Source organism: Corallococcus sp. bb12-1, from assembly GCF_026626765.1.
GTDB lineage: Bacteria > Myxococcota > Myxococcia > Myxococcales > Myxococcaceae > Corallococcus > Corallococcus terminator.
The window spans coordinates 1-57,671 of record NZ_JAPNJZ010000012.1 but is presented as its reverse complement, the minus strand read 5'-3'; the positions used below and the strand labels follow the sequence as shown (position 1 = coordinate 57,671).

Here is a 57,671-nt window from a genome sequence, read left to right as displayed (position 1 = left end):
CTGCGCGCAAGCGCCGGTGAACCGTGCACGGTCGCCCTGCTGTTCTGCTCCGGCGACTTCAGCGACGCGGTGGCACCTGCGGGCCTGCGCGATGCTTGCGGCACACCCACCCGCCCCCCAAGGGACGCCGATTTTTTCCCATGCGCCGCCATGGGGATGCTGTCGGCCCGTCTTTAGCGTTCCGGCATGGAACAGCGAGAGATGGATACGGTGGACGTGGTGGTGGTGGGCGGCGGGCCCGCGGGCTTGAGCGCGGCGCTCGTGCTGGGGCGGGCGTGCAAGCGGGTGTGGCTGTGCGACGCGGGGGCCCGGCGGAACGCGGCGGCCACGCACATCCATGGCTTCGTCACCCGCGACGGCACACCGCCCGAGGAGTTCCGGCGCATCGGCCGTGAGCAGCTCGCTCCCTACGACGTCACCTTCCGCGAGGAGCAGGTGGTGGCCGTGACGCCCCTGAGCCCGAAGGACGGCTTCCACGTGATGCTCGAAGGTGGCGCGCAGGTGCGTGCACGGCGCGTCCTGCTCGCCCTGGGCGCCGTGGATGAGCCCCCCGCGCTGCCCGGCATGGGCGAAGCCTGGGGCCGCAGCGCCTTCCAGTGCCCCCACTGCCACGGCTGGGAGATCCGTGGAAAGGCCTGGGGCGTGCTGCTCGACTCCGTCCCCCTCGTCGATTTCGCCATCATGCTCACCGGCTGGACCCGGAACGTCACCGCCTTGACTCGCGGCGCATGGGCCCTCCCTCCCGAAGCGAGGGAGCGACTGGCCGCCGCGGGCGTGCGGCTGGAGACGGGGCCGCTGGAGCGCCTCGTCGTGGAGACGGATGGCGTCCTGCGCGGAGCCCAGCGCATGGACGGGACGGCGGTGCCGCTCGACGCGCTCTTCCTCAAGCCGAAGCAGCACCTGCCGGCGCTCGTGCGCACGCTCGGCCTCGCGCTCGATGACGCGGGTTATGTTCGCGTCAGTCCCCAATGCGAGACGTCCATTCCGGGCCTCTTCGCGGCGGGGGACGTGACGACGCCCGTGCAGACCGCCATCGGGGCGGCGTATCAGGGCGCGCTGACGGGGTGGACGATGGTGCACGACCTCAACATCCACGCGGAGCCTCCCCACCCGTGACGAGCCATGCGCCCAGCCCTCCAGGCCTCGTGGCCTTCCAGCAGGGTCGCGCTCCCCTCTTCATCTCCCGCCTCGAGCGTCACATGCATCAGGGGCTCCACGGCAGGGCGCGTCCGGGCGGCAAGCGGGCGCACCCCTACGCAGTGATCGTCCTGCTCACCGGGGGCCGCTCGCGGGTGCGGCATGCGGGCGCGCTGGAGCTACGGCCAGGGGACGTGCACCTCATTCCGCCAGGAGATTCACACGCGGAGGCGCACTTCGAGCAGGCCACGGGCTGGGCCCTGACCTTCTGGCCCGAGCAGGCGGAATCCTCCACGCGCCTCTTCTCGCAGGTGCGCGGCGGGTGCCACCCCGTGCTGCGGCCCACGTCAGCGCAGCACCGCCGCCTCGAACAGTGGATGCAGGCGCTCGAAGAGGAATGCGAGGGGAGCGAGGAGGGACGGGAGGAGGCGTTCGCCTCGCTCCTGCGACTGGTGCTCGTGGAGCTCGTGCGTGCCAGCGCCTCCACCCTGCGCTCGGGCACCGAAGCCTCGAGCCTCTCGCGCCAGGCACTCGCCTTCGTGGAGAAGAGCGCGCTCCAGCCCCTGTCGTTGTCCGACGTCGCTCGGGCCGTGGCACGCACGCCAGCGCACGTGGCCACCATGGTGCGCAGTGAGACGGGGCGCACCGTGGGCGAGTGGATCCTCGCGCAGCGGATGGCCGAGGCCCGCCGCCGCCTTCGCGGCACCGACGCCCCCATGGACACCATCGCGCGGCAGGTGGGCTACGCGGACGTCACGCATTTCATCCGCCAGTTCCGCCGCGTGCATGGACAGACACCCGCGCGGTGGCGGCGCGCGGGCGAAGCAGCCTGAAAAGCCATGTCGCGGCGGGCGTCACCTGCCCCCCGCCACGACACCGGAAGCGCCGCCGATTCGACGTGAAGGGCCGCTCTGGCGGCGAAGAATCCGAAGCGTATCTTTCACATCAACGCGCCGGTTCTCCTCCCCCGGCCCGACGGAGTTCCCATGCACTCACACGCGCCTCATCACGAACATCATTTCGGGGCGGAGCACGCCGCCCGCTACGACGCGGGCACGGCGACCTCGCTGCCCGGATACCACGCCATGCAGGAACTCATCGCGGCGACGATGACATCCGTGTTGAGAGGGAACGACTCCGCCTCGATCCTCTGCGTGGGCGTGGGAACCGCGCAGGAGCTGCTGCCCTATTCCCGGTATGGAAGGCCCACGTGGCGCTTCACCGGGACGGACACCTCACCGCACATGCTCGCCGTGGCCCGTGAGCGATTGAGCAGCACGGGAATGGGCGAGCGGATGCGATTGCACGAAGGGGCGCTTCACGACCTGCCCACCAGCGCCCCTTTCGACGGGGCCCAGATGGTGGGTGTCCTCCACCACGTGACGGGAGCCCAAACGCGCCTGGAACTCCTGCGTGAAGTGGTGCGTCGGCTCAAGCCCGGGGCGCCCTTCATCATCGGAGAGTCCGTTGGGAACGACCCCGTCCTCCTGGCCGTGGAAGAAGAGCAGTTGCGCGTGTCTGGAGTCCCTCCCGAAAAGCTCGCGCGGCGGCGCAAGGAGCTCGCGAGTCTTGAGATTCCCGCTTCCGATGAAGCGTTCTTCGCACTGCTGCGCGAGGCCGGACTGACGGAGCAGCCGCGTCAGCTCTTCGCCTCGCTACAGTTCAAGGCCTTCCTGGTGCACTCCCCGGAAGTGCCTCCACTGAGGACGTCTGGGTGAAGCCGTCCCGAGGCACCTCGTGGCTCTGCCCGAGGTGCCTCCCCTACCGGCTCGCGAGCCACTGCTTCACCTGCGCCAGTTCGCGCCGGGTCATGGCTCCGCCCTGCGTGAAGCCGTCGACCGCCTTCTGCGCCAACGTCCGCGCCCGTGCCTGTTCCGCAGGGTGACTCCAGAGCGCCTGCGCGAGCGCGAAGTGCGTCATCGCCGCGTCCGTCGGATTCCAGCCCAGCGGGGCCAGCACCCGCTCCGACATCTCCAGCAGTTCTCGCGCGGCATCGCCCTGCCCCAGTTGGAAGTACGCCAGCCCCAGCGCCGTGCGGCTGTGGACGGTCCGAGCATGCTCCGCGCCCAGCGAACGCGCCTTCGACGCCAGCGCCTCGCGCAACAGGGGCACCGCCTCCTTCGGCCGGCCCTGCGCCACGAGCAGCCGCCCCACATCCTCCCCCAGCGTGTCCACCGCGAACTCCTCCGGCGGCAGCACCTTGCGCTGGAGCGCCAGGCCTTCCTGGAAGTGCGCGAGCGCATCCGCGTCCCGCTCCAAGCGCTCCTCCGCGCCCGCCAGGGCCTTGAGCGAATCAATGGCCTCACGGCTCTCCGCGCCGAACCCCTGCCGCATGCCTTCCAGTGCCTCCCGATGCAGCGCGAGCGCCCGGTCCGGCGCGCCCAACGACTCCTGCACGAGCGCCAGGTCGTGGAGCAACAGCAGTGTCTGTGAATTGAGCGGCCCCAGCGTCTGCTGGCGCAGCGTGTACGCGCGCTGCAACCACTGGAGCGCCTGCGGCAGGTGTCCCGCCTCCTGTTCCGCGAAGCCCAGGTTGGTGAGCGTGCCCGCGAGCAGCGGGTGCGTGGGGCCCAGCCGCTCCTCGTAGATGGCGAGCGCCTTCTGGTACAGGGCCGTGGCCTCCGCCTGCTTTCCTTGCCGCAGCAGCACCATGCCCAGGTTGTTGTAGACCTTCGCGGTGTCCACGTGACGCGTGCCCAGCGTCCGCTCCCGCAGCGCCAGGGCCCGCGCGTAGTGCTCCGCAGCCGCGTCGAGCGAATCCTCACTCAGCGCGAGGATGCCCTCGTGGTTGGCCAGACGCCCCTCCAGGTCGGGCGCGGAACCCAGCCGCTCAATCAACGCGTGCGCCTGCGCGCTCCACAGGTGCGCCTCCGGGAACCACTCGGGGGCCTCGCTCAACCCGAGCACCAGCTCCGTGGCCACCTGGAGCGCCACCTCGTCGTGGCGGCCTGCCGTGGCGGCGGCCATGGCGTCGTGCCACGTGGCCATCGCCTCACGCGACTGGCTCATGCGGTGGTGGGCCCAGCCCAGCACGTGCAGCGCTTCGGCCTCCAGCGGGCGGTAGTGCGTGGCGCGCGCCGCGTCGACCGCCGCCCTGGCCACGGGCAGCGCCTGCGCGTACCGGCCCGCGTCGAGCAGCGCCTGCGCGTGCGTCACCTCCTTGCGCACCACCTCCACTCGGGCCCGGGCCGCCGCATCCTCCGGCGGGGGCACCGCCGCGGAGAGCGCCTCCACGTTCGCGCACCCGGACACGCCCCGGAGCGCGTCCACCGCCTCCGCGCTGCGCTGCACCAGCTCCGCGTCCGCGTGCGCCAGCTCCGTGCCCAGCGCGTCCACCGACCGCAGGCGCCGGTCCAGGCACGCCATGCGCAGCGCCAGGTGCGCCTCCGGCTGTTCCCCCGTCACGCGCGTGGCCTCGCACGCCTGCCGGTGCATCCGGCTCCACTGCGTCGCATACGCATCCATGGCCCCCGACACCCGGTCGAAGGCGCCCTCCGCGTCCGTCGCGCCGCTGCGTTCGAAGGCCTCCGCCACCGCCGCCTTCTGCGAGGATCCCCACACCTGGGCGAACAGCGCGGGCGCCCCGCTGCACGGCGTGGGACGCACCCACGCCACCCCCACCCCCAGCATCAGCCCGGCCGCCACCGCCAGCGACCGGCCCGCGAGCTTCCGCCGCCCGGCCTCCGGGTCGTGCTCCAGCGCCTCCAACAGGGCCTCCATCGTCGCGAAGCGCTGCTCGGGCGCCACCGCCAGCCCCTGCGTGAGCACGCGGTGCACCCAGCCCGGAAGGGACGGATGCGCGGGCGGCTCCAGCTCCACCCGGGGCGTCACGGCGCTCTGGGGCGCTCGCTGCGAATCCAGCAGCGTCACCGCCATGCGCCGCAGCGTCCCCTCCTCGAAAGGGCGCTGGCCGGTGAGGGCTTCGTAGACGGACACGCAATAGCTGAACTGATCCGCGCGCGCGTCCGGCCCCCGGCCCGCGTACTGCTCCGGGGCCATGTACGCGGGCGTCCCCACCAGCGCGCCAGTCGCCGTGAGCCGCGCATCGGTGGGAGCTTCGAGCAGCGCCGTCACCGGCACGCCGGGCCCGGCCTCCGCGTTCGCATCCGACGCGATGCCGAAGTCCGTCACCCAGACACCACCCTCGCGTCCGAGCAGCACGTTGTCCGGCTTGAAGTCGCGGTGGACCAGCCCCGCCGCGTGCGCCGCCGCGAGCCCCCGGCCCATGGCCCGGCACACGGACAGCACCTGGTGTCGCGAGTGCGGCCCTTCCCGCAACCACTGCCGCAACGTGCCGCCTTCCACACGGGCCATCGCGATGAACACCCGGCCGTCGTGCGTCCCCACGTCGTGCACGGTGAGCACGTTCGGATGCGACAGGCGCGCCATGGCCTGCGCCTCGCGCACCAGCCGCAGCGCGCGAGCGTCCTCTTCCTCGTCGGGGAGGCGGCGCTCGTGCAGCAGCTTGATGGCGACGGTGCGCCGAAGCTCTGGATCGAACGCCTCGAACACCTCGCCCATGCCACCGCGCCCCAGCCGCGCGAGCAGCACGTAGCGCCCCACCCGCGTCGCATGAAGCGGCCGCTCCGACAGGCCTCCGCCATCGCCCGTGGGACGGCCGGTGTTCGGCGGGGAGGACGGCCCGGTGTCCGGGAGGTGCCGTGAGGTGGTCATCGGCCGGGCATCCTAGTGCCATCCGTCCTTTTCCAGATTTCCCCGCCAGAACGGTCAGCGTCCGGGCGGGCGTCCCGCGCTCAACGCGGCGTGGCGTCTGGCGTCACCCGTTCCTCGTGAGCAGTGATTGAGAAGCAAGCCAATCCCAGCCATCCCGCGCCCCCCAGATGGCACCGCCCCGTCCCCGCGCCGCGAAGTGTCGGCCCTTGGGGAAGGGGCGACAGGGCGCGTGCGCGGGCGCTCGCGGTTGGGTATAGCGGCAGGCATGCCCACCCTCCTCCTCAGTGCGAAAGAGCTGCGCGGCCTCTACACCGTCGAACTTGGACTGGAAGCCGTGGAGCGCGCCTTCCTGGCCCATGGCCGTGGCGACGCGCTCATGCCCCCCAAGGTGTACCTGTCCCTGCCGAAGTACGACGGCGACTTCCGCGCCATGCCGGCGTTCCTGGACGGCGCCGCGGGCGTGAAGTGGGTCAACGCCCATCCCCGCAATCCCCAGAAGCACGGCCTGCCCACCGTGCGCGCCGTCTACATCCTCAGCGACCCGGACACCGCGTCACCGCTGGCCATCCTGGACGGCACCCTGCTCACCGCGTGGCGCACCGGCGCCGCGGGCGGCATCGCGTCCAAGTACCTGGCGAAGAAGCAGCCCCGCACGCTGGGCCTCGTGGGCTGTGGCGTGCAGGCGCGGGTGCTCATCGACGCGCACCGCGCCCTCTTCGGGGACCTGGAGCTGCTCATGGCGGACGTGTCCGACGCCGCCGCCCAGGCCCTCCAGAAGGAGAAGGGCGGCCGCGTGGTGAGCCTCCAGGAGGCCTCCGGCGCGGACATCGTCTGCTCCGCCACGCCCGCCCGCGCCCCCGTGGTCCGCCGCGAATGGGTCCAGCCCGGGGCCCACATCAACGCCATGGGCGCGGATGCCCCCGGCAAGCAGGAGCTGGATCCGCGCCTGCTCGTCGAAGGGCGCGTCTTCATCGACGACGCGGACCAGGCGCTCCACTCCGGTGAGGTCAACGTGCCCCTGCACGACGGCCTCTTCAAGGAGGAGCAGCTCGCCGGCACCCTGGGCGAGGTCGTCGCGGGCCGCAAGCCGGGGCGGACGGGCAACGAGGTCACCGTCTTCGACTCCACCGGCCTGGCCGTCCAGGACGTGGCCCTGGCCCGCGCGCTCTACGACGTGGCCCGGGCGAAGGGCGTCGGTCAGCTCTTCGACCTCGTCGGGGACGCCTGATTTTTTCGGGAGGGGGCAACTCCCGCCGGATTTCGCGATAATCTCCTACACCCGCTTCTCCGCCCGGAGGTGTCCTCCGCCGGGCGGCCCAGGACAGGAGGCTCGCATGGGCTTGAACATTCCGAAATCGGCGCCGATGGACGCGATGAACACCCACCAGCGCCTGAACACGGTGGAGCAGCGGATGCTCCAGGGCCTCACCGGCGACGACCGCACCCGCGCCGAAGCCCAGATCATGCTCCAGAAGCAGCAGGAGACCGTCGCCTACGTCTCCAACCTGCTCAAGAGCGACACCACCATCCAGGTGATTGGAAACCTGAAGTAGCACGGCGGTCAGGCGGAGCGCCCGCTGGCACCTCGGAAGAGGTTGCCGCGGGCCGCGGAGCCAAGGCCGGTGACATGTCCCACCTGGAGCATCGGAACGCCGCGTGCGACCTGTCAGGGCGCCGGGCGTGCTGGCAGGGGGACAAAAAAGAGAGCGCTCGCCGGCACCTTGGAGTTTTACCGGCGAGCGCCCCGGGCCGCGTGCCGACAGGCAGGGCCTCGTAAAGTCGCGGCGGATACGGATGAGGGCCTTGGGCCCACCCCGCGCCACCTTCATGTTCCGCGTCCGCCCCGCGTCCCGTGCTTCCGGGCCCCGCGCTCGACGTCCGCTTCCTTCAAAACCCCTTCACGTCAGCGGCGATTCCTGCCCCGCCTGATCCAACGCCCACCAGGGTGGTCACGCCGCTTGCTGCTGGCAACGTCTGTGGCGCCATTACCACAGACATTCCATCAATCTCCACGAAAAACGAGCTATTCCCATCTATAACCAAAACACACAAGGTGCGACCCTCTTCGGGAGCACCCTTCCTCCATACGAACGCGCCCGCCCCCAATTGCTTGAGGACGGGCTCGGATTATCCGGATCGGTCTGACATTTCCCGGCCCTGGAGGGCCGTTTCCAGACTCAGGGCAGATGTGCGACCTGGCGGTACAGGGCGTCGTGCTGACGCACCATCTTCTCCAGGGACAGCTCGCGGGCGACGAAGCCCCGGGCGGCCTTGCCCATCTTCTTCGCCTCCTGGGGGTTGGCCAGCAGCCGTCGGAAGGCCTGGGCGAGTTGGGCGGGCCGCTCCGGGTCCACCAGGAGCCCCCGCTCGCCGTCCACGATGAGGTCCGGATTGCCGCCCACCTTCGTGACGACCATGGGCAGGCCCGCGGCCATGCCCTCCATCACCGCGTTGGACATGCCTTCCGCCGTGGAGCACAGGACGCCGAAGGTGGCCTGGCCATAGAGGGCCGGAACGTCCGTGCGGTGCCTGAGGAAGTGCACCCCGTCCGCCACCCCCAGCTCCTGCGCCATCTTCTCCAGTCCAGGCCGGCGCGGGCCGTCTCCCACGAACCAGGCGTTCAGCCGGGTGCCTTCATGACGCAGCATGGCAAGCGCGAGGAGCAAATCTTCCTGCCGCTTCACCGGGTGGCTCATGTTGGCCACGTGGATGACGGTGGGGATGCCATGCGTTTCGGGCAGCGGGTCCTTGAGGCCTTCTTTCGTTCGCGCATCGAAGCGGACCAGGTCCAGACCGTTGTGGATGACGGAGACGCGGCTTCGGGGCAGCCCCTCTTCTTCCACGAGCAGCGTGCGGATGGCCTCCGCGTTGGCGATGACGTGATCCGCCATGCGCGTCACCTGCGCGTGCAGCAGGCGGCGGGCCTTGCCCTGCCAGTGGGACAAATCCAACCGGCCGACGATGACCTTCGCGCCCGCCAGCTTCGCCGCCGGCACCGCGATGATGCTGGAGTAGAAGTCGTGCACGTGCACCAGGTGCACGCGGTGCTTCTTCAGCCAGCGTGACAGCCGGTAGATTTGAACCAGCGTGTTGGGCTGCGCGAGCGTCCCCTTGAGGGAGAATACCTCGGGCGCGTGGCCCAGCTTCCACACCGAACCGATGAGCGGCCCGGCGTCCTCCAACACCGACACCTGCAACCGGTAGCTGGACGGCAAGCCGCGCAGCAACTCCAGCACCTGCACTTCGGTGCCACCAATGTGGAACGACCGGGTGAACTGCACCAGTCGGAGGGGCTCCCGCCCCATCCGTGCTTCCTCACGCCGCATGCCCAGACCCCTCCCACGTGGCCGCCGGCGTCTGATTCAGGGCCGGCTGCCTCCCCACCGCCAGGGCTCTCTCCCGTGCCTGCGCGATGCGGTGCGCGCTCGCGGCCAGGCCGAAGAGCACGTAGCAATGCGCGGACAGGATGTAGCCCGAGAACAAGTCACAGATGAGGTAGCCCGCCACCGACGCGAACAGCGCTCGCGCGATCCACCCCATCTCCGAATCCGAGGACGCCGCCACCGCGCCGCCCACCGACCCTCCCGCGAACACCAGGAAGAAGAGCAGGCCAATCCAGCCCAGCTCGCCGATGACGTCGAGGAAGATGTTGTGCGCCACGTAGGCGCGGTGCGCCTCCGGCGGCGCGTATTCGAACCACGCGTAGCGGAAGCCGCCCGCGCCCACGCCCAGCAGCGGCTTGTCCAGGCTGATGCGGCTGGCCACCTGCCACGCGTACACGCGGCCCATCGCGGACGCGTCCTCGTGGAACGCCGCCACCGTCTCGTTGCGCTGCCAGAAGCTCTTGGGCGCGAAGACCACCAGGCCCAGCACGAAGATGGAGCCCAGCACGATGGCCTGCATGCGGCGCTTCTCGCGGATGGCCCACAGCGCCATCGCCACCGACAGGCCGATGAAACCACCGCGCGAGTGCGACAGCACGATGGCCACCACCGACAGCACCGCGGCCAGGGCGCAGAGGGCGCGGAAGAACCACGGGGTGCTCTTGCGCGCGAGGAACGCCACCGCGAGCGGCACCACGACGACCATGTTCATGGCCATGTGGTTGGGGTCCGCGTACACGCCGACCCAGCGCGAACGGAAGCCCTCCACCATGTTCTCACCGACGATGTACCAGTTGATGACGCCAATGGACGTCACGATGGCGCCCACCACCATGGCCGCGCACATCGCCGCCAGCCGCTTGGGCGTGGTGATGACGTTCACGAGCGTCAGGTAGATGGCCGTGAGCTTCAGCAGCTCCACGCCCTGGAAGCGCGTCACGTCCGGATTGACGGACCACGCCACCGAACAGAACGCCAGCGACGAGAACGCCAGGAGCGCGATGCCCCGCGCGCCGTCGAAATAGAGCGGCTCCGCCTTGCCCAGCCGCCGCATCACCATCAGTCCGGCCGCAAGGCCCGACGTCAGCAGCGCCAACCGCAGCGGCGCCAGTGCGGGGATCCACTCACCCGGCACCGCGTACATCACCGCCGCGAACCCCACGAGCAGGAAGAAAGCCAGCACGTCGCGACGCTGCCCCTGTGCGCCCGGTCCCATGAACTCCACCCCTTCGCTGTCGGTCGCTCGTCCCGTCACACGCGTGCCCCTGGCCCTCTTGGAAAGCCGTTGGCTAGCGGTCCACGCGCACACGGCCAGCAAGGTGCTGGCCGCGTGCCAGCCGTGCGCTAGCGGGCAATGGGCAAAGCAGCAGGCGTGCCAGGGACCGGGGGCGGCAGAAGCCCGTATCTACGGGCGGTTGCGAGATCGCCCCGGACAGATGGGCCGGGCAAGGCTGAAAAAGCTACGGGACCGGCGCGCTCTCCATCGGAAGCACCGCGGAGGCGATCAGGTCCAGCCGACCCTCGCGAAGCCAGGGCGTCCCCAGCTCCGACAGCAGGCGCGTCAGCGTGACGTTCACCACCCGACGCAATTCCTCCCGGGCGCCCTCCGGCACCGCCGGGCCCAGCGCGGCCAGCGCGCGCTCCACCGCGCTCGGGCGCAGGCGGGGCGCTTCCGGGGTGCCTTCGAACAGGCGCTGCCCCAGCTCCACCGTGCGCCCCAGCGGCACGGGCCGCACGTCCACGCGCTCCTCCAGGACGGCCATGGCGACGCCCGCTGCCCAGAGCCGCTCCACGCCCAGCACGTCCAGCGACACGCCGAAGCGCGCCAGCACGGTGTGCGCCGGGGCCTCCGCGCCGCCCAAGAGCGCGCCCAGCGCGACCACCTGTCCTTCGGCGCGCGCCAGCAGCACCTCCGAACCGGCCACCTCCCGCAGCGACCGGAACGGCACGGCTTCCGCCCCCGGCACGCGCAGGGCACGGCGGGGGCGCTTGCGGCGCAGGGCCTCCAGGGCCGCGGCCTCTTCCGGCAGCACCAGCGGCACGTCGTCCAGCTTCATGAACTCCTGCTTGAAGAGCCGGTCCGCGCGGTACTTGAGCTGGAGCGTCAGCGTGAAGCCCACCTGGAAGACGCGGCGCAGGGGCGTGTCGCGCAGCGCGTCCGGCGACCGGCTCGGGTCCCCGCCCGTCAGGTGCTCCAGGCCCAGCGACAGGTAGTCGCGAACCCATTCGCCCACGCGGCGCACGGCGTCCAGGTCCCCGGGGTCGCCCAGCTCCGCGACGAGCACCGCGTTGGCCACTTCGCGCAGCTCGTCCTCCGCGTTCATCCGCTCCACGTCGGACAGGTCGCGGAAGGCCGCCTCCACGTAGTCCAGGTGCCCGCCGGTGGCGGTGAGCGCGGGGGCCGCATTTCCCGTGGGGCGCGGCGGCACGTCCACGCGGCTGAAGAGCGCCAGGGCGTCCTCCAGCGAGGGGAAGCCCAGGTCGGCCAGGCGCGCGCGGCGGAACTGGAAGGCCGTCTCCTCCAGCTCGGAGGGAATCTCCCAGCGCACCGCTTCGAAGAGACGCACGGATTCGAAGGGGTTCTCCGCGATGAGGTCGTTGACGATGGCGCGCATCGCGGACATCTCCACGCCCTCGAGCTTGATTTCGACGAGGTAGCGCCCTTCCGGCGTCTCCACCGCCATGCCCTGGGGGTTGGCGTCCGGGTCCTCTTCCAGGTCGTACACGGTGGTGAATTCCTTGAGGAGTGTCTCCACCACCTCCAGGTCCACCGCGTGCAGCTTGCGCATGAAGTCTTCCGGTTCATCCCCACGCGCGGCACGCAGCCACGTCAGCACCGCGTGCAGGTCCACCTTGTCCTTCACCCATCCGCCCAGGTCCACGAAGGTGCGGAACTGCGCGGGGGACGCCAGCTGCACCAGCTCCGTCGAGTCCGCGAGGCCGACTTCCTGGATGGTGACGTACAGGTCCTCCGCGGGCAGCGAGCGCACCAGCGCGGCCGTGTCCTGCGCGTCGAAGAGGGCCTCCACGCGCTTGCGGGGGGACAGCTGCATCAACCGCTGACGCACCTCGCGGGGAGCGAGGGGCGAAGCACCACCGTTCGTCTTGTTCTGGGACACGCCGGGGGTGCTACCACAGCGTGCCCGGACCCGGGAGACTCAGACGCGGGTGGCCTTGCCGAAGGTGTCCAGCAGCGTGCCCCACACCTCTTCCACGCCCAGCTTTTCGGTGGAGGAGAACGGAATCAGCGCCTCGCGGGGCAGCTCCAGTTGCGTGCACAGGGCGGTGAGCCGGGGCTTGCGCTGGGCCTTGGTCAACCGGTCGATCTTCGTGGCCACCACGAGGATGCGGCGGTTGTGCTCCTGGAGGTAGTCGAGCGTGCGCAGGTCCTCCGGAGAGGGCCCCACCTCCGCGTCGATGATGCTCACCACCACCTCCAGCCGGTGACGGTGCTTCAGGTAGGAGGTGATCATCTCCTGCCACTGGGCCTTGTCCGCCTTGCTCGCCTTGGCGAAGCCGTAGCCGGGCAGGTCCGCCAGCCGCACCGTGTGGCGCTGGCCGTCGCGGTCCAGGTCCACGTCGAAGAAGTTGAGCGTGCGGGTGCGCCCGGGCGTGTTGGACACGCGCACCAGCTTGCGCCGGTTCGTCAGGGCGTTGATCATGGACGACTTGCCCACGTTGGAGCGGCCGACGAAGGCGACCTCCGCGGCGTGGTCCGTGGGCAGGCCCTTCAATTCCACGGCGGTGGTGACAAAGCGGGATTCGAGGATCTTGATCAAGAAGAAGTCACTTCTTCGCCGTGGCGGGTGCCGGCGTGGAGGGGGCCGCGTCCGCGCGGGTCTGCTGCTTGCGGGCACGTTCGGCGGACCAGTGGTCAATGGCCTTCAGCGCTTCCTTGAAATCAAACGGGCGCAGGGAGGGAGACGAAGCGTCATGGCAGGTGCGGCACTGCTTCTCGGAGGGGTCCACCAACCCCACCAGCCGCGCGAGCTCCGGGTCCTTCATCACGTAGGACGGAGAGTAGTACTGCCCTCCCCCGTGACACGTCTCGCAGGTGACGGCCGTCAGCGTCTGCGTCGCCTGGTCCGGCGCATGGCAGGACAGGCAGCGTGCGTCCTTCTTCTGCGCGTCCGCCAGCGTGTCCGTGGCCCGGGCGTGCTTGGACTTCATCCACGCGTCGTAGGCCTCCGGGTGGCACCCCTTGCAGCTGTCGGGACCCGTGAAGTCCGCAGCCCCGGCAAGACCGCCTGAAGCGGCGAGCAGGAGGGCGGAAAAGACCCGGATGGCACGAGAACGCATGGCCTGAGCACGTAGCAGAGCCCCCCGGAGGGGGCAAGGCGTCTCATTCGTGATTGAATGCCGGGTGGACACGCGCGTTGCTTCTAGGGAACGGACCTTGAGGCGCGCCTGCCTGATCCGCTAGGGAGGAGTCGAGATGCGGACCCCCGTCAGTTTCGTCCTTGTCGTTGTCGCAGCCATCGCCGTCTCCCTGCCTGCTTCCGCCAAGCCGTGGCAGGGCATCGAACCCGGGTCCTCCAAGAAGGAGGACATCGTGAAGAAGTTCGGCGAACCGTCCCGGACCATGTCCCAGGACGGGAAGGAGATTCTGGCCTACTTCGCCAAGGAGGCCATCAAGGGCACCACCCAGGCCCAGTTCAAGGTGGACCCGGCCACGCAGATGGTGGAGCGCATCGACGTGTTCCCCGCGCCCGTCATCGAGAAGGACACCATCGAGAACAGCTACGGCCCCGCCTGCCCCGCCGGAGCCGCGCCCGCCACGCCCTGCTACCTGCGCAAGCTCACCGACGACTTCCGCACCTACTTCCTCTACGTGAAGCTGGGCGTGGCCATCTTCTTCAACGAGGACGGCAAGACGGTGCAATCCTTCGTCTTCACCACGCCCAAGGCCGCGAAGTAACCCGTGCACGTCTTCGGCCTGACGGGCGGCATCGCCTCCGGCAAGAGCACCGTGAGCCGGATGCTGCGCGAATTGGGCGCGCGCGTGCTGGACGCGGATGTCATCGCCCGGGAGGTGGTGGAGCCCGGTACGCCCGGCCTCCAGCGCATCTCCGAGCGCTTCCCCGGCGTGCTGGGCCCCGACGGCCGTCTGGACCGGGTGAGGCTTGCCACCCACATCTTCGCGGACCCCGCTGAACGCGCCGCCCTCAACGCCATCGTGCACCCCCAGGTGCGCGCCGCGTTCCTCACGAAGCTCCAGGCGCTGGAGGCGGAGGGCATCACCCACGCCGTGTATGACGTCCCGCTCCTCATCGAGACGGGGCTGCACACCGCGATGGAGGGCGTGGCCGTGGTGTGGGTGCCCCGGGACGTGCAGAAGGCGCGGCTGATGGCGCGCGACGGGCTGGACGCTCAGGCGGCGGAGGCGCGGCTGTCCGCGCAGCTGTCCCTGGACGACAAGCGCGCGCACGCCACGTGGGTCATCGACAACAGTGGTGCCCCGGAGTCCACCCGTCCCCAGGTGGAAGCGGTATGGCGGGCGATGCTCGCCCACGGCTGACACCGGGCGGGTATGCTGCGCCGCGAATGAGCGCCACGCCCAGGAAGAGTCCCGCAGGCACCTACTTCATCACCGGCTACCCGGGCTTCATCGGCAAGCGGCTGGTGGAGCACATCGCGCGCGAGGACCCGAAGGGCCACATCTACGCGCTGGTGCAGCCCAAGGCCTTCAAGGAGGCCCAGACGCTCGCGGCGAAGGTGCAGGGCGCGAAGGTGGAGCTGCTCACCGGCGACGCGGTGGACATGCACCTGGGCCTGTCCGGCGAGGAATACCAGCGCCTGTGCGAACGGGTGACGGACATCTTCCACCTGGCGGCGGTGTCCCAATTGGGCGTGCCCAAGGAGACCGCGTGGCGGGTGAACGTGGACGGCACCCGCAACCTGCTGGAGCTGGCGCGCGACTGCGAGAACCTGTCGCGCTTCAGCCACTTCTCCACCTGCTACGTGTCCGGCGACCGGGTGGGCGTCATCGCCGAGGACGAGTTGGATCGCGGCCAGTCCTTCCGCAACGCCTACGAGGAGACGAAGTTCCAGGCGGAGCGGCTGGTGCAGCGCGCGGCCGCCACCCTCCCCGTCACCATCTTCCGGCCCTCCAGCGTGGTGGGTGACTCGCGCACGGGAGAGATTGATCGCTTCGAGGGCCCCTACTACCTGGGCATCCTGCTCGTCACGTCGCCGCTGGTGGTGCCGCTGCCCCTGCCGGGCAACGGCGTCGCACCCCTCAACGTGGTGCCGGTGGACTTCGTGGTGGAGGCGGTGTGGCGGCTGGCGCGGGATGAGCGCGCGAAGGGCCGCACGTTCCACCTGGTGGACCCCAACCCGATGAGCGCGCGGCGCGTGTACGAACTCATCGCGGAGAAGTCCCATAAGAAGCTGCCGCGCTTCAACCTGTCCGCGCGCGCCGCGGACGTGATGCTGCGGCTGCCCTTGCTGGAGAAGCTGGCCCGGCCCCAGCGCGCGGCCATCAGCTACGTGAACCACCTGGCCATCTACAATTGCCACAACACGCTGGAGCTGCTCGACGGCACCGGCGTGCGCTGCCCGCCGCTGTCCACCTATCTGGATCAACTCGTCGCGTACGTGCGTGACCAGTACAAGCAGCGGCGCGAGGGCGCGGACGTGGATGATCCGCTCGACCACGCGCCCCTGCCCTCCGTCGAGGACAGCAGTCCCGCGCCCCGCACGCGCCGCTGAGCAGGGATGCGCGCCGGAAGCAAGGGACGGCGCGGCGTTGCTCCCGGCACCACGCTCGCCCGGCCGCAGGGGGATTTCCCTCTCGGGCGCGGCTTATTCCAGACTGACAATTGTTACTGGGTTGCTAACGCAAAGTTGAGGGCCCCCCCCTCTTTTCAACGATCCAGTGTCCTGGTTAGCATGCGCTCCCACTTGAATCCGATCCGGTGAACAGCACCGCGTTCGGAACAGTGAGTTGGAGAGCAGCTTTTGCCAGGAATCGTTGACACGGAATTCGCATCAGCCACCCCAGACGCGGGTGTGGCGTTCCGCCTGTCCGGCCCCGAGGAGCGCATCGCGCCCTCCGCGCTCTTCCTCTCCGCCCTGACTTCCCGCATCACGTCCCGCTGTCGCCTCCGTGCGACCCCGGACGTTGGGATGCGTTCTCTATTGGGCTGTCCACCCACGGTCCATCAGCCGTAGGGAGCCCGCCGCCCCAGGCGCGCTCCACTCCACCGTCGTCGTCTCTCGCAGTCCCCTCGTCCGGCAGTTCATCACCCCCAAGAAGGAAGGCGCATGCGTCTCAGGGAAAAGCTTTTGACCAGCCTGCTGCTGGTGCCCATCGCGGGTACCAGCGCGTGGGCCAAGGAGCGGTCGAACTTCGACGCGTTCCTGGAGCAGAAGGAGTCGCGCCAGCTCGCCGTGGACCCCGACACGGCGGTATCGCGCGGGCTTCGCGTCGAGCAGACCGAGCAGCGGCTCGGCGTTCCCACGTTCGCGTGGGCGGCGCAGGATGGCGCGCAGTCCAAGTCCGTCATCCGCAATGGCATGACGGCGGAGAGCGCGGCGCGCGCGCACCTGCAGACGGTGGCGGACAACTACCGCCTGTCGCGGGATGACGTCTCCGGCGCCACGCTGCGCGCGGTGCACAACACGGGCACCGGCCCGATCATCGCCACCTTCAACCAGACGGTTGGCGGCATCCCGGTCTTCCGCAACGAGATCAAGGTCATCATGGCGCAGGACATGCGCCTGGTGGCCGTCAGCGGCTACCTGGCCCCGTCCGACCTGACGCTCAACGCGCGCCTGAAGGCCCGCAGCGCTTCGTCGTTCCGCCTGGGCGCCGCGGATGCCCTCTCCGGTGCGTTCAAGGACCTGACGGGCTCCGGCACGCAGGCCACCTCGTTCGTCAACACCGGCACGCAGGGCGAGTACACCTTCTTCGAGCTGGCCCCGTCCGCGAAGGCGTCGCTGGCGCAGGACCTGACCATCCCGGCCCGTGCCCGTCAGGTGTTCTACACCCTGGCCGACACGCTCGAGCCCGCCTGGTACGTGGAGGTCAACGCCGGCCCGAAGGCGGCGCGCTCCAGCCAGTACTTCGCCTACGTCGTGTCGGCGACCACCGGCAAGGTGCTCTTCCGCAACGACCTGACCTCGGACGCCGCGGGCACGCCCTTCACCTACAAGGTCTGGGCGGACGTCACCTCGCCGTACATCCCGGAGGACGGTCCCCAGGGCAACGACGCGACCCCGCACCCCACGGGCCTGCGCGACGGCTTCCAGATCCCCCTGAACCGCCCGCAGCACGACATCACCATCGCCAACTCGCCGTTCACCAAGAACGACCCGTGGCTGCCGGCCAACGCGTCACAGACGCTCGGCAACAACGTGGACGCGTACGCGGACCTCGTGGGGCCGGATGGCTTCACGCCCGGCAGCGCGGACCTGCGCGCGGAGACGACGGGGGCCAACACCTTCGGCCACGTCTTCGACCAGACCAAGGCGCCCAACGCCAGCCCGACGCAGATCAAGGCGGCGGTGGTGAACCTGTTCTACGTGAACAACTTCCTTCACGACTGGTTCTACGACGCCGGCTTCGACGAGGCCGCTGGCAACGCCCAGTCGTTCAACTTCGGCCGTGGCGGCGTGGAAGGCGACCCCATCCAGGCCCAGGGCCAGGACTTCGGCGGCCGCAACAACGCGAACATGAGCACGCCGGCCGACGGTGCGTCGCCGCGCATGCAGATGTACGTGTTCAACGGCGTGCCCGAGCTGAGCGTGACGGCTCCGGCGGCGCTCGCGGGCGTCTACGACTCCGGCTCCGCGTCGTTCGGCAAGCAGGTGTTCGAGGTGACGGGTGACGTCGTCTCGGCCGCCACCAACGGCTGCGTGGCCTTCCCGGCGGACACCTTCACGGGGAAGATCGCCATCATCGACCGCGGTGCCTGCGACTTCTCCGCCAAGGCGCTGAACGCGCAGAACGCGGGCGCCATCGCCACGGTCGTCGCGAACAACGCGGCGGGCGAGGCTCCGGGCCTGGGCGGCACGAACGCCGCCGTGACCATCCCCACGCTGTCCATCACCCTGGCGGCCGCCACCCAGTGGAGGACCGAGCTGGCGAATGGGCCCGTCACGGTGAGGATGCGCCGCTCGGCGGACCTGGATCGCGACGGTACGCTCGACAACGGCATCATCGCCCACGAGTGGGGCCACTACATCAGCAACCGCCTCATCGGTAACGCCGCGGGCCTCGTCAACAACCAGGGCCGCGCGATGGGCGAGGGCTGGGGCGACTTCCACGCGCAGATCATGCAGGTGCGTGAGAGCGACCGGACCAAGCCCGGCAACGCCAACTTCCAGGGCGTCTACACCAACGCCGGCTACACCTCCAGCGGTGGCCGGAACAACGGCTACTACTTCGGCATCCGTCGCATCCCCTATTCGACGGACTTCGCCAAGAACAGCCTGACGTTCAAGCACATCGCCAACTGGGAGCCGCTGCCGGCCGCCCAGATCGCGGGCGCGGCGACGGGCGCATCCAACAGCCAGGTCCACAACAGCGGTGAAGTGTGGGCGACCATGCTGTGGGAGGCCTACGCCAGCCTCCTGAACGCGCACCCCTTCCAGGAGGCCCAGGACCGCATGAAGCGCTACCTGGTCGCCGCCTACAAGGCGACCCCGAACGCGCCCACGTACCTGGAGGCGCGTGACGCGCTGTGGGCCGTGGCCCTGGCGTCGGATCCGGCGGACTACAGCCGCTTCGTGGCGGCGTTCGCCAAGCGCGGCGCGGGCTTCGGCGCCAAGGCGCCGGACCGCAACTCCTCCGACCACATCGGCGTGGTGGAGAGCTTCGCCTCGGGTGGCAACATCGAGATCACCAGCATCAAGCTGGATGACAGCGTGGCGGGTTGCGACCACGACGGCGTCCTCGACGTCGGCGAGCAGGGGACCCTCAAGGTCACCGTGCGCAACGTGGGCGGCGGCGGACTGAGCTCCTTCACGGGCACGGTCAGCAGCTCCAGCACCACGGCCACCCTGGCCTTCCCGAACGGCACGACGATCTCCGTCCCCGCGCTGTCGCGCGGCGCGCAGGCCACCGTATCCGTGCCGGTGAACCTCTCCGCGGTGTCCAACGCCAACGCCCGCGCGGGCCTGAAGATCGTCTTCGACTCCCCGGAGATCCCCGCCGCGGCGAAGACGGTAACGTTCGATGGCCGCGTCAACTACGACGACGTGCCGTCGATCAGCAACACGGAGTCCTTCGAGTCCGGCCTGTCGGCGTGGACGCTGTCGGAGAACCTGTCGTCCTCGGGTGACTTCACCCTCGGCGGCACGGTGACCAACCGCTTCGCGCACGGCTACAACCCGGAGGTGGCGTCGGAGCTCACCCTCACCAGCCCCTGGATGACGGTGGCGCAGGCGGAAGACTTCACCATCAGCTACAAGTACCGCCACTCCTTCGAGCAGGACTACTCCGCCGTGCCCGCGGCCTACGACGGCGCGGTGCTGGAGTTCACGGTCGACGGCATCGACTGGATCGACCCCTGGGATCTGTACCCGGTGGTGGACGCGGATCCGGGCTACACGCACTACATCTCCGAAGGCGGCGGTAACCCCATCGAGGGTCGCGCGGCCATGGGCCTGACGAGCGCGGGCTTCCCGGCCTTCACGTCCGCGAGCATCAACTTCGGCACGTTCTTCCCGGACCTGGAGCTGTACAACGTGCGCTTCCGCTTCCGCGTGGGCGCTGACCTGGCGGTCGGCGCGTACGGCCTGGACGTGGATGACGTGACGTTCACGGGCGCGACGCCCGTGTTCCCGTCGCAGGCGGGGCAGCCGGACGCCGCGGGCGCCTGCAACCTCCGCCCGGTCGCCAACCCGGGTCCGTCCCGCGTGGGGCCCACGGCGGTCGCCGAGGGCACCATCGTCGGGGGCGTCTTCACCCGCACGAACATCATCCTGAACGGCTCGGGCAGCTTCGACCCGGACGCCGCCTCGGGTGACACCCTCACCTACGCCTGGACGCAGACCGGTGGCGCCACGCCCGTGACGCTGACGGATGCGGACACCGCGACGCCCAGCTTCAAGGCGGACGTGGACTACTCGGACACCCTCGCCTTCCAGCTCGTCGTCACCGACGCGGCCGGCAAGACGAGCGTCCCGAAGACGGTGGAGATCGAGATCATCGACGTGAACCAGGCGCCGGTCATCGCGATCACCGCGCCGGCGACGGTGAACGAGCGTGACACCGGCGTGACGCTGGATGCCTCCGGTTCCACCGACGCGGACCGCGTGGACCAGGGCTACCTGACCTTCGCCTGGACGCAGACGGGCGGCACGCCCAAGGTGACGCTGACGGGCGCGGCCACGGCCACGGCCCGCTTCACGGCCCCTGACGTGACGTCGGACACGCAGCTGACCTTCACGGTGAGCGTGTCGGACGGCACCGCGACGGTGTCGAAGGCCGTCTCCGTGACGGTGAAGAGCGTGGACCGTGCCCCGGTGGCCAACGCCGGCGCGGACTTCACGGTGGACACGCGCACGCAGGCCGCCCTGGACGGCGCGGGCACGGATCCGGACGGCGACGCGGTGTCGCTGCTCTGGGCGCAGACCACGGGCCCGGCGGTGACCCTGTCGAGCACCACGGCGGCCAAGCCGACCTTCACGGCTCCGGACGTCGCCACCACCACGACGCTCACCTTCACGCTCACCGCGTCGGCGAACGGCCAGACCGCCACGGACACGGTCATCGTGACGGTGAAGGGCGTGGACCGCGCTCCGACGGCCAACGCCGGCGTCGACATCACGGCGGATGAGCGCACGAACGTCACGCTGGCCGGTTCCGGCGAGGATGCGGACGGCGACGCGCTGACGTACCAGTGGGAGCAGCTGGCGGGCACGGAAGTGACGCTGACGGGTGCCACGACGGCCGCGCCGAGCTTCACGGCGCCGGACGTCAGCGGGACCACGACGCTCAGCTTCAAGCTCACGGTGACGGCGGCCGGCAAGTCCGCCACGGACACGGTCAACGTCACGGTGAAGAACGTGGACCGCGCTCCGACGGCCAACGCCGGCGCGGACTTCGAGGCGGCCTCTCGCGCCTCGGCGACGCTCAACGGGTCCGGTGCGGACGTTGACGGCGACGCGCTCTCGTTCCACTGGGAGCAGACCGCGGGCGACACGGTGACCCTGACGGGTGCGGACACGGCTTCGGCGAGCTTCACGACGCCGGACGTGAATGCCCCCACGGAGCTCACCTTCCGCCTCACGGTGACGGCGGGTGGCCAGTCCGCCACGGATCTGGTCAACGTCACGGTGCGCAAGTCGAACCGTCACCCGGTGGGCGAGGCTCCGGCCACCATCACGGTGAACGAGGGTGACGCGGTGGAGCTGGACGCTTCCGGCATCACGGATCCGGACGGTGACGCGCTCACCTTCACCTGGACCCAGGTCGGCGGCAGCACGGTGGCCACCACGGGCGCCGGCACGTCCAAGCTGACGTTCACCGCGCCGCAGGTCCAGGCCGACACGGCCCTGGCCTTCAGCCTGGTGGCGAAGGACGCGGACGGCGCGACGGCCGGTCCGTTCGTCTACACGGTGACGGTGAAGAACGTGAACCAGGCGCCGGTCGCCAAGGCCCGGGTCATCTCGGGCGTGCGTGGCGGTGAGTTGGTGAAGCTGGACGCCTCGACGTCCACCGACCCGGACAACGAGACGCTGACGTACGCCTGGGCGCAGACGGGTGGCTCCGCGGCGAGCCTCACGGGTGCCAACACGGCCGAAGCCAGCTTCACGCCGGCGAAGAAGAACACCGCGGAGACCTACACCTTCACCGTGACGGCGACGGACGCGGCCGGTGCCACCAGCACCGCCGAAGTGAAGGTCAACGTGCCGAAGTTCGAGGAAGAGGACGGCGGCGGTTGCTCGTCCGCCGGCGGCTCCGTGGGCGGGATGGCTCCGCTGATGGCGCTGTTCGCGGCCATGGGCATGCTGCGCCGTCGCAAGTCGGCGTAAGGCACTTGAGGCTTCGGACTCCTGAAGCCCTGAAGTGAACGAGGGGCGGTTCCCGACACGGGAGCCGCCCCTCTCTTCTTTCCACCGGACACCCGTGCGCGGGGGGCGGTAGGCTTGCCCGCCTCATGGCACGCACGTTCCAGGTGGGAGACACCTTCACGCACGTCCGCCAGTGCGACCGGCTGCGGCCGGTGTATTACGCGGGCGCTTCCGGGGACTACAACCCCATCCACATCGACCCGGAGGTGGGGAGGCTCGCCGGCTTCGACGGCGTCATCCTCCAGGGCCTCTGCACGCTGGGCTGGGCCGTGGAGGCCGTGGCCGTCTTCGTGGGGGACCCGGGCCTCGTGCGCCGCGTCCGGGTGCGCTTCTCCCGGCCGGTGCTGCCCGAGGACACCGTCACCTTCCAGGGCCGTGTCACCGCCATCGCGGATGGCCGGCTGAGCACGGAAGTCACCGCCACCAACCAACGCGGCGAGCCCGTCCTCCGGGGCGCCGTCGTTGAAACCTCGCTCGGATAGCCATGGCCCTGGACCCGAAGTTCATCGGCCGCTCGTACGGCCCCTTCACCTACGAAATCGGCCGGGAGAAATCGCGAGAGTTCTCCCTCATCCTGGGCGGCTCCGTGCCCTCCGCGGGCACTTTCGGAGCGCCGCCGGCCCACGTCAGCCCCCTGCTCTACGACGAGGACGCGGCGAAGGCGGGGCCCTACGGCAACCTCATCGCCTTCCCCAGCTTCGCGGTGGTGTTCGCCATCCGCCCCTTCAGCGCCGCCATCGCGGATCCGGAGCTGGGCGTGGACCGCGTGCGGCTGGTGCACGGCGAGCAGGAGCTGCAGTTCCTGGGCGCGCTGCGGGTGGGCGACGTGCTCACCACCACCGGCCACATCAGCGAGCTGTACCGCAAGGCCGGGATGGACTTCCTCGTCGTGACCACCGAGTCGCGCAACGCGTACGGGGACCCCATGGTGCGCGGCGTGTGGACGGCCGTCATCCGCCCCGCGTAGACACGGGCGACTCGCCGGGGGCGATGATGCCCTCGTCGAGCAGCTGCGCGAGGATGCGCGCGGTGTCCAGCCGCGACATCCCGGACAGGGCGAAGAGGTCGTCGAAGCTCACCGCGCCGTCGATCTGCGCGAGCACGAAGCCCGCGCGGTGATCCAGGTTGAGCCAGATGATGTCGTCCGGCTGCAACCGCACGCGGGGCATGCGGTTCAAGTCCCCCAGGCGGGCCTCCAACATGCCCACCAGGATGCGCTCGCTGCGGTCGCGCAGCGCCTCCACGCGCGGGTCCTCCGGCGCCAGCGACTGGGCCCGGCGCAAGAGGTCCACCGCGCCGGAATGGTCATCCAGCGTCAGCAGATCCTCCGCGCCCTGCAGCAGGGTCTCCACCTCCGAGCCCTGGGGCAGCGCTCCCATCCCGGAGAAGCTCTCCGGGAGGCCGAACTCCTGGGTGCGGTGCGCCTCCGCGATGAGATCCAACGCGTCGCCCGGCGTCCCCGTCCCCTCCGGGAGGTTCACCGACTCCGGCAGCGGCTCCGCGGGGCCGGGGCTCACGGCATCCGCCCATGCACCCCAGTCCCCTTCCAGGTCGGGCGCCGCCGCGTTCGCCGGGGCAGCGGAAGCCCTGCCCGCCTGCGTCAGCAACTGGCGCGCGCGCGTGTTGGCGGGATCCAGCTCCAGTGCCCGGACGAAGAGCTTCTCCGCGCCCGGCGTGTCGCCACTCAGTCGCAACAGCAACCCGGCTTCGACCAGTTGTCTGGCCCGGAGCGTGTTCATGGGGAACTCCATCGCGGAGCGTGACGCGGCTCCACGCCCTGGAGCTGGGGGAGACATCGCCGGTGCGGGGCGTGAAGGCCGGACATGCGCGGCTACCTTCCCGGCGTCCCGCGAGGACTGGCCGAGCGCAAGAGCGGCAGGCTCTGGGAGAGCGCTTCGCAGGCTCGCGTGAGCGCGCCCACGTCCTCGCCTCCGCGCACCTGCCGCGCCTGGTCCAGGGCCTGCTCGGCGCGGGTGACGACGTCGGGCGACAGCCCTCCGGCCCCGGGCAGGAGCCGCACGCGGGAGAGCGCGTCCACCAGGTCCCGGGCCAGGATGTCCAGCTCCACGCGCCTGGTCTTCAGCTCCTCCGAGGCGCGCGCGGTGACGAGCCAGTCGCGCTGCTCGTCCATGATGCGGCGCAGCTCATCCTCCGTGAGGCCGCTGGACGCGGTGACGGTGATGGACTGGCGCAGGCCGGTGTCACGGTCCCTCGCGGACACGGACACGATGCCTTCAGCGTTGATGTCGAACGTCACCTCGATCTCCACCTGACCGCGCGGAGCCTCCCGCAGGCCGGTGAGGAGGAACTCGCCCAACAACTCATTGTGGTGCGCCAGTTCGTGCTCGCCCTGGAGCACCATGATCTTCACCGTGCGCTGGAAGTCCTTGGAGGTGGCGAACACCTCCGTCGCGGACGTGGGCACGGTGGTGTTGCGCGGAATCAGCCGGCGCACATAGCCGCCCGCGATGGCCACGCCCATGCTCTGCGGCGTGACGTCCAGGAGCAGCAGCTCTCCCTCCTGCGCCACCAGCGCGTGCGCCTGGATGGCGGCGCCCAGGGCCACCACCTCCTCGGCGTGCACGCCCTTGCAGGGCTCGCGGCGGAAGTACTGGCGCACCTGCTCCACGATGCGGGGCATGCGCGACATGCCCCCCACGAGGACGACCTCCTTGAGCTCCGAGGGGCGCACCTTCGCCTCGCCCAGCACCTCGGAGGTGATGCCCACCAGGCGCTCGCCCAGGTCCGCCGTCAGGTCCTCCAGCTTCTCGCGGGTGAGCGTGGACTGCAGGTGCAGCGCGGCGCCTCCGCCCGGCGGCGTGCAGATGAAGGGCAGGTGCACCTGCGTCTCCTTCACCGACGACAGCTCCACCTTGGCCTTCTCCGCGGCGTCCTTCAGCCGCTGCAACGCCATGCGGTCCTTGCGCAGGTCGATGCCGTGTTCCTTGGCGAAGCCGAACACCATCCATTCGATGATGCGGTGGTCCCAGTCCTCACCGCCCAGGAAGGTGTCGCCGCCCGTGGCCACCACGTCGAAGATGCCGTTGTTGATCTCCAGCACCGACACGTCGAAGGTGCCGCCGCCCAGATCCAATACGGCGATCTTCCCATTCACCGTGCGCCCGAAGCCGTACGCCAGCGCCGCCGCCGTGGGCTCGTTGATGATGCGCAGCACCTCCAGCCCGGCGATGCGGCCCGCGTCCTTGGTGGCCTGCCGCTGGCCGTCGTTGAAGTAGGCCGGCACGGTGATGACCGCCTGGGTGACGGGCCGGCCGAAGTGCGCCTCCGCGTCCGCCTTCAGCTCGGCCAGGATCATCGCGCTGACCTCCGGCACGGCCAGGTCGCGGCCGGCCAGCCGGATGCGCACGTCGTCATGGGCGCCGCAGACCACCTGGTACGTCAGGGCGCGCAACGCGTCCTGCACGGGGTGCGAGGAGAACTTGCGGCCGATGAGGCGCTTGGCCGCAGACACCGTGTCCTGCGGGTTGGTGATGGCCTGTCGCTTGGCGATGCCGCCCACCAGCCGCTTGCCGTTCTTCGACACCGCCACCACGGACGGGGTGAGGGGCGCGCCCGTGCGGTTCTTGATGATGAGCGGCTGACCGTCCTGCACGGTCGCGACGAGGCTGTTCGTCGTCCCCAGGTCGATGCCAATCAGCGGTCCGGACTCAGCCATGGGGAAGCATGCACCTCACGAGAACGTCCAACGCAACTTCTTGAGGGCCGCACGGGCCTCCGCGTTGTCCGGATCCAGGCGCACGACCTCCTCGTAGTGATGCTTGGCCTGCTTCTTCTGCCCCGCCGCCAGCAGCACATGCGCCACCAGCAGTTGGTAATCCCCACGGCTCGGCTTCAATTCCACCGCGCGCTGCGCGAGCGCCCGCACCTCGTTGGCGTCATGCGCCAGCTCGCGGCCCACGCGAGCAGCCTGGAAGGCCGCCTCCGCGTTGTCCCCGTTGAGCGACACGGCCAGCTTGTAGGCCGCGTGCGCCCCGGCGAAGTCCCCGCGCATCTCCATCTCCTGGCCCCGCTCCACCTCGGCCTGCGCGCGGTGCAGGTCGTGCTTGCGGCGCGCGTCGACGAGCAGCGCGGCGACCTCGCGGTTCTTCGGATCCAGGCCCAGCACGTGGTTGAAGTCCTGGTAGGCCCGCTCGAAGTCACCCTTCACGATGGCCGTCTTGCCCCGGGCGATGAGCTCCGTGAGCTTGTGGGTGCGCGCCATGTACGGGTGGCGCGCGAGCCGGGCCTGACGCTCGGCGCGGCGGGCCTCCGACTCCGCGTCAACGGGCCCGGGGGCGGGCTCCGCGGGGGCGGCGGGCGGCTGGACCGAAGCAAAGGCCCCGGACGGTGGGCGCGCCACGGCCGCGGGCACCGGACGGGGCGCCGAGGACAACGTGGCGGGGGCGGCGGCAGCGGGAGGGGGCAGCTCCGCGCGGCTGAGCGCGTTCTGGGCGTCGGTGAGGCGCTTGAAGATGCGCTCCAGCCGGGCTCGGAAGCTGCCCAGGTTCTTGCCGAAGTAGCGGTCCGGGTGGAAGCGCCGGGACGCGTTGTAATACGCCTGCTTCACCTCCGCGGCGGTGGCGCCCCGGGGCACGCCCAGCACCGCGTGGTGGTCCATCCCGTCCAGCGCGCGCTCCAGGTCGATGATTTCGCGCTTCTGTTCTGGCTCCAGGTCCACTTCCTCCGCCATGGAGGCATCCACGGCCGGGGCGGCGGGGGTAGCGCGTTGCACCACGCGCGCGGGGACGATGGCGCCCTTGGCGCGCAGGGACAGCAGCACGGCGATGGTGCGGGCCTCGCCCAGCGAGGAGCGGGACAGCACCGCGTCGATGCGCTCGACACGGCCCACCAGCGCCAGCACCGAGCCCTCCTCCGAGCTGAGCTGGAGGCGGGACGGATCCAGGTGGGGCACCGTGGCGATGTGGTCGGTCCGGCCCCCCAGGCCGACGATGGGGTTGGGCGCGCTCAAGGTCACACGTTCCGCGGCAGGCGAATCCCAAAGTGTAGGTGTCCGGGACGCAAGGCGTCAAACGCCCCGGATGTGACGGGCCCCTTCAAGGGAAGGCGGCTAGAGGGAAGCCAGCACACGCTGGAGGATGCCCAGGGCTTCGTCCAGTTCCTGCCGGGTGATGATGAGCGGAGGGGCGAAGCGCAGCGTCGTGTCCCCCGCGGAGTTCACCAGCAGTCCGGCATCGCGCAGCTTCGCGATGATGGGCGCGACCTCCCGGTCCAGCTCGACGCCCAGCAACAGTCCCCTGCCCCGCACGGCCTTGATGCGCCCTTCCGGCAGCGCGGCCTGGAGCGTCCGCGCTCCCGCGAGGAAGTGCTCGCCCTTCGCCTGCACGTCCGGCAGCAGCTCAGGCTGGCGCAAGAGGCGCAGGACGGCATTGGCCGCGGCGGCGGACACCAGGTTGCCGCCGAAGGTGGAGCCGTGGGTGCCGGGGGTGAGGCTCTTCGCCAGCTCCTCGCGGCACAGCATGGCGCCCATGGGCAGGCCGTTGCCCAGCGCCTTGGCGATGCTGATGGCGTCCGGCTGGATGCCGTCGTGCATGAAGCCGAAGGGCAGGCCGGTGCGGCCCATGCCCGTCTGGACCTCGTCCACGAGCAGGAGCAGGCCGTGTTCGTCGCACAGCGCGCGCAGGCCCTGGAGGAAACCCGGGGGCGACATGCGCACCCCACCCTCGCCCTGGATGGGCTCCACCAGGATGGCCGCGGTCGAGGGGCCCACGGCGCGGCGCACCACCTCCAGGTCCCCGTACGGCACGTGCTTGAAGCCTGCGGGCAGCGGTTCGAAGCCCGCGTGGTACTTGGGCTGGCCGGTGGCGGTGACGGTGGCCAGGGTGCGGCCGTGGAAGCTCTTGTCGAAGGTGATGAGCTCGAAGCGCTCCGGCGTGCCCCGGTCCTTCATCACCTTGCGGGTCAGCTTGATGAGCGCCTCGTTGGCCTCCGCGCCGGAGTTGCAGAAGAACGCGCGAGGCAGGCCCGCCCAGTCCGTCAACTGCGCGGCCAAGTCGATCTGCGGCTGCGAATAGAAGACGTTGGAGACGTGCCACAGCAGGTCCAACTGCGCCTTCGCCGCCGCGACGACCTCCGGGTGGCAATGGCCCAGGGCGCACACGGCGATGCCGCCGATGCAGTCCAGGTACGCCTTGCCGTCCGCGTCCCACACCCGCGTGCCCAGCCCGCGCACCAGGGCGATGGGCTGCTGCTTGTAGTTCTGCAGCAGGTGTTGCTTCGCCTTCTGCATGAGGGCGTCGTTGCCAGGAGAGGCGACGGGGGATGGCGACGGTTGCGACAAGGCGGTCTTCCTCACGATTCGTGCTGCGCGGGGGACAACGGCGGGGACGCTAGCGCGCTAGAGGATGTAGCGCGACAGATCCTCGTCCTGGACGATGGCGGACAGGCGCTCGCGCACATAGGCGCCGTCCACCTGGAAGTCGCGCGGGCCCTGTTCGCTGGCGGTGAAGGACACGTCGTCCAGCAGCCGCTCCAGCACGGTGTGCAGGCGCCGCGCGCCGATGTTCTGCGTCCGGTCGTTGGCCTGCTGGGCGATGCGCGCCAGCTCCGACACCGCGTCGTCCGTGAAGGACAGGCGCACGCCTTCGGTGGCGAGCAGCGCGGTGTACTGGCGCAGGAGCGAGTTCTTCGGCTCGCGCAGGATGCGCACCAGGTCCTCGCCGGACAGCGCCTCCAGCTCCACGCGGATGGGGAAGCGGCCCTGCAACTCCGGGATGAGGTCCGACGGCTTGGAGACGTGGAACGCGCCCGCCGCGATGAAGAGCATGTGGTCCGTCTTCACCTGCCCGTACTTCGTGTTGACGGAGGAGCCCTCCACGATGGGCAGGATGTCTCGCTGCACGCCTTCGCGCGACACGTCCGGGCCCCCGCCGCCCTTGCCGCCCTCGCGGCTGGCGATCTTGTCGATCTCGTCGATGAAGACGATGCCGCTGGACTCCGCGCGCAGCACCGCTTCGCGCTGGACGCGGTCCGGATCCACCAGCTTCTGCGCCTCTTCCGCACGCAGCATCTGGAGCGCTTCGGGCACGCGCACGCGGCGCTTCCGGGTGTTCTTCATGCCCGGCATGTTCTTGAACAGGTCCTGGAGGTTGACGCCGATCTCCTCCATGCCCTGGCCGCTGAAGTTGCGCATGAACGTGGGCGAGCTCTCGCTGGTCTCCACCTCCACGTGCTGATCATCCAGCGTGCCTGCGCGCAACTGGGCGCGCAGCTTCTCCCGCTCGCTGTCGCCCAGCGCCGACGGCGCGGTGGGCGGCGGAGGCGAGAAGCCGAAGGGCGGCGACGCGGACGGACGGGACGCGCCGCCGTTCTTGATGAGCTCCATCAGCCGGTCCTCGGCGAGTTCCTCCGCGCGCGGCTTGACCTTCTCCGTCTCCTCCTCGCGCACGAGCGCGATGGCCGCCTCCACGAGGTCGCGGATCATCGACTCCACGTCGCGGCCCACGTAGCCGACCTCCGTGAACTTGGAGGCCTCCACCTTCACGAAGGGCGCCTGGGACAGCTTCGCCAGCCGGCGGGCGATCTCCGTCTTCCCCACGCCGGTGGGGCCGATCATGATGATGTTCTTCGGGTGGATTTCATCCCGCAGGTCGTCGGAGACCTGCTGGCGGCGCCACCGGTTGCGCAGCGCGATGGCCACGGCGCGCTTGGCGTCGTTCTGGCCGACGATGTAGCGATCCAGCTCGCTGACGACCTCGCGAGGCGTGAAGGCGGACAACTTGCGCGATTCGGCCACGGGGCGGTCCTCTCAGAGCTCTTCGTAGGTGACGTTGGAGTTCGTGTAGACGCAGATGTCCGCGGCGATGGCCATGGACTGCGTGCAGATGTCACGGGCCGACATCTGCGTGTTCGCCTGGAGCGCGCGCGCGGCGGACAGCGCGTAGGAACCGCCGCTGCCCACGGCGGCGATGCCGTGGTCGGGTTCGATGACGTCGCCCGCGCCGGAGAGGATGAAGGTCTTCTCCCGGTCCGCGACGATGAGCAGCGCCTCCAGGCGGCGCAGGAAGCGGTCGGTGCGCCAGTCCTTGCCCAGCTCCACGCAGGCGCGGGTCAGGTTCTTCTGGTGCTCCTTGAACTTGGCCTCGAAGCGCTCGAAGAGCGTGAAGGCGTCCGCGGTGCTGCCCGCGAAGCCGGCGAGCACCTGCCCGTCGCCAATGCGGCGCACCTTGCGCGCCGTGTTCTTCATGATGGTCTTGTCGAGGCTGACCTGGCCGTCGCCCGCGATGACGACCTTCTGGTCGCGGCGGACGCAGAGGATGGTGGTGCCGTGGAACATGGCGGGAGGTTTAACAAGCCCGCCCCTCCCCCACCAGCAAACACGGCCCGGCTGTCCGCTCCCTCACCCTCAGAGGGCCCTTCAGGCCACGGTGGCCTGGATCCAACGGCCCACCAGCTTCACCAGGGCCGCCTTCTTCGCCTTCACGTCCTTCGCGTCCTTGAGCGTGACGACGCCCCGGTCCACGGCCGCCCACTCCACCAGCCCCGAGTCGTCCTCGAAGGCGAAGCCCGTCGCGTCCTTCACCTTCGCGCCCCGGTGCAGGATGACCTGGAAGATGCCCTTGGGAGCCAGCCGGAATGTCACCCGGTCATCGCCGCCGTGACAGAAGCTGGGGGCCTTCCACTTGATGCGCTCGGTGAGCGTCTTGTCGGAGGCAAGGATGGCGCTGCGCACGGCTTCAATCTCCGCCTTCAGCGGATGTTCGAGCGCCGCCATGTACTGCTCCACCTCTTCGTTCCGGTTCGACATCAACGGTTCTCCTTGGGAGATGAAGCGGGCCGCACCTCCATGGAACGCGCAAGCACATAGCCACCCAACCCCACGGAAGGGTCGAGTTCGAAAACCACGAGTTCACCGGCCAGGATGCTCTCGACCCAGCCCTCACTCAACCCCAGCTCCTCGCAGACCTGGGCCGTCTTTTCCTCGCCAGCCCGCCACTCGTAGATACCGAACAGCACATTCTGGGGCCTGTATCCCTCCAGGTTCCAATGCTGAGCGCCCTTGAACTCGAGCAGGAGTTCCCTCTTGTCCTCAAGCACGAGGTCGAGGGTCAATGCTTCGTCATCAAGGTTGGAATGGATGCCAACAACCGCGGCGTCATGAATCGACATGCTCAACGAGTTCATGGCTTCTCCACCCGGCCTGCACGTGAGGGCATCCCCACGGTTCGTCACGCGCGAGGGTGCGCGGCGTCGTAGACTTCCTGCAACTGTTCGAAGGTCACGTGGGTGTACTTCTGCGTGGTGGACAGGCTCGCGTGACCCAGCAGCTCCTGGATGCTGCGGATGTCCGCGCCGCCGCCCAGCAGGTGCGTGGCGAACGAGTGGCGCATCGCGTGCGGGCTCACCTTGCGCGCCAGCGCGAGCTGGAGCACGTACGCATCCAGGTGCCGCGCGATGCTCCGGGGCGTCAACCGGCCGCCCCGGAAGTTGAGGAACAGCGCGTCCGGATCCTGCCCCGCGTGCACCGTGGCCAGCAGCTCGCCGCGCCTCGCGAGGTACGCCTCCAGCGCGCGGATGGACTTCGCGTTGAGCGGGATGAGGCGCTCCTTGCTGCCCTTGCCCATCACCCGGACGATGCGGCTGCTGCGGTCCACGCCCAGCAGCGACAGGCCGCACAGCTCGCTGATGCGCAGGCCGCCGCCGTAGAGCATCTCCAGAATCGCCTTGTCGCGAAGCCCCAGCACCGTGTTCACGTCCGGAATGTCGAGGATGGCGAACACCTCCTCCACCGGCAGCACCTTGGGCAGCGTCTTGGGCAGCTTGGGGCTCTTCACCAGCTTCGCGGGACTGGCGGACAGGAGCTTCTGCCGCACCAGGTACTTGTAGAACGACTTGATGCTCGCCAGCCGCCGCGCGCGGCTGGCGGGGGCGTGGTCCACGCTGAGCGTGCCCAGGTAGCCCCGGATGGCCGCGTGCGTGCCGGCCAGGAGCGACGTCTTCATCCGCTCCACGAGGTAGCGCTCATAGTCCACCAGGTCGATGAGGTAGTTGCGCACCGTGTGCGGTGACGCGTCCTTCTCGTCTTCCAGGTGGGCGCGGAACTTCTCGAGGAGCGGAGACAGGGTCGACATGGTCGGGGAAGCCTAGGGGCCTCCCCGAGCCTCGCAAGATTCACGACGGCGCGCGAGCACGACCTACTTCGCGGGCACCGGGGCCGGAGCGGCGGGGACCACCGCCGGCGCCCCCGGCAGTTCAGAGGGCACCAGCTTGGGCAGGAACACCCGGCAACTGTCTTCGGACAGCCACTGATGCGTGCACATCCACTCCGTGATGGACACGCGCACCTGCCACAGCAGGATGAACAGCACGAGCAGCGTCAGCCCGATGCGGGCCCCCAGGGACATGCCGTCGCTCTCGTCGTCGTCCTGCGTGTGGCGCAGCGCCCCGCGCACCAGGTCGGAGCGGTCCACGCGCGCGTTCTTCGGCAGCTTCGGACGGCGGGTGATGAGCGTCGCCACTCCCCGGGTGAGCATCAGCCGGTCGTTGAGCGCCCAGCCGGAGCCTTCCAAGAGCAGCGCCAGGTTGCGCCGCCGCAGCTTCATCCACCCGAGCAGGCCCGCGGGCGCCATCACCACGATGGCCAGGATGGTCGCCGCGGTGATGACGTCCACCAGCGTCAGCGACTTGACCTGCGTGAGGATGAACGCCAGCGACGAACCCAGCGCCGCGAACGCGATGCCACCCGCCGCGAGCACTCCAGCGAGTCCTCCCGCCGCGGGAGCCGCCGGAGCCGCCACGGGAGCCGCACCGGCCGGGGGCGCCGTCACCGTCTGCGTGTAGCCGTGCTCCAGCGTCGAATCGAAGTCCTTCTCGCCCGACGCCGCCAGCTTCTCCACCTTGCCGGAGATGAACGCGCCGATGCGCATGAACGGCATCGTCATGGACTCCCACAGCGACACCGGCTGGCGGACCACCTGCGTGACGATGGCGTCACTCTCCACGCCGTCCACGTCGTAGAACACGCCGCGCTTGCCCACGACGAGCTCCGTGCTGCGGCCAGCCGTGACGGGCACCGCGACCTCGTAGCCCTCCGCGCCGTCCTTGGGCAGCACCTTCACGTAGAGGATGCACGTGGTGCCCTGCCCCGTCAGCGCCGAGTGCCCCGCCCGGTCCTTCACCAGCACCGACAGCGTGTACTTGCGCCCGGCCAGGATGAGCGTGCCCCGCTCCATCAGCCCCCGCCGCTTGGGCAGGTACAGGCTGGGCATGCTGATGAAGTTGTTGGCGAACACCAGGAGCCAGCGCTGGTACAACACCAGCCGCTCCAGCTCCGCGATGACGTCCAGCGTGCCCTTGAGCGAAAGGTCCTCGCGGCTCGCCGCCTCCAGCGCGTCCAGCTCCTCGTCCGACACCGTGGAGAGCGTGTCCGCCACCGCGTGCAGCGCGTGCGTGTCCCGCTTCGACTGCCACGCGAGGATGGCCTCCGCCTTCGCGGACAGCTCCTTCCACGCGGTGTCCGTCAGCTTCACACCGTCGCCCAGGAGCGGCGTCGCCACCTCCTGGTGGAAGGCCTCAAGCCGCTCGTAGCCGGGGCCCCGGTACAGCCGCGCCCACACGAGCACGCCCGACGGATCCGGCAACGCGATGGGCAGCTCGCCCGCGGCCTTCCCCATGGCGCCTACGTCCCCCAACGCACCTTCCACCCGCTCCGCGCGCAGGCGCAGGCTGGCGGCGGCCTCCGGCTGCGCGGCGACGAGCCGGCACTGCACGAAGTAGCCGTCCAGGAGCGGCGCCACGTCGTGGATGCGCTTCGCCTGCTCCAGGCTCGCCGTGCCCCAGGTGAACACCGCGTCCCGTCCGGACAGGTGCGCGAGCAGCGCCGTCCGCTCCTCGCGGAAGCGCTTCACCAGCGCCGCGTCCACGCCCACCAGCCCCGCGCGGTTCGTCACCGCCGGGAAGGCCGCGATGATGGCCTGCGCCAGGGGCCGCAGCCGCTCCGGCAGCGACGTGGGCGCGATGATGCCGTCGCCATTGGAACCCGCGTCGCGCAGCGCCTTGTCGCTGGTGCGAAGCTGCTCCAGGGACAGGCGCGTGGCGTCTGGCGCGTGCAGCGTGCGCAGCACCAGCTCCGCCGCGCCGCGCAGGTTGTTCGCGGTGTCGGAGAGCGCCGACAGATCCAGCACGTCGCTGCCCGCGTCCGCGCCCTTCGCGTCCTTCAGCCGCGCCGCCGTCCAGTCCACCGCGGCGCGCAGCTCCTCCACCCGGATGCGGCCGTTGCCGTCCGCGTCCATCAGCGTGAGGAAGCGCGGGTCGCACGCGATGCCCTCCAGCGGACACGCGAGCGCCATCCACTGCGTCGCGGGAATCCGCACCGCCTCGGTGAGCGTGTGGAAGTCGGGGATGTCGACCTGGAGGGAGCCGCCGTAGCGCCGATAGACGAGTTGTGCCATTCGGCGGGCAAGACACCACACCCGCCCCGACTGTGCACGCCTCAACAGCACCGGCCGGCCCCGAAGGGGCGGAAGGCGAGGCCGCCCTCCACCCCCGGGTCAACGGCTACTGCCGATTACTGCGGTGACGCGATGGCGCTGTACACGCCAGGGTTCTGCCCCTGCCCGATGATGTAGACGGCGCGAGCGTCGTCCTTGCCCCCGAAGTACGTGGGCACCTGCACGCCCTGGTCGAGCGTCTTCCGCGCCCCCGACTTCACGTCATAGACAGCGACGTCATAGGTGTCCGAGTCCATGCGCGCGTACGTCGCGAGGATGCGGGCCCCATCGTTGGAGATCTTGTAGCTGAAGATGCCCTGCATCCACGTCTTCGCCTCGGCCTGCTTCTCACCCAGCTCCAGCGCCTTGAAGTCGCACGCGCGACCGTTGCGGATGCAGTTGGTGCGGAACACCACCGCGCCGTTGTTCGGCGTGAAGCCGTAGCCGAACACACCCGGCTGCACCTTCTCCGCCTTCTCCTGGCCCAGCGCGTACAGCATCAGGTCCACGGAGAACACCGGCTTCACGAAGCGCGACAGGAACGCCACGTAGCGGCTGTCCGAACCCCACACGAAGTTGGGCACCCGGTCCCCCACGCGCTTCGGAGCGCCGTCCGGCAGCGACGCCACGGTCATCGCCCCCGCGCGCGACGGCTGGTCGTACTTCTCCAGGAAGCCCACGGCCTTGGAGTCCGGCGCGAACGCCATCTCCTCCACCGCTTCGCCCACCTTGCGCCCCGGCCCACCGGAGGCAGGCCCCACGTACAGGTCGCCCAGCAGCTCCGGCTTGCCGTTCTCCGTGCGCGCCAGCCACTGGCCGTCCGGAGAGAAGCCGAACACCTTCGAGCCCACCGCGAGCCGCTGGCCCTTCAGCGCCGGCACCTCCGCGAGGTACAGATCATACATGCTGCGCACGGACTCGCTGCGCACCTGGTACGCCACGCGCTTGCCGTCCGGAGACACCTGGTAGTCGCCCACCTGATCCGCCAGCTTGCGCGGCGGCTCCTTGGACCCCACCGTCACCGCCGCCAGGCCGCTCGCGGCCGACAACCGGCGCTTGAAGAGCAGCGTCTTGCCGTCCGACGTGAACTGCGCGGTGCTCACCTCCGCCGCCACGTCCTCGAAAGGCCCCGCGGGCAGCGGGCCCAGCTTCAGCACGCCCGCGTCCACGAACGCCACGCTGACGCCGTCGGGCGAGGGCAGCAGGTAGCTCACCGCCGTGCCCAACGTCACCGGCTGCGCCGCCGCGTCCGTCACGGCCAGCGCGTGCAGCTCACCGGATTGCGAGGCCGGGTTGTAGCCCGTCACGTACAAGAGGTGCCGGGAGTCCGCGGAGAACAGCAGGCTGCCGGGGACGTTCGTCACACCGTTGCCCAGCTCGCGCGGCTTGCCGCCCGCCACCGGCACCACGTACAGCGCGCCCACCAGCATCTGGGGCGGGATGCCGTCCAGCCGGGGCTTCTGTCCGTTGAGCAGGTACGTGGCGAACTGCCCGTCCGGGGACAGGCGAAGGTCCGCCGCGCGGCCCGCGGCCAGTTGCTGCCCCTGCCCGCCCACCAACGCCGCGCCCTTCGCCGCGCTGCGGACCGTGTCGTCCTTGGCGGCGCTGCGCTGAGACGGAGCGGCGCCGTCGTCGCTCTTCTTGCTGCACCCCACCACCGTCAGCAGGGCCACGAGGCCCCACATCCCAGGTCGCTTCATGCGCTCCTCTGTTCTTGCGTCGGGTCCGTTGCTTGGGCCGCGCCCGCTTCCACGACGCCCGCGTGGGGCAGCCAGGCCGCCAGGTCCTGCTTCGCCCGCGCCGAGTAGGCCGCGCGCTTGTCCGCCTTCTTCATCCGCCCGGACAGCGGCGGGAACAGGCCGTAGATGACGTTGGTGGGCTGGTGCGGATGATCCGGCGGGTGCGCTTCCCCCGTGACGTGCCGGTACAGCGACCCCAGCGCCGTCGTCGCCGGCGGCGGAACGAACGCCGTGCCGGTGAGGCGCGCATGCACCGCCAGCGCCACCAGGTAGCCGCACGCCGCGCTCTCCACGTACCCCTCCACCCCCGTCACCTGCCCCGCGAAGAACACCCGCCGCTCCGTCTTCAGCGACAGGTCCTCCGCCAGGAGGCGCGGCGAGTCGATGAACGTGTTGCGGTGGATCTGCCCCATCCGCAGGAACTCCGCGTTCTGCAGGCCCGGGATGCAGGACATGAAGATGCGCTTCTGCTCGCCCCACGTCAGGCGCGTCTGGAAGCCCACCATGTTCCACGCCGTGCCCGCCTTGTCCTCCATGCGCAACTGCACCACCGCGTAGGGGTCCTTCCCCGTGCGCGGGTCCTTCAGCCCCACCGGCTTGAGCGGCCCGAAGGACAGCGTGTCGTCTCCGCGCTCCGCCATCACCTCGATGGGCAGACACCCTTCGAAGTATTTCGGTTCCTCGAAGCTGTGCGGCACCAGCTTCTGGCCCGCCTTCACCTCGTTGACGAAGCGGTAGTACTCGTCGCGCGTCATCGGCAGGTTCAGGTAGTCGTCCCCGCCGCCCTTGCCGTAGCGGCTCTGGCGGAACGCCACCTCCATGTCGATCGAGTCCCCGGACAGGATGGGCGCGATGGAGTCGTAGAAGTAGAGCTTCGTGCCCACGTGGCGCTCCAGCTCCGCCGTGAGCGCATCCGACGTCAGCGGCCCGGTCGCCACCACCACCACGCCCTCGTCCGGGATGCGCTCCACCTCGCCGCCAACAATCTCCACGCCCACGCCGGACTGGAGCCGGGTGGTGATTTCGCGGGAGAAGCCCTCGCGCTCCACCGCCAGCGCGTCACCAGCGGGCACGCGGTGCAGGTCCGCGCTGCCCAGCACCAGCGAGCCCAGCGCGCGCAGCTCCGCGTGCAGGAGGCCAATGGCGCTCTCCGGGTTGTCCGAACGCAAGGAGTTGCTGCACACCAGCTCCGCGAGCGTGTCCGACTTGTGCGCGGGGGAGCGCTTGTGCGGCTTCATCTCGCGCAGCACCACTGGCACGCCACGCCGCGCGAGCTGGTACGCGCACTCGGTGCCCGCCAGGCCCCCGCCAATCACCGTCACCCGCTGCTTCACGTCCGACATGCAACCTCCTGCGCACCGGGGGCGTCTGGCACTCCAGGGCACCCCGGGCGTCCCTGTTAGCAGGAAGGTCGCGCCCTTTCCCAGCCGCGAAAGCAGCGCGGCAACCCCGCGTTCTCTTTCCACTTCCCGGCCTGCCCACGGCTGCCCGCCTGCCCTGCTTCCCACCATGCGTGCCGGAAGGAAGGCGAGGTTTCCCCACCTGGGATCCAACCCTAGGTTTCTCGCGGTCTTCGCGCCGGGATGACACCGCCGACCGCGAGCGCCGTTCAACCGTGAACCGGGATGGGAGTGACGCCGCCATGAGCCGAGCCAAGGACTTGTTGGGGATCCGCGAACTGCTGCAGAAACGCCGCAAGACGACCGAGGAGGCCCAGGCGGGCGCTCGCCGGGAGTTGATGGCGCTGAAGGATCAGGAGCGCGATCCCGAGTACGAGGAACAGGCGCAGGCGGAGCTGGCGGACTACACGCTCTCCACCCTCATCGAAGCCCAGCGCCGGGAGATCATGCTCATTGACGCCGCGCTGCGCCGCATGGACACGGACGTGTTCGGCGAGTGCGTGGACTGCGGGAACGAAATCTCCATGGACCGCCTGGAGGCCATGCCCTTCGCCATCCGCTGCGAGGAAGATGCCGCCCTGCATGAGCAGGAGACGCGCGACGCCGCGCGCCACACGGGCAGCCTGTCCCTCTAGCGAAGCCGTCAGGCGCTCCCCCGTGCGTCCATCCCGCGCGGGGGAGTCGTGTGTCCGGCGACTGGGCGCCTAGTTGGCGTCGCGCTGGAGCACGATGAAGCGGTAGTTCTCCAGCTCGTTCTGGCCCGCCGTGTAGAGCACGGTGACGAGCAGGTCGTACGGCACGGCCTTGTCCGCGATGACGGACAGCTCGTGGCTGAACGGCGCCGCCGGGTTGCGCTCGGCGATGAACTTGAGCTTCTTCACTTCCTTCTTCAGCTGCTCATCCAGCCCCAGCACCAGCCGATTGTTGCCCTCGGGGAACTGCGACTCCGGGATGCGTCCGTCCTTCAGCCGCACCACCTCGCGGTCCCCCACCAGGATGTTCTTGGGGGTGATGGTGATGGCCACCGTGTCCTTGGGCGTCGCGCGCGTGGAGGACACCGGCGGACGGACGTCCTCGGACGCGGTGACGGCCGCGGAGGACGACGCGAAGGACCTCAGGAGGAACACCAGGATGATGGTCATCATGTCCATCATCGCGGTGATGTTGAGCTCCTTCACTTCCGACGCGGCCTCGCGCTCCTTGCGCTTCTTGCGCGCGAGAGCCCGGCGGTAGCGCATGCGCGCGAGCTGTTCGGCTTCGGCGGCGGTCGGAGGCGCGGTTTCGGACATGGCTACAGGGTGCTCAGGGTGACGTCGGGGAAGAGCAGCTTGCGCTCGGTGGGGCCCGCCGTCTCGCGCAGGGCGTCCATCGTGTGGATGAGGGCCTCGTAGGGGACGTTCGGATCCGCCGCCACGATGACCTTCGTCTCCTGGGGGAACTCCGCCTTGATCTTCACCAGCCGCTCATTGAGCGCCGCGTAGTCATAGGTGCCACCCGCGAGCACCGGCAACGTGGGCGCATCCCCCTCCGGCGCCGCGGCCTCCTTGCCGTTGCCCCGGACGTAGAGGCCCTTCTCGGAGATGAGCACCTGGAGCATCAGCTTGGGCGCGTCCGGATCCGCCTGGCCCCCGCTGGCGGAGGCGCCGCCATACGTGGGCGCGGACACGTTGAGCGCGCCAAAGGCCGTGAGGCCTGTGATGGACAGCAGCATGAAGATGATGAGGTTCATGAGGATGTCGAGGTACGGGACGATGTTCAGCTCGCCCCCCTCTTCCTCTTCCCTCGGCTTCAGCTTGCGGCGGGAGTAGTAGAACGCCATGCGTGGCTCCGGAAGCCAGCGGGGACTACGACGCCGCCCGGACGTCGGAATCCGCCGGGACGACTTCCAGCGAGCCGCGCCGCGACAGCAGGTTCTCCAGCTTCAGCGCGTTCAACTCCACCGACTCCACCATGTTCTTCGCGTACGTGTGGAAGAACAGGTGCGCCACGATGCAGATGACGGCGATGGAGAGCCCGAAGCCCGTGTTGTACATGGCCTCCGAGATGCCGTTGGAGAGCAGCGCCTGCTTCTGCTCCGCCGGCACGTTGCCGAGCGCGCGGAAGGTGCCGATGAGGCCCACGATGGTGCCGACGAGCCCCACCAGCGTCGCGATGTTCGCGAGCGACCACAGCCACTGCACCCGGCGCGTCACGTGCGGCGTGTACTCGGCCAGCGCCTCCTCCACGGCCTTGGCCACTTCCAGCTCACCACGGTTCGCGTTGATGAGCCCCGCGCGGATGACGCGGGCCAGCGGCGAGCGCGGCGCCATGCCGCAGAACTTCACCGCGCGGTCCAGGTTGCCGCTGCGCACCATCTTGTGGACCTGTTCGATGAACGCGCTCGCGTTGAGCCGGTAGCGGTACAGCAGCGTCACCGCGCGCTCCCCGATGACCGCCAGCGAGGCGAGCAGCCAGAACAGGTTCACCAGCATGAAGTGGCCGCCGGCGTCGAACGCGGTGAAGACGAAATCCACCAGGCCTCCCGACGAAGCGTGGCCAGCCGCGGGAGCCGCCTCGGCCAACACCATGCTCAACAACGCGTTCACGGAGGGATTCATCGCGGAGTGCGTCCTTTCGCTGCCCCCCGCGCGCACCCCTGCCGCGAACGGGCAGGAGGCTTGCGATCACGGGCCGGGAGCAATCCGGACTTGTAGGACTTCGCCCGAGAGGGTGTCAAGCCAGGGGGCTGAAGCCAGCCCCCTGGAATGACTCAGCTTTCCGCTCAGGCCGCCGAAGAAGGCGGGGGAGCGACCGGTGCCTCGGCGGCAGCCCCCACGGCGACCTCTCCCGGAGCGCCCAGGCCACCCTGCTCCACCACCTCGCGGCGGTAGTCGCATTCCTTGTTCGGGCAGGAGATGTAGGCGCCGTCCCGCTTGGAGTACTTCTGCAGCAGGTACGGCGACGCGCACTGAGGGCACGCCTCCGCGAGCGGCCGGTCCCACGCGGCGAACTTGCACTCCGGATACCGGTTGCAGCCGAAGAAGATCTTCCCCCGGCCACTGCGGCGTTCGGTGAGGTAGCCCACCTTGCACTCCGGGCAGTTCACCCCGATGGAGATGGGCTTGGACGTCTTGCAGTCCGGGTAGCCCGAGCACGCCATGAAGCGTCCGAACCGGCCGCGCTTGATGACCATCGGCTTGGCGCACTTCTCGCACTTCTCGTCCGTGGTCTCCTCCTCCACGATGACGATCTTCCCCTCGGCGTCCCGCTTGAAGTCCTTGGTGTTCTTGCAGTCGGGGTAGTTCGAGCAGGCGAGGAAGTGGCCCATCTTCCCGAACTTGATGACGAACGGGTTGCCGCACTTCTCGCAGGCGATGTCGGTCTTGATCTCCTCGCGCTTGACGTCGCGCATCTCCGCTTCGGCCTTCTCCAGGGTCTCCTTGAAGGGCCCGTAGAAGTCGTGGAGGACGGTCTTCCAACTGGCGCCGCCGTCGGAGATCTGATCGAGCTTCTCCTCCATGCTGGCCGTGAACGACACGTCCAGCTCATGGGGGAAGTGCTTCACCAACAGCTCGTTGGTCATCTGTCCCAGGTCCGTGGGCCGGAAGCGGCTCTCCAGCTTCTCCACGTACTTCTTGTCCTGGATGTTGGAGAGGATGGCCGCGTACGTGGACGGACGCCCGATGCCGCGCTCTTCCAGCTCCTTCACCAGCGTGGCCTCGCTGAAGCGCGGGGGCGGCTGGGTGAAGTGCTGCTCGTTGAGCAGCTTGTGCAGGGCCAGGACTTCGCCCTCGTTGAGGGGCGGCAGTTCGCCCACCACGTCCTCGGCGCCGTCTTCACCGGCGGCCTTGGCCTTGTCGCGCTCGGACTCCTCTTCCGGCGTGAGCCCGGCGCCGTACACGCCCAGGTAGCCCGGGAACTTCAGCGTGCTGCCGGACGCGCGGAAGGTGGCGCGGCCCGCGGTGATGTCCGCGGCCGTCTGGTCGTACACGGCGGGTTTCATCTGGCACGCGACGAAGCGGTTCCAGATGAGTTCGTAGAGGCGGAACATGTCCGACTCGTCCATCGCGTCGAAGAAGGGACGCACGCGCTCGGGCGGGTACTCCAGGGACGTGGGCCGGATGGCCTCGTGCGCGTCCTGGGCGCTCTTGCGGCTCTTGTAGACCATGGGCTCCGGCGGCAGGTAGTCCGCGCCGTACTTCTGGCCAATGAACTCCCGCACCTGCGTGACGGCGTCGTCCGACAGACGCGTGGAGTCCGTACGCATGTACGTGATGAGCGCCGTCTGGCCCTCCTCACCCAGGGGCACGCCTTCGTACAGCTTCTGCGCCAGCGTCATCGTCTTCTTGGCGGTGAAGTGCAGACGGTTGGCGGCCTCCTGCTGGAGCTTGGAGGTGATGAACGGCGCGGGCGCGTTGCGGCGGCGCTCCTTGCGGTCCACCTTGGTGACGGTGAAGGACGCGTCCTTCAGCTCCGCGACCAGCCCGTCCGTGGTGGCGCGGTCCTTGAGTTCCACCTTCTTGCCGTCCACTCGGGACAGCTTCGCCTTGAAGGGCGGAGGCCCCTGGGGGCCCTGCACCAGCGCGTCCAGCGTCCAGTACTCCTCGGGCGTGAAGGCCTTGATCTCCGTCTCGCGCTCCACGATGAGGCGCACGGCGACGGACTGCACGCGGCCGGCGGACAGGCCCCGGCGGATCTTCTTCCAGAGCAGCGGCGAGATTTGATAGCCGACGAGCCGGTCCAGGATGCGCCGGGTCTGCTGCGAGTCGTAGTTGTCCTGGTTGAGCTCGCGCGGGTTGGCGATGGCTTCCTGCACCGCCTTCTTGGTGATCTCGTTGAAGGTCACCCGGAGGGAGTCCGGGTGGGCCAGTTCCTCCTTGATGTGCCAGGCGATGGCCTCGCCCTCGCGGTCGGGGTCCGTCGCGAGGAACACGCGGTCCACCGTCCTGGCCGTCTTCTTCAGCTCGTTGAGGACCTTCTCCTTGCCCTTGATGACCGTGTACTCGGGCTTGAAGTCGTCATCCACGTCGACGCCAATCTTGCTCTTGGGCAGATCCTTCACGTGCCCCACGGACGCCTTCACCGTGTAGCCAGAGCCCAGGTACTTCTTGATCGTCTTGGCCTTGGCGGGAGACTCCACCACCACCAGGTAGTGCGGGCCCTTGCCACGGCGCTCAGGGACTTCCTCTTCCGCGTCGGCATCCGCGTCCACGGTGGGCAGGTCCTCGCCGTCCGCGCCACGGCGACGGGCCGCCGTCTTCTTGGCCGACACCTTCTTCGCCGCCGCCTTCTTCTTCGCGGGCGCCTTCTTGGCGGGCGCCTTCTTGGCCGCCGTCTTCTTCTTCGCGGGCGCCTTCTTGGCCGTCTCCTCCGCCGCCGCTTCCGTCTGCGCCGCCTGTGTCTTCTTCCGCGTGGCCATGGCTCTCCTACCTCGGACTACCTTCAAACCTTCTCGTACCGTTTACCCGGGTGCTGGACCACCAGCCCCGACAATTCCAACTCCACCAGGGCGCTCGTGAGCGCGGCGGGGGACAGCGGACTCTGGGCGAGCACCTCGTCGAAAGACCGGGGAACCCTGTCCAACAGCCCATAAGCCCCGCGCGCTTCCACGGACAGCGCCTCCCACCAACCTCCTTCACGCCCCGGGGGCACCGCCCGGCCGGGATGAACGCCCACCACCGCGCAGATCGCTTCAGCGGACGTGCACGCCCGGGCCCGCCCGTCCGCCAGCAGGGCGTTGCAACCCGCCGCCGCCGGCTGCCAGACATCCCCGGGCAGGGCGAACACCGGACGGCCCTGCGTCCGTGCCGCGTCCGCCGTGTACAGGCTCCCGGATTCCAGCCCGGCCCGCATCACCAGCACCGCATCCGACGCCCCAGCGATGAGTCGGTTGCGCCGGGGGAAGGTCGTCGTGCTCGCCCGGACACCGGGCGGCAGTTCGCTGAAGAACACCCCGCCCCGAGCCAGGAAGTGGGGCAGCAGGCGGGCCTGGGCGGGATCCAACTGGTCCAACGCCGACCCCAGGAAGGCCCACGTTTCCCCTGCCGCGTCCAGGGCGCCCCAGTGGCAGGCCCGGTCCACGCCCTCCGCCGCGCCCGACACCACCCCCACGCCGGCCTCCGCCACCTGCCGGGCGAAGGTGCGCGCGAACGGCAGGAAGCCCTGGTCGGGGTGGCGGCTGCCCACCATCGCCAGCCTCCGCCGGGGAGGTCCAGGCTCACCCAGGTAGAACAGGAGCGGCGGCGCGTCCTCCAGCCCCACCAGTCGGCCGGGATGGGCTGGCGCGCTCGCGAAGGCCACCCGGATGCCCGCGGCGTCACAGGCGGACTCCACCCGCGAGGCCAGGTCGTCCAGCGAAGCGACGGCGGCCAGGCGCTGCCGGACGGGTGCGGGCACCGGAACGTCGGACACCCAGTCCCGAACCGGGGCGGACGCGAGGCGGGACAACTGCCCCCCGGCGAACGCACGCACCGCGTCCAACGTCCGGGGCCCCAGGCCAGGGATGGCCCAGAGCGCCAGGCAGGCGCGGTGTTCTCCGGTGGGTGTGCCCGTGTCGGTCTCTGTCATGCCCGTCCCCCGCCTGTTTCCCACCTATATAGAGGAGGTGGGCCCGGGAGGGGCGTGACACATAACACCGGAACATCGGTGGTCAAGCGGCCCGCCCCTCCAGGGCGGGCCGGAATGCAGCTTTCCTGCCGTTCAGAAGCCCGCGCCTAGCGGCTGGCGGTGGGGGTCCCGGACTTGCGCATGGTGGCGCGGTCGCCCGCGGAGATCTCCACCAGCGAGCGGGTCAGGATGCAGTTGGAGGTGCGCTCACGCACTTCGGTGACCATGCACTGGGCCACGGCCTCCCACGGGTAGACGCGCTGGCCCTTCTTGATCTCGCCCGGCTTCGAGTCGACGCGGCTGAGCACGTCGAGGCTCGGGTCGCCCTTGCGCTCGATGGTGAAGGTGTTGCCGACCTGCACGCCGTCCGCGGTGCCGCGGTCCACGACGATGTAGTGGTGCTCGCCCATCACGGTCTGGCCCGGCGTCATCGGCGTCAGCACGTAGCCGGGGATCTCCTTGGAGTTCGGCTTGGGCGCCACGCGCTCCGACAGCCGCTCGCTGGAGGGGCCCACGTAGTTGCCGCGCTCGATGGGGTCCCAGGTCTCCATGATGCGGGCGGTCACCATCTCGTCGTTGATGGCGGTCACCTGGACCGTGCCCAGCAGCTCCGTGAGGAAGCCCGCCTTGGCGCCCGTGACCGGATGCTTCACCGGCTCCACGGTGTGGAAGATGACGTAGCGATCCCCCACCTTGGCGGCGCCCTTCTTCTTGAAGCGCAGGTAGACCCGCTCCGGAGTCGACAGCATCAGCGCCTCGGAGGGGGAGCCTTCGATGCGGCCCGCCTCGTCCAGCTCGCGCGACGTCACGAAGCCCTTGGTCGTCACCGGCCGGGACGCGGACACGTCGTAGCCGATCTTCCCCACCACCGACACCAGGCTGGCGCCGCTCACGTCCTGGGGCGCCACCACGTCGTCGGAGGGAAGGTCACCCGCCTCCACGCGCGACGGCACTTCCTCGCCGCCGGGGAAGAACTTCACGTTGTTGCCCGGGTAGATCCAGTGCGGGTTGGCGATCTGCGGGTTGTAGGACCAGACCTTGGGCCAGTACCAGGGGCTGCCCAGGTAGCGCTGGGACAAATCCCACAGCGTGTCGCCGCCCTCCACCGTGTGCACCTGACCGGGGGCGCTTTCGCGGCCCTGGGCGGCACCTGGGGGCAGCGTGACGGAGGTGGGGCGCTCCGGGGCTTCGTCGGAGATGTCCTGGCCTTCCGTCTCACTGCTGGCCGGCTGCGGTTCCTCCTCTTGCGCGTCCTGCTGCTGGGCATGGGCCGTCCACGCCGGCGAGATGGCGAGGGGCACGAGCAGGGAGGCGAGGATCCGGGAGCGCATCGGACGACGTCCTTTCACGAAAAGGTCTTACGGCGAGAGCGCGGCGAGCCGCTGCTCCGCCTGCGTGGCGGCGGCCGTCCCCGGGAACTGGGTGACGACGCGAGTATAGAGGGCCCTGGCATCCACGGCCTGATTCAGCCGCACCCGGCACTCCGCGAGCCGGAGCATGCCGTCCAGGATGGCATCCCCAGCGGGGTAGGTCTTGATGAGGCGTTCGAACGTCTTCGCGGCGCTGGCCGTGTCATGGAGGCCCATCTGCCCCAGGCCGGTGAAGTACAGCGCGTTGTCCGCGCGGGGGTGGCGGGGGTTCTCCTCCGCGAAGCGCGTGAGCTGCTCCACGCCCCCGTCCACGTTGCCGGTGCGCAGGAGCGCCACGGCGTGCTCGTACTCGGCTTCGAGGATGGCCGGATCCTTGTCCGGCACCTCCACCCGGCCCGGAGACGCGGTCCCCGACGAACCGTCCGCCGGGCTGATGAACATCTCCATCTGGTCCGGATCCGGCTCCGACACCGCGACCGCCGTGGCGATGCGCGGGGCCGGTTCCTTCTTCGGCTTGAGCCGCACCACCGCAAGCTCCGACGGGGGCAGCCCCAGGCCTTCGTCGGCGGGGGGCGCGTCGGGCTTCTTCGCGGGCGCCGGAGCAGGCGTCGCCGGCGTGGACGCGGCGCGGGCGCGGGCGACGGCGTCACGGTTCTCCAGCCGCTCCAGGCGCTCCACCAGCTTCGCCTGGGTGACGCGCAGCGTGCGCAGCTCCGCCTCCAGCCGCCCCACTTCCGTCTGGGAAGCGGCGGTGGTGGCGCAACCAGTCGGCGCGCACAGCGCCACGACAGCAAACAGGCGGAAGAAGAAGGAGCGCACCGGCACGAGCCTGGACGGAGGAGATTCCGCGTCGAGGATAGGAAGGCCGGTCGGAGACCGTCAAGAAAACGGCCGGTCTGGAACGGGACGCTCGAACTGGTGTAGCACGAAATTGAGGTGCCGGCCCGTGAGCCCCGCGTCCCGGCGGTGGGAGAAGAACCGCTCGCGCTCACACGCCGTACAGGCCTGTAGCACGTCCACGTGTTCCGGCTTCAGGCCCGCCTTGAGCAGCGAGCCCCTCACCGCCCGGGGAAGATCCAGGTGGGGCTTCACGCCTTCGCGCACCACCTCCGGACCGAAGCGCGCCCGGAAGCGCTCCCCCAATTCCGCCGACACCTCGTAGCAGCACGCCTGGATGCAGGGGCCCACCGCCGCCAGCAGGTGCTCCGGCCGCGAACCCTTCGCCACCAGCGCCTCCACCGTGCGCGCGCTGATCTCCAGGTCCGTGCCCTTCCAGCCCGAGTGCACCGCCGCCACCCGGCGCCCCCGCGGATCCACCAGCAGCACCGGCACGCAGTCCGCGGTGCCCACCGCCACCCAGCTGCCCTCCCCTTCGGTCCACAGCGCGTCCGCTTCACCCAGCGTCGGGCGCAGCACGTCTTCGGCTTCGCCCTTCACCTCCAGCACCCGGTCGCCGTGCACCTGCGACACCCGGCCCAGCGCGCCCAGCTTCGCGCCCACCGCCCGGGCCAGCCGCCGGTGGTTCTCCTCCACGCGGGAGCGCTCGTCGCCCACGGAGAACCCCAGGTTCAGCGACGCGTAGGGCCCTTCCGACACCCCACCCTCGCGCGTGGCGAAGCCGTGCGGCACCGGCAACAGCGCGGACGTGAGGAATGCAGGCGCGGACGTGGACGACATGGGGCTTTCCTCGGGCCTTCCGCCCCATGATGGGCGCAGCCCCTGAAAACAGGAACTCGCTGCTAACAGCAGTCCAGCTTCAATATTTCCACGTGAGTACGTTTGACAGGGCGTGTCACCCCCCTGACAATTTCTGGACACTCCTTCCCGCTGCACAGAACGCGCGGGCTTCGGAGACACTGCGTTCCGCACATGGCCCTGGGTTCCGAGACGATTGGCAGGAAGCTCCTCTGGAGCATTGGCCTGCCAGGGTTGGTGGTGGCGTTGCTGGGCGTGTGGCACTTCTCGCGCGAGACGCGGCAGGCCGTGCGCGAAGGCACGCACCTGGAAGCCCTGGCGCTGGCGGAGTTCGTGGCGTCCACGTTCACCCTGCCGCAGGCGCCGGGCGCGGCTCCGCACGGCGCGGTGGCGGAGGTGCTGGCGTCGGACACGCGGCTGTTCCGCTCCGTGGAGGACCTGCGGGTGCTGACGCCGGACGGGCGCATCCGGTGGAGCCGGCGTCCAGCCGAACAGGGCCACCCGCATCCGGAGGCCGCGCGGCTGTCGGCGACGGGGCAGGAGGCGGCGCGCACCATCGACCACGGCACGGAGGTGGTGCGGCCCCTTGGCGGCCCCGAGTGCTCCGGCTGTCACACCGGCGAGGCCGCGCAGCGCATGGGCGCGTTGCAGGTGCGCCTGGGCGAGCCCGCGCTGCACCGCCAGTTGCAGACGATGTTCGGCGACGCGCTGGGGGCGATGGTGCTCTTCGTGGGCATCCTGGCGCTCGTCACGTGGCTGAGCCTGCGCTTCGTCCTCACGCGTCCGCTCAAGCGGCTGAGCGAGGTCATGGGGCGCGCGGAGTCCGGAGACCTGCTGGTGCGCGCGGACGCCCGGGGCACGGATGAGATTTCGCGGCTGGGCGCGGCCTTCAACCAGATGCTCGCGCGGCTCACCTCCATGAAGGTGGAGGAGATCGACACGCACCGCGACCTGGAGCTGGTGAAGGAGAAGCTGGCGCTCAAGGACGAACTGGAGGAGCGCCTGCTGGAGCTGTCGCTGCTCTTCGACGTGGCGCGCTCGCTCAACACCACGCTGGAGCTGGACGAGCTCCTGTCGCGCATCACCCGCATGGTGGTGGAGCGCCTGCACATCCCCGACTTCTCCATCATGCTCCTCAACGAGGACGGCATGCTGGAGGTGAAGCACGCGTGGCCGAAGGGCCGGGGCCTGGAGGGCCACACCTTCGCCGTGGGCGAGGGCGCGTGTGGCCGGGCCGCCCAGACGCGCAAGGCGGTGTACCTGCCGGACCTCACCGACAGCACCAGCATCTTCGCCCGGCGCGGCCTGCGCGGCGGTTCGGAGCAGGGCTCGCTGCTCGCGGTGCCCATGGTGCACGCGGAGACGCTCCTGGGCGTCATCAACTTCCAGCGGCCGGAGACGGCGTGCTTCTCCGCGGAGGAGATCGAGCTCTTCACCGCGGTGGCGGATCAGGCGGCCACTGCGGTGACGAACGCGCGCCTGCACGCGGAGACGGTGAAGCTCACGCTGACGGACGCGCTCACGGGCGTGCCCAACCGGCGCCACCTCTTCCAGCGGTTGGACCTGGAGCTGGCGCGCGCCCAGCGCTTCGGCGTGCCGCTGGCGCTCCTGATGGTGGACGTGGACCACTTCAAGCGGCTCAACGACCTGGCCGGACACCGGGCCGGTGATGAGACGCTGCGCCGGGTCTCCGACGTGCTGCGCACCCGCGCGCGCAAGGTGGACACGCTGGGGCGCTATGGCGGCGAGGAGTTCGTGCTGCTGCTGCCGCAGGTCTCCAAGGCGACGGCGTTCGAGGTCGCGGAGACGCTGCGCCGCGCGGTGGCGGATTCCGGAGCGCTGGGCCGGCCGGGCCTGCCGGGCAACCACGTCACGGTGTCCATTGGCGTCGCGCACTTCCCCACGGACGCGAACTCGCAGGAGACGCTGGTGGATTGCGCGGACTCGGCGCTCTATTGCAGCAAGCGCACGGGCCGCAACCGCGTGACGTGTTTCGAAGCGGGCATGGAGATGCACCCCGGCCGCGAGCGCAGCATCAACGCCCCGCCCTCGGACGCTCCGACGACGCCCCCTGCCCCCTCGGGCATCGCCAAGGCGTGAAGCGGGAAACGGTGCGCGGGACTCAGCGCTGCACGAGCGTGCGCACCACGGGCAGCATCAGGTCCGCCCACTCTTCGTAGCCCACCGCGGACGGGTGGAAGCCGTCCGGGGAGAAGAAGTCAGAGCGCCGGGGGATCATCTCGCGGCTGGCCGTGTACAGGTCCACCAGGTGCAGGCCGTGCGCGCGGGCCACCGTGGCGATGGCTTCGTTGAACGGCTCGATGCGCCCTTCGTACAGCGCGCTCGGCACCAGCTTCGCGATGGGCGCGAGCGCCATGTCGGCCAGGTTCACCACCACCATGGACGCGCCGGTCTGCTTCAGGCGCCGGGCGATGCGGTCCAGGTCGTCCTGGTACTCCGCCACCTCGGTGCCGCGCCAGAGGTCGTTGGTGCCCACGCCCAGGGTGATGAGCGTGGGCTGCAACGCGACGACGCGCTTGAGGGCGTGGGTGACGACGTCGCGCACGCGCGCGCCGCTCTGCCCCAGGTTGGTGTGGCCCACCGGCAGGCCACCCTGTCGGAGGCGGGAGGCGAGCCGGTCGGGATATCCCCCGCCCTGCGCCGCCCCCACCCCCACCGCCGTGCTGTCACCCAGCGAGACGTAGTTGACGCTCATCGCCGCTCGCTCGCCTCAGGGCATCTTCAACGCGCGCAGGAGCCGCCCGCCGCCGGGACCGGCCACGCGCAGCAGCAGGGTGCCGCCCGCGGGCGCGGCGCGGATGACCGCAGCCAGCTCCTTCGCGCTCGCGATGGGCTTGCGGTTCGCCTCCACCACCAACATGCCCGGGGACAGCTGCGCGCGGTCCGCGGGCGAGCCGGGGAGGACGTCGGTGATGAGCGCCCCGGAGCGTTCGGTGAAGCCCGCCTGGGACGCGGTGCGCGCATCCAGGTCCTGCAGGGACACGCCCACGCGGCGCGAGGTGTCCTGCTCCTCGGCGGCCTCGGGCTTCTTCTTGGACAGGCCCTCCAGGTCCGGCCGGGTGCCCATGGTCACCTTCACGTCCTGGGCCTTGCCGTCGCGGTAGAGGCTGAGCGTGGTGACGCTGTTGGGCTTCTTGAGCGCCACCGTGCGGGTGAGCTCGCTGTCGGAGCGGACCTTCTGCCCGTCCACGGCGACGACCACGTCGTCCGCCTTGAGCCCCGCCTTCGCCGCGGGGGAGCCGGGGTTGATCTGCGTGAGGATGGCGCCCTCGTTCACTGGCAGCTTCAGCGCCTGCGCCAAGTCGCGCGTGAGGGGCTGGATGCCCACGCCCAGCCAGCCGCGCGTGACGGAGCCGCTCTTCTCCAACTGCGGCAGGAGCGCCTTGATGAGGTTGCTGGGCACGGAGAAGCCGATGCCCGTGCCGCCGCCGACGATGGCGGTGTTGATGCCCACCACCTCGCCCTTCATGTTGAACAGCGGGCCGCCGGAGTTGCCAGGGTTGATGGCCGCGTCCGTCTGGAGGAAGTCGTCGTACGCGCTGGCGCCAATCTCCCGGGCCCGCGCGGACAGGATGCCCACGCTGACGCTGGACGCGAGGCCGAACGGGTTGCCAATGGCCAGCACCCAGTCGCCCACGCGCACCGCGTCCGAGTCGCCCAGCTTCACGGTGGGCAGCTGATCCACCTTCTCCTTGATCTTCACCACGGCCACGTCGGTGAGCGGGTCGCGCCCCACCACCTCGCCGGTGAACGAACGGCCGTCGTCCAGGCGGATGGTGATGGTGACCGCGTCCGCGATGACGTGGTTGTTGGTGAGCACCAGACCCTTGGGGTCGATGATGAAGCCGGACCCGGCGCCCTGGCGGACCTGCTCCCGCTCACTGCGGCCGCCACCCCGCCCACCGTTTCCGCCGAAGAAGCGGTCGAAGAGCGGGTTGTCCTCCATGCCCTCCGGCATTTCGGGACGGGCCTGCACATCCACGTTCACGACGGCGGACTTCACCGAGTCCACCAGCGGGGCCAGCGAGGCCAGCGACTGGGCCTCGCGCGTGGCGGGTTGGAGGTTGCCGGCCTGCCCGGTGACCGCCGGCTGCGTCCGCGGAGCGGCGGGCTTGGGCGCCGGAGCCTGCGCCAGGGCGAGTGTGGGCGACGCCAGCACCAACACGGCGGTCACGAGCTTGCGACGGAACGGAAGGAGCGTGTGGGTCATGGATTCCTTCAAGCTAAAGCGGAAACGAGTCCCCGCAACCGGAACGACATCGTCCGCTCGCGGGAGGTTAACTCCCGGCCAGCCCGCCTGTTCCCGAAGCGCTCAACCGGGCCGGTACACCCGGTAGTCCAGTTCTGGAAACAGGTTGTCGCGGCCCTCCACATGGGACAGCCACGCTTCATCGACGGTTCCCGCGCGCACCTGGTCGTGCAGGCGCAGGAAGCGCTGCAGGTGCTCCTTCGTCCGGCGCACGGCGTAGTCCACCATGGTGCCGGTCTTCATGATGAAGGCCCAGTCGGAGGACTGCGCCAGCAGCAGCTCGCGCGCGGCCTGGTTCAGCGCCCGGCGCGGCAAGGACGAGGCGTCGGGGAAGTCCCGAGCCAGCGCCACCATCTGCTTCGCGCAGTGGTCCAGGTGCCGGTAGATCCAGTCGTTGCTCCCATCCAGCCACATGTTCGCGTACCCGCCCGCGCCCCAGGACGACAGGGGCGGCGTGGCCACCTGGTTCTCCGGGTGCGCGCGCAGGTCGTCCAGAGGGCTGATGAGGTCGAACTTCCGGGGCTCGCGCGCGGCCTGACGGATGAGTGCTTCGATGAAGTGGGGGCCTTCGAACCACCAGTGACCGAACAGCTCCGCGTCGTAGGGCGCGACGACCACGGGCTTGCGGCCGCCCATGCGCGAGGCGAGGTATTCGAACTGCCGCTCGCGGTTGAAGAGGAAGTTGCCGGCGTGCACGGCCGCGCGCTCGCGGGCCGCGGCCGGATCATAGGGCTGCTTGTCGTTCGTCTTGCCGGTGATGCGGAAGTACTTGAAGCCGGTGTTCTTCCGGTCGCCGGTGGGCTGGATGAAGGGCCGGATGTAGTCCTGGTCCAGGTCCCAGCCGATGTCCCGGTAGAACTCGCGGTACACGGGGTCGCCCGGGTAGCCGTGCTCGGTGCTCCACACCTGCTGGCTGCTCTCCGGGTCGCGCGCGAAGGCGGCGACGCCCGGCTCGGTGAAGATGGGGGCGTAGGGGCCGTGCAGCGGGCGGGGGGTGGCGTCCGTGAGCGCGTGCGTGTCGACGAAGAAATAGCGGATGCGCTCGGCGGAGAGGATGCGCTCCAGGCCCGGGTAGTAGCCGCACTCGGCCAGCCAGATGCCCGCGGGGTCACGGCCGAAGTTCTGCCGGTAGTGGTTCGCCGCCACCGTCACCTGGGCGCGCACGGCCTCGGGCGTCTGCTGCATCAGCGGCAGGAAGCCGTGGGTGGCGTTGCAGGTGAGGATCTCCAGGTGGCCTGCGTCCTGGAGCCTGCGGAACGCGCCGACCAGGTCGCGCCGGTAGTGGTTGTTGTACGCGAGGCGCAGCGAGTCGAAGTGGTCGCGGTGGAAGACGGCCAGCGGATGGAACGTGGCGTCGTGACGGGTGCGGTGCACCTCGCGGGCGCCCAGCTCGCAGAGCAGGTCCAGACGCCGGGCGTAGCGCTCGCGCAGCAGGTCGTCGTTGAGCATCGTGACGAGCGTGGGCGAGAGCGTCATCGTCACCCGGAAGGGGACGCGATCCTCGACCAGCGCGTCGAACACGCGCAGCAGCGGCAGGTACGTCTCGGAGATGGCTTCGTAGAGCCAGTCCTCCTCGAGGAAGTCCTCGTGCTCGGGGTGACGGACGAAGGGGAGATGTGCGTGGAGGACCAGCGCGAGGGAGCCCAGGCTCATAGGTCAGTCGAAGAGGCCGTGCGGGTTCACGAACGTCCACGGCGCGAAGCGCGCCGGGACTTGGAGGTGGAGGACTTGGAGTCCGGAGACGAAGGCTCCGGCGAGCCCTTCCCGAGCGGCTCCGGAGGGGCGGGCTTCGAGGGCGCCGAGGGTTGAGCGGGTGCGGCTTCCGTCCGGGGCGTGGTGGCCTTTGCGGATGGAGCGCTCGGCACCACAGGAGCGGCAGGGGCCTTCGAGGCCACGGGCGTCGCATCCGTCGAAGCAGGGTTACCCGAAGGCGCGGGAGCCGGAGGGGCCTCCCGCGACGCCTCGGCAGCTTCTCTCGCCTTGTCGAGGGCTCGCTGTTCGGACGCGGTCAGACCGCGCGCCACGCTCAAGGACCACGGCTCGCTGGGAGCCCCGGCCTCCGAGGCTCGCGAGGACGCAGGAGCCACCGCCCCTGGAGCACGGGAGTCCGACGCGGAGGAGTCCGCGGGCCGCTTCGCGGCGACCGGCGTCGCAGGCGCGCGCGAGCCATTCCCCACGCCTCGGCCATTCACGGGAAGCGGAGCAGCAGGCCCCTGCGCCGCGGGCGGGCCCGCCGGTGCGCGCGAGTCCTCCAGATAGCGCGCATCCGAAGCCCCGGCCGCGCGAGGCACCGTCAGGTACTGCGGACCCGAAGCGCCCTCCGTGCCCAGGTAGCGTTGCTCCGATGCGCCAGCGGCACGAGGCACCGTCAGGTACCGCTGATCCGAAGCACCCGGCACCCGATCCATGGCCAGATACCGCTGATCCGATGCACCCGCCGCACGAGGCACCGTCAGGTACTGCTGATCCGAAGCCCCGGGCCCCGGCGACACCGTGAGGTAGCGCTGGTCCGAAGCCCCGGGGGCTCGCGGCACGTCGATGTACTTCTGCCCCGACGCGCCCTGCCCTCCAGCACCTTCCACGTAGCGCTGTTCCGAAGCTCCGGCGGCGCGGGAAGAAACCTCCAGGTAGCGATACTCCGACACACCGCCCGGAAGCAGCGTCTGCCCGTAGCGCTGATCCGAAGCGCCCGGCGCGCGATCCACCGACAGGTAGCGCTGATCCGAAGCACCCGGGGCACGCGGAGGCGCCAGGGGTAGGCCCTCACCGGGCGTCGCCTCCGCCCCACGCGCATACCGCTGGTCCGAAGCCCCCGGCGCCCGGGGAACATTCTCAAGGTAGGGCGCCTCCCCATAGCGCTGATCCGAAGCGCCCGGGGCCCGCTCGCGGTGCACCTCCGGCACGTCGCGCACGCCCGCGCTGCCCGGCAGCGTCACCCGGCGCCACGTCACGTACTCGCGCTCCTGCGGCTCCGCGGCACGCGGGGCCACCACCGGCACGGCCTGCTCACGCGCGCGGTTCACGACGGGCGGGGGCGGCATGTGCAGGAACCGGATGGACGTGTCCGAGGACGGTCCCGCCGGCGGCAGCGTCGCCCGGTTCGACGAATGTCCGATGCGGCGCGAACGACCATCCGAGCCGACGAAGTGCGCCTCCACCCGGTACGTGCGGCCGGGGGCCATCTCCCGCAGGTAGAAGCTGCGCGACTCCAACGCGAAGTCCACCTCGCGCGACACACCCTCCCCGTCGAACACCTTCAGCACCGCGCGCGGCGACGGCAGCTCATCCAGGGCCCGCTGCCGGCTGGCATCACTGAAGTCCCAGAGGACGAAGAGCGTGTGCGGATCGCGCGCGAGCAGCACCATCGCGTCGTCCTGGTAGTCCAGGGGCAGCTCGCCCAGGTGCTCCTGCCGCTCGGGCGTCGGGTCCGCGGGGGGCAGGCGCGGCGCCTGCTCCTCCAACAGATGATGGCGGCGCGCTTCGGCCTGCCCCGCGACCTTCGTCACGAAGAACCCCTCCACCAGGGGCTCGGCGGCATGCGGGGGCTCGCTTACGGGCGCAAAGCCCGCTCCGGCGGCGGCCGGGGGCGCGGCGTCCTGCGTCGGCGCGCTCGAAGGACGCGGCGTGGGCGTCTCCGGGAACGAGGGCAGCGTGTCCTCGTCGTCCGGGTCCCGGCGCGACTTGCCACCACGGCCAGGGAACGTCACCACCCGGGCCGGCCGCGTCCGGGGCCCACCACTGGGCTCGGTGATGGGTTCCGAGAAAAGTTCTCGTGCCTGTGCGCCTTCGGCGTCAGCGACCTCCGGAGGCGGCAGGGGAACGGCCCCGGGCTTCGCGCCCTGCACCGGACCAGAATCCGGCGGTCCGGAATCCAGCTTGCGCTCTTCACCGCCCACGTCACCGGAGCCGCGCTGGGACACGCTCAGTCCTGCCAGGCGCGCGAGCCGCCCCAGGGCGGGAACACGCTCGGCCAGCGCGGCGACGAACTCACGCCCTCGGGACGCGCCGGAGCGCTCCCGGAGGTATTTCCGGGCCAGCTCGCGCAGGTAGCTCAAGGTGACGCCCTTCCGCTCATCCATGGACACCCCGCCTCGTTATGTCGCGGCATACAGGGGGTCAACGCATCCGTCACGGGATGTGTTTGTCTGCGGACCCCGTTCTTCTTCCGTCACGACCGATGACACCTTCCCCATGTCCAAGTATCCTGCGACCGCTTGAGTGACCTGCCCAGACTTCTCCTGTGCAGCTTCGACGTCATCCCCGGCCCGTCTGGCTCCTCACGCCGACTGACCGAGTATCTGAAGGCGTTGCCTGACCGCTTCTCCGTGGTGGTGCTGTCGGCGAAGACGCCCGACCACTCCCACATCGAGAAGTACCAGGGCGCACGGCTGCTTCGCGTCCCGGTAGGCTCCGGCGACCTGGCCTCGCGCATCCAATCCTTCGAGCGGGCCGTGCGTCGGCAGCTGGAAAGCGAGGACTACGCCCTCGCCCACTTCACGGACCCCTTCGGCGGCTACGCGCTCTGCGAGCTGAAGGCGGACTACGGCTACCGCCTCATCTATGAGGCGCAGACCTTCCCCTCGCAGGAGCTGCGCTACACCCATCCCCAGACGGACGGGGACCGCCGCTTCCTGTCGAAGATCCGCCGGCAGGAGCTCTTCTGCCTGATGAACGCGGACCTCGTCGTCACGGGCTCCCAGACGACGCGCGGGTACATCCAGGGGCTGGGCGCGGCGGAAGACCAGCTGCGCATGCTGCGCGCGCCCGTGGACCTGAAGCCCTATGACCCGGAGGTGCTCGGCGCCCCGGATGGCACGCCCCTGAGGATGATGTACCTGGGCAGCCACGTCGGCTGGCAGGGCCTGCCCACCCTCCTGAGGGCCACGGCGCTCGCCGCCCAGCAGGTGGACGTGCGCCTGACGCTCGTGGGCGCGCACCATCCGGACTGGAAGCCCCACCTGGACGACCTGGTCAAGGACCTGGGGCTCAAGGAGAAGGTCGACTTCCAGCCGCCCGTCGTCCACGACGACCTCTTCAAGGTGCTGGCCCTGGCGGACGTGGGTGTGCTGCCCCTGGACGACTCGGAGCGCAACCGGGTCCAGGGCGGACCGCTGGCCAAGGTCTCCGAATACATGGCCTCCGGCCGGCCCGTCATCGCCGCGGACCTGCCCGTCACCCGCGAGCTCATCCCCCAGGACGCGGCCGTCTTCTTCCCACCCGGGGACAGCCGCGCGCTCGCCGAGCGCATCGTGGAGCTGGCGCGCGACGTGCCCCGCCGCGTGGCGCTGGGGCGGGCCGGTCGCGAGTACGCGGAGAAGGTGCTGGACGCGGGCCTCATCCGGGGCCAGCTGCTGGACCTCTATGATTCGCTCCTGAAGAACCGCGGAAACCTGCCGGTGGGCGCCGCCAACGAGCCGCCCGACGTCACCATGACGGGCACGCCCACCAACCGGCTCGCGAGCCTGGGCATGCCGGAGGCCTCGAAGCCCGCGCCAGCGCCCAAGCCGGCCGCGAAGCCCGCCGCGCCAGCCGCTCCGTCCGAGGCCGCGGCTCCGGAACCGGCGGCACCCAAGGAAGGCGCCGAGGACCTGCCCCTGGTGATGGGCATGGCCCTGGACGAAGGGATGGACACGCGGCTCGTGAAGACCGAGCCCGACATGCGGCCGGATGAGGTGCCCATGGTGCTGGGCCTGCCGCTGCGTGAGCGCGCGCCGGCCCCGGAGCCTTCGCGAGCCCCTTCACGGACCGAATCGGTGGACAGCGGGAGCGACACCGCCAGGACCACCCTCCCGACCGCACCGGCGAAGGAAGAACCGGAGCCCCTGGGCGGTCACCGGAGTGAGCCGAGCCCTCCGACAGAACTGCTGACGAGCTTCTCCGCCAGGGCGCTCCCCTCCCGGGACGCGCAGCCGGACACCTCCGGCAGGGACGCAGGCACCGCCGACACCG

At 70.0% G+C, this 57,671-nt stretch carries 45 protein-coding genes (1 of these 45 running past the window's edge); 15 read left to right on the top strand and 30 right to left on the bottom strand.

Annotated elements, in window-relative coordinates; genetic code table 11:
- The 4 genes from OV208_RS15695 to OV208_RS15680 form a co-directional block, all read left to right on the top strand.
- Nucleotides 1-20 carry the final stretch of an NACHT domain-containing protein gene (locus OV208_RS15695; RefSeq protein ID WP_267574650.1) on the top strand. Its footprint begins 4,138 nt before the window's first position, so the window shows 20 of its 4,158 coding nt (coding positions 4,139-4,158); its start codon lies off the left edge, out of view; the stop codon is at nucleotides 18-20.
- A gap of 166 nt (nucleotides 21-186) precedes the next feature.
- Nucleotides 187-1,116: an NAD(P)/FAD-dependent oxidoreductase gene (locus OV208_RS15690; protein WP_267574649.1), complete on the top strand. Its 930-nt coding sequence runs from the start codon at nucleotides 187-189 to the stop codon at nucleotides 1,114-1,116.
- A gap of 83 nt (nucleotides 1,117-1,199) precedes the next feature.
- Nucleotides 1,200-1,970, top strand: coding sequence for an AraC family transcriptional regulator (locus tag OV208_RS15685; protein WP_267574648.1), 771 nt, complete (start codon nucleotides 1,200-1,202; stop codon nucleotides 1,968-1,970).
- Between the two features lie 153 nt (nucleotides 1,971-2,123).
- Nucleotides 2,124-2,855 (top strand): class I SAM-dependent methyltransferase, encoded by a 732-nt coding sequence (locus OV208_RS15680; RefSeq protein ID WP_267574647.1) that lies wholly within the window; start codon nucleotides 2,124-2,126, stop codon nucleotides 2,853-2,855.
- A gap of 43 nt (nucleotides 2,856-2,898) precedes the next feature.
- Here OV208_RS15680 and OV208_RS15675 read toward each other — a convergent pair whose 3' ends face one another.
- Nucleotides 2,899-5,811: a serine/threonine-protein kinase gene (locus tag OV208_RS15675; protein ID WP_267574646.1), complete on the bottom strand. Its 2,913-nt coding sequence runs from the start codon at nucleotides 5,809-5,811 to the stop codon at nucleotides 2,899-2,901.
- Nucleotides 5,812-6,076: 265 nt separating this feature from the next.
- Between OV208_RS15675 and OV208_RS15670 the strand changes: the two genes are divergently transcribed.
- Nucleotides 6,077-7,039, top strand: a complete 963-nt coding sequence (locus OV208_RS15670; protein WP_267574645.1) for an ornithine cyclodeaminase family protein — start codon at nucleotides 6,077-6,079, stop codon at nucleotides 7,037-7,039.
- 106 nt (nucleotides 7,040-7,145) lie between these two features.
- Complete coding sequence (locus tag OV208_RS15665) at nucleotides 7,146-7,364, top strand: hypothetical protein (protein WP_267574644.1); 219 nt, start codon at nucleotides 7,146-7,148, stop codon at nucleotides 7,362-7,364.
- A gap of 624 nt (nucleotides 7,365-7,988) precedes the next feature.
- Here the strand turns inward: OV208_RS15665 and OV208_RS15660 are convergent.
- The 5 genes from OV208_RS15660 to OV208_RS15640 all read right to left on the bottom strand — a co-directional run bounded on the left by OV208_RS15660 (nucleotide 7,989) and on the right by OV208_RS15640 (nucleotide 13,364).
- Nucleotides 7,989-9,137, bottom strand: a complete 1,149-nt coding sequence (locus OV208_RS15660; RefSeq protein WP_267574643.1) for a glycosyltransferase — start codon at nucleotides 9,135-9,137, stop codon at nucleotides 7,989-7,991.
- Nucleotides 9,127-10,410, bottom strand: coding sequence for an O-antigen ligase family protein (locus OV208_RS15655; protein ID WP_267574847.1), 1,284 nt, complete (start codon nucleotides 10,408-10,410; stop codon nucleotides 9,127-9,129). Before OV208_RS15655 ends, OV208_RS15660 begins: the two co-directional genes overlap by 11 nt.
- 244 nt (nucleotides 10,411-10,654) lie before the next feature.
- A complete protein-coding gene (locus OV208_RS15650; RefSeq protein WP_267574642.1) occupies nucleotides 10,655-12,313 on the bottom strand; it encodes a DUF6178 family protein in 1,659 nt (552 codons plus the stop codon).
- A 39-nt stretch (nucleotides 12,314-12,352) separates the two neighbouring features.
- Entirely contained in the window at nucleotides 12,353-12,973 is a 621-nt protein-coding gene (gene yihA, locus OV208_RS15645) for a ribosome biogenesis GTP-binding protein YihA/YsxC (RefSeq protein ID WP_267574641.1), read from the bottom strand.
- A 7-nt stretch (nucleotides 12,974-12,980) separates the two neighbouring features.
- Complete coding sequence (locus tag OV208_RS15640; protein ID WP_267574640.1) at nucleotides 12,981-13,364, bottom strand: multiheme c-type cytochrome; 384 nt, start codon at nucleotides 13,362-13,364, stop codon at nucleotides 12,981-12,983.
- A gap of 265 nt (nucleotides 13,365-13,629) precedes the next feature.
- Between OV208_RS15640 and OV208_RS15635 the strand changes: the two genes are divergently transcribed.
- From OV208_RS15635 to OV208_RS15610, 6 genes are all read left to right on the top strand, one after another.
- On the top strand, nucleotides 13,630-14,112 hold the full coding sequence (locus OV208_RS15635; RefSeq protein WP_267574639.1) for a hypothetical protein: 483 nt from the start codon (nucleotides 13,630-13,632) through the stop codon (nucleotides 14,110-14,112).
- 3 nt (nucleotides 14,113-14,115) lie between these two features.
- Nucleotides 14,116-14,712, top strand: a complete 597-nt coding sequence (gene coaE, locus OV208_RS15630; RefSeq protein WP_267574638.1) for a dephospho-CoA kinase — start codon at nucleotides 14,116-14,118, stop codon at nucleotides 14,710-14,712.
- 26 nt (nucleotides 14,713-14,738) lie between these two features.
- Nucleotides 14,739-15,905, top strand: a complete 1,167-nt coding sequence (locus OV208_RS15625; RefSeq protein ID WP_267574637.1) for an SDR family oxidoreductase — start codon at nucleotides 14,739-14,741, stop codon at nucleotides 15,903-15,905.
- A 555-nt stretch (nucleotides 15,906-16,460) separates the two neighbouring features.
- Nucleotides 16,461-22,178, top strand: coding sequence for a myxosortase-dependent M36 family metallopeptidase (locus OV208_RS15620; protein ID WP_267574636.1), 5,718 nt, complete (start codon nucleotides 16,461-16,463; stop codon nucleotides 22,176-22,178).
- Nucleotides 22,179-22,303: 125 nt separating this feature from the next.
- Complete coding sequence (locus OV208_RS15615) at nucleotides 22,304-22,699, top strand: MaoC family dehydratase (RefSeq protein ID WP_267574635.1); 396 nt, start codon at nucleotides 22,304-22,306, stop codon at nucleotides 22,697-22,699.
- A 2-nt stretch (nucleotides 22,700-22,701) separates the two neighbouring features.
- A complete protein-coding gene (locus OV208_RS15610) occupies nucleotides 22,702-23,184 on the top strand; it encodes an FAS1-like dehydratase domain-containing protein (protein ID WP_267574634.1) in 483 nt (160 codons plus the stop codon).
- On the opposite strand, the gene OV208_RS15605 is transcribed toward OV208_RS15610, so the two are convergent.
- The 12 genes from OV208_RS15605 to trmFO all read right to left on the bottom strand — a co-directional run bounded on the left by OV208_RS15605 (nucleotide 23,168) and on the right by trmFO (nucleotide 37,745).
- Complete coding sequence (locus OV208_RS15605) at nucleotides 23,168-23,956, bottom strand: hypothetical protein (RefSeq protein ID WP_267574633.1); 789 nt, start codon at nucleotides 23,954-23,956, stop codon at nucleotides 23,168-23,170. The two genes, OV208_RS15610 and OV208_RS15605, sit on opposite strands and share 17 nt — an antisense overlap.
- A gap of 92 nt (nucleotides 23,957-24,048) precedes the next feature.
- Entirely contained in the window at nucleotides 24,049-25,893 is a 1,845-nt protein-coding gene (gene dnaK, locus OV208_RS15600; RefSeq protein WP_267574632.1) for a molecular chaperone DnaK, read from the bottom strand.
- A gap of 15 nt (nucleotides 25,894-25,908) precedes the next feature.
- On the bottom strand, nucleotides 25,909-27,192 hold the full coding sequence (locus OV208_RS15595; protein WP_324291383.1) for a J domain-containing protein: 1,284 nt from the start codon (nucleotides 27,190-27,192) through the stop codon (nucleotides 25,909-25,911).
- A 93-nt stretch (nucleotides 27,193-27,285) separates the two neighbouring features.
- A complete protein-coding gene (locus OV208_RS15590; RefSeq protein ID WP_267574846.1) occupies nucleotides 27,286-28,464 on the bottom strand; it encodes an aspartate aminotransferase family protein in 1,179 nt (392 codons plus the stop codon).
- 108 nt (nucleotides 28,465-28,572) lie between these two features.
- Nucleotides 28,573-29,970, bottom strand: a complete 1,398-nt coding sequence (hslU, locus tag OV208_RS15585) for an ATP-dependent protease ATPase subunit HslU (protein ID WP_267574630.1) — start codon at nucleotides 29,968-29,970, stop codon at nucleotides 28,573-28,575.
- 12 nt (nucleotides 29,971-29,982) lie between these two features.
- Entirely contained in the window at nucleotides 29,983-30,510 is a 528-nt protein-coding gene (hslV, locus tag OV208_RS15580) for an ATP-dependent protease subunit HslV (RefSeq protein ID WP_120536022.1), read from the bottom strand.
- Nucleotides 30,511-30,591: 81 nt separating this feature from the next.
- Nucleotides 30,592-30,981, bottom strand: a complete 390-nt coding sequence (locus OV208_RS15575; RefSeq protein WP_267574629.1) for a DUF1801 domain-containing protein — start codon at nucleotides 30,979-30,981, stop codon at nucleotides 30,592-30,594.
- A complete protein-coding gene (locus OV208_RS15570; RefSeq protein WP_267574628.1) occupies nucleotides 30,981-31,358 on the bottom strand; it encodes a hypothetical protein in 378 nt (125 codons plus the stop codon). Before OV208_RS15570 ends, OV208_RS15575 begins: the two co-directional genes overlap by 1 nt.
- Before the next feature lie 44 nt (nucleotides 31,359-31,402).
- Nucleotides 31,403-32,305, bottom strand: a complete 903-nt coding sequence (locus OV208_RS15565; protein WP_267574627.1) for a tyrosine recombinase XerC — start codon at nucleotides 32,303-32,305, stop codon at nucleotides 31,403-31,405.
- Nucleotides 32,306-32,368: 63 nt separating this feature from the next.
- Nucleotides 32,369-34,624: a kinesin gene (locus OV208_RS15560; RefSeq protein WP_267574626.1), complete on the bottom strand. Its 2,256-nt coding sequence runs from the start codon at nucleotides 34,622-34,624 to the stop codon at nucleotides 32,369-32,371.
- Between the two features lie 116 nt (nucleotides 34,625-34,740).
- Entirely contained in the window at nucleotides 34,741-36,363 is a 1,623-nt protein-coding gene (locus OV208_RS15555; protein WP_267574625.1) for a gliding motility protein, read from the bottom strand.
- Nucleotides 36,360-37,745, bottom strand: coding sequence for a methylenetetrahydrofolate--tRNA-(uracil(54)-C(5))-methyltransferase (FADH(2)-oxidizing) TrmFO (gene trmFO / locus OV208_RS15550; RefSeq protein ID WP_120542346.1), 1,386 nt, complete (start codon nucleotides 37,743-37,745; stop codon nucleotides 36,360-36,362). Before trmFO ends, OV208_RS15555 begins: the two co-directional genes overlap by 4 nt.
- Nucleotides 37,746-38,044: 299 nt before the next feature.
- Between trmFO and OV208_RS15545 the strand changes: the two genes are divergently transcribed.
- Nucleotides 38,045-38,437: a TraR/DksA family transcriptional regulator gene (locus OV208_RS15545; RefSeq protein ID WP_120542347.1), complete on the top strand. Its 393-nt coding sequence runs from the start codon at nucleotides 38,045-38,047 to the stop codon at nucleotides 38,435-38,437.
- 69 nt (nucleotides 38,438-38,506) lie between these two features.
- On the opposite strand, the gene OV208_RS15540 is transcribed toward OV208_RS15545, so the two are convergent.
- The 8 genes from OV208_RS15540 to pgeF form a co-directional block, all read right to left on the bottom strand.
- On the bottom strand, nucleotides 38,507-39,091 hold the full coding sequence (locus tag OV208_RS15540) for an ExbD/TolR family protein (RefSeq protein WP_267574624.1): 585 nt from the start codon (nucleotides 39,089-39,091) through the stop codon (nucleotides 38,507-38,509).
- A gap of 2 nt (nucleotides 39,092-39,093) precedes the next feature.
- Nucleotides 39,094-39,621: an ExbD/TolR family protein gene (locus OV208_RS15535; protein ID WP_267574623.1), complete on the bottom strand. Its 528-nt coding sequence runs from the start codon at nucleotides 39,619-39,621 to the stop codon at nucleotides 39,094-39,096.
- 25 nt (nucleotides 39,622-39,646) lie between these two features.
- A complete protein-coding gene (locus OV208_RS15530) occupies nucleotides 39,647-40,399 on the bottom strand; it encodes a MotA/TolQ/ExbB proton channel family protein (RefSeq protein WP_267574622.1) in 753 nt (250 codons plus the stop codon).
- A gap of 164 nt (nucleotides 40,400-40,563) precedes the next feature.
- Nucleotides 40,564-43,200 (bottom strand): type I DNA topoisomerase, encoded by a 2,637-nt coding sequence (gene topA, locus OV208_RS15525; protein ID WP_267574621.1) that lies wholly within the window; start codon nucleotides 43,198-43,200, stop codon nucleotides 40,564-40,566.
- 23 nt (nucleotides 43,201-43,223) lie between these two features.
- Nucleotides 43,224-44,348: a DNA-processing protein DprA gene (locus tag OV208_RS15520; protein ID WP_267574620.1), complete on the bottom strand. Its 1,125-nt coding sequence runs from the start codon at nucleotides 44,346-44,348 to the stop codon at nucleotides 43,224-43,226.
- A 146-nt stretch (nucleotides 44,349-44,494) separates the two neighbouring features.
- Complete coding sequence (locus tag OV208_RS15515; RefSeq protein ID WP_267574619.1) at nucleotides 44,495-45,718, bottom strand: LysM peptidoglycan-binding domain-containing protein; 1,224 nt, start codon at nucleotides 45,716-45,718, stop codon at nucleotides 44,495-44,497.
- A gap of 27 nt (nucleotides 45,719-45,745) precedes the next feature.
- Nucleotides 45,746-46,582 (bottom strand): tetratricopeptide repeat protein, encoded by an 837-nt coding sequence (locus OV208_RS15510; protein WP_267574618.1) that lies wholly within the window; start codon nucleotides 46,580-46,582, stop codon nucleotides 45,746-45,748.
- Between the two features lie 54 nt (nucleotides 46,583-46,636).
- On the bottom strand, nucleotides 46,637-47,434 hold the full coding sequence (pgeF, locus tag OV208_RS15505; protein ID WP_267574617.1) for a peptidoglycan editing factor PgeF: 798 nt from the start codon (nucleotides 47,432-47,434) through the stop codon (nucleotides 46,637-46,639).
- A gap of 192 nt (nucleotides 47,435-47,626) precedes the next feature.
- On the opposite strand from pgeF, the gene OV208_RS15500 reads away from it, so the two are divergent.
- Entirely contained in the window at nucleotides 47,627-49,552 is a 1,926-nt protein-coding gene (locus tag OV208_RS15500) for a diguanylate cyclase (protein ID WP_267574616.1), read from the top strand.
- A gap of 22 nt (nucleotides 49,553-49,574) precedes the next feature.
- Here the strand turns inward: OV208_RS15500 and OV208_RS15495 are convergent, their stop codons facing one another.
- The 4 genes from OV208_RS15495 to OV208_RS15480 form a co-directional block, all read right to left on the bottom strand.
- A complete protein-coding gene (locus OV208_RS15495) occupies nucleotides 49,575-50,168 on the bottom strand; it encodes an SGNH/GDSL hydrolase family protein (RefSeq protein WP_267574615.1) in 594 nt (197 codons plus the stop codon).
- A gap of 15 nt (nucleotides 50,169-50,183) precedes the next feature.
- Entirely contained in the window at nucleotides 50,184-51,683 is a 1,500-nt protein-coding gene (locus tag OV208_RS15490; RefSeq protein WP_267574614.1) for a trypsin-like peptidase domain-containing protein, read from the bottom strand.
- Nucleotides 51,684-51,785: 102 nt separating this feature from the next.
- Nucleotides 51,786-53,375, bottom strand: coding sequence for a glycoside hydrolase family 57 protein (locus tag OV208_RS15485; RefSeq protein WP_267574613.1), 1,590 nt, complete (start codon nucleotides 53,373-53,375; stop codon nucleotides 51,786-51,788).
- A 26-nt stretch (nucleotides 53,376-53,401) separates the two neighbouring features.
- Nucleotides 53,402-55,801, bottom strand: a complete 2,400-nt coding sequence (locus OV208_RS15480) for a DUF4912 domain-containing protein (protein ID WP_267574612.1) — start codon at nucleotides 55,799-55,801, stop codon at nucleotides 53,402-53,404.
- A 228-nt stretch (nucleotides 55,802-56,029) separates the two neighbouring features.
- On the opposite strand from OV208_RS15480, the gene OV208_RS15475 reads away from it, so the two are divergent.
- Nucleotides 56,030-57,671 (top strand): glycosyltransferase family 4 protein (locus OV208_RS15475; protein ID WP_267574845.1); only part of this gene is annotated, 1,642 nt, incomplete at its 3' end.

What these genes read in the sequence shown, in the direction of transcription:
- OV208_RS15670 (WP_267574645.1), top strand. Translation starts at nt 6,077, where the DNA reads ATGCCCACCCTCCTCCTCAGTGCGAAAGAGCTGCGCGGCCTCTACACC.
- OV208_RS15540 (WP_267574624.1), bottom strand. Translation starts at nt 39,091, where the DNA reads ATGTCCGAAACCGCGCCTCCGACCGCCGCCGAAGCCGAACAGCTCGCG.
- OV208_RS15690 (WP_267574649.1), top strand. Translation starts at nt 187, where the DNA reads ATGGAACAGCGAGAGATGGATACGGTGGACGTGGTGGTGGTGGGCGGC.
- OV208_RS15590 (WP_267574846.1), bottom strand. Translation starts at nt 28,464, where the DNA reads ATGCAGAAGGCGAAGCAACACCTGCTGCAGAACTACAAGCAGCAGCCC.
- OV208_RS15530 (WP_267574622.1), bottom strand. Translation starts at nt 40,399, where the DNA reads ATGAATCCCTCCGTGAACGCGTTGTTGAGCATGGTGTTGGCCGAGGCG.
- OV208_RS15480 (WP_267574612.1), bottom strand. Translation starts at nt 55,801, where the DNA reads ATGGATGAGCGGAAGGGCGTCACCTTGAGCTACCTGCGCGAGCTGGCC.
- OV208_RS15560 (WP_267574626.1), bottom strand. Translation starts at nt 34,624, where the DNA reads ATGGCACAACTCGTCTATCGGCGCTACGGCGGCTCCCTCCAGGTCGAC.
- OV208_RS15635 (WP_267574639.1), top strand. Translation starts at nt 13,630, where the DNA reads ATGCGGACCCCCGTCAGTTTCGTCCTTGTCGTTGTCGCAGCCATCGCC.
- OV208_RS15605 (WP_267574633.1), bottom strand. Translation starts at nt 23,956, where the DNA reads ATGAACACGCTCCGGGCCAGACAACTGGTCGAAGCCGGGTTGCTGTTG.
- OV208_RS15555 (WP_267574625.1), bottom strand. Translation starts at nt 36,363, where the DNA reads ATGAAGCGACCTGGGATGTGGGGCCTCGTGGCCCTGCTGACGGTGGTG.
- OV208_RS15485 (WP_267574613.1), bottom strand. Translation starts at nt 53,375, where the DNA reads ATGAGCCTGGGCTCCCTCGCGCTGGTCCTCCACGCACATCTCCCCTTC.
- topA (WP_267574621.1), bottom strand. Translation starts at nt 43,200, where the DNA reads ATGGCCACGCGGAAGAAGACACAGGCGGCGCAGACGGAAGCGGCGGCG.
- OV208_RS15570 (WP_267574628.1), bottom strand. Translation starts at nt 31,358, where the DNA reads ATGAACTCGTTGAGCATGTCGATTCATGACGCCGCGGTTGTTGGCATC.
- OV208_RS15660 (WP_267574643.1), bottom strand. Translation starts at nt 9,137, where the DNA reads ATGCGGCGTGAGGAAGCACGGATGGGGCGGGAGCCCCTCCGACTGGTG.
- pgeF (WP_267574617.1), bottom strand. Translation starts at nt 47,434, where the DNA reads ATGTCGTCCACGTCCGCGCCTGCATTCCTCACGTCCGCGCTGTTGCCG.
- OV208_RS15615 (WP_267574635.1), top strand. Translation starts at nt 22,304, where the DNA reads ATGGCACGCACGTTCCAGGTGGGAGACACCTTCACGCACGTCCGCCAG.
- trmFO (WP_120542346.1), bottom strand. Translation starts at nt 37,745, where the DNA reads ATGTCGGACGTGAAGCAGCGGGTGACGGTGATTGGCGGGGGCCTGGCG.
- OV208_RS15655 (WP_267574847.1), bottom strand. Translation starts at nt 10,410, where the DNA reads ATGGGACCGGGCGCACAGGGGCAGCGTCGCGACGTGCTGGCTTTCTTC.
- OV208_RS15665 (WP_267574644.1), top strand. Translation starts at nt 7,146, where the DNA reads ATGGGCTTGAACATTCCGAAATCGGCGCCGATGGACGCGATGAACACC.
- OV208_RS15575 (WP_267574629.1), bottom strand. Translation starts at nt 30,981, where the DNA reads ATGTCGAACCGGAACGAAGAGGTGGAGCAGTACATGGCGGCGCTCGAA.
- OV208_RS15675 (WP_267574646.1), bottom strand. Translation starts at nt 5,811, where the DNA reads ATGACCACCTCACGGCACCTCCCGGACACCGGGCCGTCCTCCCCGCCG.
- OV208_RS15500 (WP_267574616.1), top strand. Translation starts at nt 47,627, where the DNA reads ATGGCCCTGGGTTCCGAGACGATTGGCAGGAAGCTCCTCTGGAGCATT.
- OV208_RS15565 (WP_267574627.1), bottom strand. Translation starts at nt 32,305, where the DNA reads ATGTCGACCCTGTCTCCGCTCCTCGAGAAGTTCCGCGCCCACCTGGAA.
- OV208_RS15610 (WP_267574634.1), top strand. Translation starts at nt 22,702, where the DNA reads ATGGCCCTGGACCCGAAGTTCATCGGCCGCTCGTACGGCCCCTTCACC.
- OV208_RS15640 (WP_267574640.1), bottom strand. Translation starts at nt 13,364, where the DNA reads ATGAAGTCCAAGCACGCCCGGGCCACGGACACGCTGGCGGACGCGCAG.
- OV208_RS15520 (WP_267574620.1), bottom strand. Translation starts at nt 44,348, where the DNA reads ATGACAGAGACCGACACGGGCACACCCACCGGAGAACACCGCGCCTGC.
- OV208_RS15535 (WP_267574623.1), bottom strand. Translation starts at nt 39,621, where the DNA reads ATGGCGTTCTACTACTCCCGCCGCAAGCTGAAGCCGAGGGAAGAGGAA.
- OV208_RS15495 (WP_267574615.1), bottom strand. Translation starts at nt 50,168, where the DNA reads ATGAGCGTCAACTACGTCTCGCTGGGTGACAGCACGGCGGTGGGGGTG.
- OV208_RS15625 (WP_267574637.1), top strand. Translation starts at nt 14,739, where the DNA reads ATGAGCGCCACGCCCAGGAAGAGTCCCGCAGGCACCTACTTCATCACC.
- OV208_RS15490 (WP_267574614.1), bottom strand. Translation starts at nt 51,683, where the DNA reads ATGACCCACACGCTCCTTCCGTTCCGTCGCAAGCTCGTGACCGCCGTG.
- OV208_RS15620 (WP_267574636.1), top strand. Translation starts at nt 16,461, where the DNA reads ATGCGTCTCAGGGAAAAGCTTTTGACCAGCCTGCTGCTGGTGCCCATC.
- OV208_RS15680 (WP_267574647.1), top strand. Translation starts at nt 2,124, where the DNA reads ATGCACTCACACGCGCCTCATCACGAACATCATTTCGGGGCGGAGCAC.
- OV208_RS15515 (WP_267574619.1), bottom strand. Translation starts at nt 45,718, where the DNA reads ATGCGCTCCCGGATCCTCGCCTCCCTGCTCGTGCCCCTCGCCATCTCG.
- dnaK (WP_267574632.1), bottom strand. Translation starts at nt 25,893, where the DNA reads ATGGCTGAGTCCGGACCGCTGATTGGCATCGACCTGGGGACGACGAAC.
- hslV (WP_120536022.1), bottom strand. Translation starts at nt 30,510, where the DNA reads ATGTTCCACGGCACCACCATCCTCTGCGTCCGCCGCGACCAGAAGGTC.
- OV208_RS15685 (WP_267574648.1), top strand. Translation starts at nt 1,200, where the DNA reads ATGCATCAGGGGCTCCACGGCAGGGCGCGTCCGGGCGGCAAGCGGGCG.
- OV208_RS15545 (WP_120542347.1), top strand. Translation starts at nt 38,045, where the DNA reads ATGAGCCGAGCCAAGGACTTGTTGGGGATCCGCGAACTGCTGCAGAAA.